Source organism: Cryobacterium psychrotolerans, assembly GCF_900101115.1.
GTDB classification, from domain to species: Bacteria; Actinomycetota; Actinomycetes; order Actinomycetales; family Microbacteriaceae; genus Cryobacterium; species Cryobacterium psychrotolerans.
Genome location: NZ_FNFU01000001.1, coordinates 230,041 through 285,789, shown reverse-complemented (window position 1 = coordinate 285,789; position 55,749 = coordinate 230,041). Strand labels below are relative to the sequence as shown.

Below are 55,749 nucleotides of genomic sequence, written 5' to 3'. Positions count from 1 at the left end.
CCACTCTCACCGTGCCACCGGGCTCGGTGACCGCCCTGATCGGGCCCAACGGCGCCGGCAAGACGACGCTGCTGCTCATGCTCGCCAGCCTGCTCGCCCCCGACACCGGAACCATCACGATCGCCGGCCACGACCCGGTGACCGACCCGCAGGCCGTGCGCGCCGCGATGGGCTGGATGCCCGACGTGCTCGGCTCCTGGCCCAGCCTGAGCGTGCGCGCCTCCCTCGAGGTGACCGGGCGGATGTACCGGATGACGCGGCCCGCCGCTGCCGCGCGCGCGACCGAGCTGATCGGCCTGACCGGTTTGGAGGCCCTCGCCGACCGGCCGTCCCGCGTGCTCAGCCGTGGGCAGAAGCAGCGGCTGAGCCTGGCCCGCGCCCTCGTGCACTCCCCCTCCGTGCTGCTGCTCGACGAACCGGCATCCGGCCTCGACCCGGCCGCCCGGGTGGCGCTCCGCGAACTCGTGCGGCGTCTCGCCGGCGAGGGAACGGCCATCCTCGTCTCCAGCCACGTGCTCGCCGAACTCGACGAAATGGCGGATGCCGCGGTGTACCTCGCCGACGGCGTCACGGCCAGCGCCGAGCGCATCGCCCAAGCCGGCGCCGGCGCCCGGTCCTGGCGGATCCGTTCGCTCGACCCGAACGCGCTGGGCGGCGCCCTCCGAGCCGCCGGAGCCGCCGCCGACACGGACCACCTCGGCACGCTCGTGCAGGTCTCGAGCGAGGCCGCCGCGGCCGAGCTGCTGGCCCGGCTCGTCACCGCGGGAGTGCCGGTGACCGCCTTCGGCCCGGCGGTGGGCGATCTCGAGCACACGTTCGAGGGCCTCAATCGACCGGCGCTCCAGGACGGGGCATCCGCATGAGCCGCACACTCACCGACGCACCCCGCCCGACACCGGGCCCCGCTGCCGGTGGCGCTTCCGGCCGCGGACGAGTGCGCGACGTCGTCGCCGGAATCTGGCTCATCGTCACGCTCGAGCTGCGCCAGCGCGTGCGCGGAGTCGCCTGGTACGTGCTGCTCGGCATCTTCATGCTCCTCGTCGCGGCGGTCACGATCCTGCTCTGGCTCTCGACGACCGCCTGGGAGACCGGCGGCGGCGGAGTCTTCTCGACCGTCATCCTCTTCGTGCTGCTGCTCGGCACGCTCGTCTCGCCCGCGCTGAGCGGCAACGCCATCAACGGCGACCGCGACATCGGCACGCTCGCCACGACCCAGGTCACCCTGATCAGCACGGGCCAACTCGTGCTCGGCAAGTTCGTCGCGGCCTGGATCACGGCGCTCGCCTTCCTCGCGGCCGCGGTTCCGTTCCTGCTCTTCGCGGTCGCCCTCGGCGAGGTCTCGCTCGGCACGATTGCCGTCTCCGTGCTCGTACTCGCCGTCGAGCTCGGAGTCATCGCCGCAGTCGGCGTCGGGCTCTCCGGCATCGTCACCCGCCCGCTGTTCTCGATCGTCGTCACCTACCTGATCGTCGCCGCGCTGAGCGTCGGCACGCTGATCTCGTTCGCCCTGCTCGGCACGGCCACCCGGTCAGAGGCCACGACGTCCCCGGCGAGCAGCGAGTGCCCCGACCCGACGACCACGAGGGAAGTCCCCCGCTTCGACTACTACTGGTGGGTGCTCGCCGCGAACCCCTACGTCGTCCTGGCGGATGCGTCCCCCGGCGTTTTCGACGCCGCCGGCAACCCCCAGGACCTGTTCGGCTGGATCGCGGTCTCGGTGCGCCAGGCGCAGGCCGCGCCCGACCTGCAGACCGAGTCGCCGTGGTGCGATTCGACGGGCGAATACGACGTCACCGCCGAAGAACAGCCCCCGACGCCGCGCGAGACCTACGACGGCGCGGTGCCGTCCTGGTTCGTCGGGCTGGGCATCCACCTGGCCCTGGCCGTCGGGGCGCTGCTCTGGGCCTGGCGCCGCACGATCACCCCCGCGCGCCGCCTCCCGACGGGCCGCCGGGTCGCCTGACCCCCCGTTCCTCCCCGCGACTCCCCCCGCGAAAACGCACTTGTGCTCGTTATGAGGGCGCTATTTCGCGCACAACTGCGGTTTCGCGGGGAGGAACGGGGCTAGGTCGGGAAGCCGATGATGCCGGCGTCGGCGGAATCGGCGCCGAGCTCGGCTTGCTCGGCCTCGGCGGCGCGGATCTCGTCCTGCAGGTCGCGGAGTGCGCTGCGGAGCGCCCGCTCGGAGTCGAGTCCCTGGGCCTTGGCCGCGGAGACGATGGCGAGCAGGATCGGGCCCAGTTCGTCTTCGCTCGAGATCGCCAGCGGTGAACCGCCATCCGCCTCGAGCAGGCCGATCTTCTGCGCGCGGCCGAGCACCTTGTCCGCCAGCGCGAGCGCGGGCATGCCCTGCGGTATCCCGTCGAGCACGCTCGTGCGGTGCGGTTTCTCCGCGGCCTTGAAGTCGTCCCAGGCCGCCACGACGTCGTCGGCCGTGTCGAGCACCAGGTCGCCGAAGACGTGCGGATGCCGCCCGACCATTTTGGCGTTCATGTGCGCGGCGACGTCCTGGATATCGAAGTCCTCACCGCGGGTCTGCGCCGCGATGTCGGCGTGGAAGATCACCTGGTAGAGCACGTCGCCGAGCTCTTCGATCATCTCCTCGCGGCCGCCGGCCTCGATCGCGTCGATGAGTTCGTGGCTCTCCTCGACGAGGTACTGCACCAGGGATTCGTGGGTCTGGTCGGCGTCCCACGGGCAGCCGCCCGGCGCGCGGAGCCGCGCGACCGTCTCGATCAGGAGGTCGAGTTGGCTCGGCTGGTCCGCGTCCGGCTGGACGTCTGGGTTGGTCATGAAGGCCTCCGGGGGTTGGTCTTGAGCGTCGGGTTGGCGGCCGCCTTGTCCGCTGCAGCCTTGTCGGCGGCCTTGTCGGCACCCTTGTCGGCGGCCTTGTCGGCACCCTTCGCGGATGCCTCGGCGGCCTGAACGGGGAAGATCGTGGCCAGCAGGCTGCCGGCCCACTCGATCAGCGCCGAGTCCTCGAGCGGCTCCTCCGCTCCCATTCCGACGCTGACGCGGGGCATCGGCACCGTGAGCGAACCGTTCTGGGTGAAGTAACGCGAGCCGGGGTACATCCGTTGCAGGCGCACCTGGATCGAATCGGGCAGCTCGGCCGGGGCGACGCGCAGGTTCGAGCCCATCGCCACGACCTCGCTGAGCCCGATCTGCTGGGCCAGCCAGCGCAGTCGCGACACCGCGATGAGGTTCTGCACGGGCAGCGGCGGTTCGCCGTAGCGGTCGGTGAGCTCCTCCAGCACGAGGTCGATCTGTTCCTTCGCCGCCGTCGGCGAACTGGCGGTCGAGAGCTTCTGGTAGGCCTCGAGGCGCAGCCGCTCGCTGTCCACGTAGTCCTCGGGGATGTGCGCGTCGACGGGCAGCTCCAGTCGCAATTCGGTCTGCCCCTCGGCGACGTCGCCGCGGAACGTGCTCACGGCCTCACCGATCATCCGCAGGTACAGGTCGAAGCCGACCCCGGCGATGTGGCCGGCCTGCTCGCCGCCGAGCAGGTTGCCCGCGCCGCGGATCTCGAGGTCCTTGAGCGCCACCTGCATGCCGGCGCCGAGCTCGTTGTTCGCCGCGATCGTGGACAGCCGGTCGTGGGCGATCTCGGTGAGCGGCTTGTTCTCGTCGTAGAGGAAGTAGGCGTAGGCCCGCTCGCGCCCACGGCCGACCCGTCCGCGCAGCTGGTGCAGCTGGCTCAGGCCGAACTTGTCGGCGCGGTCGATGATGATCGTGTTGGCGTTGGCGATGTCGAGGCCGGTTTCGATGATCGTGGTCGAGACGAGCACGTCGAACTTGCGCTCCCAGAAGTCCACGACGACCTGCTCGAGCTGGGCCTCCGGCAGCTGGCCGTGGGCGACGGCGATCCGCGCCTCCGGCACGAGTTCGGACAGGTGGGCGGCGACCCGGTTGATGCTCGACACCCGGTTGTGCACGACGAAGATCTGGCCCTCGCGCAGCAGCTCCCGGCGGATGGCCGCGGCGACCTGGCGGTCCGAGTGCGGCCCGACGAAGGTGAGGATGGGGTGCCGGTCCTCGGGCGGGGTGGCCAGGGTCGACATCTCCCGGATGCCGGTGACCGCCATCTCGAGCGTGCGCGGGATCGGCGTGGCGCTCATCGCAAGGATGTCCACGTTCGTCTTGAGTTTTTTCAGGGCGTCCTTGTGCTCCACCCCGAAGCGCTGCTCCTCGTCGATGATCACGAGACCGAGGTCCTTGAAGACGATCGACTCGGACAGCAGCCGGTGCGTGCCGATCACGAGGTCGACGGTGCCGTCCAGCATCCCGGCAATCGTCTCCTTCGATTCCTTCTCGGTCTGGAACCTCGAGAGGGCGCGCAGGTGGATCGGGAAACCAGCGAATCGTTCCTGGAAGGTCTCCATGTGCTGGCGCACAAGCAACGTCGTCGGCACGAGCATCGCGACCTGTTTGCCGTCCTGGATCGCCTTGAACGCGGCCCGCACGGCCACCTCGGTCTTGCCGAAGCCGACGTCGCCGGAGAGCAGCCGGTCCATCGGGATCGGCCGCTCCATGTCGGCCTTGACCTCGTCGATCGTGGTGAGCTGGTCGGGCGTCTCCGCGAACGGGAACGACTCCTCGAGTTCGCGCTGCCAGGGCGTGTCCGGCCCGAAGGCGTGGCCCTTGCTGGCCATCCGTGCCGAATAGAGCTTGACGAGTTCGACGGCGATGTCGCGCACGGCCCGGCGCGCCTTGGTCTTGGCCGCCGACCAGTCGCTGCCGCCCATCTTGCTCAGCGCCGGGGCCTCTCCGCCGACGTAGCGGGTGACCAGGTCGAGCTGGTCGGTGGGCACGAACAGCTTGTCTCCGGGGTGCCCGCGCTTGGACGGGGCGTATTCGAGCACGAGGTACTCGCGCTTGGTTTTCACCGGGTTGCGGCCGCCGCTGGACACCTCGCGCTGGGTGAGCTCGAGGAACCGGCCGATGCCGTGCGTCTGGTGCACGACGTGGTCGCCGGTCTTCAGCTGCAGCGGATCGACGACGTTCTTCCGGCGGCTGGCGAGCTTCTTGACCTGTCGGGCGTCGTAGCCGACCGTGCGGCCGTAGAACTCCGACTCGCTGACCAGGGTGAGCTTCGTTTCGGGGAGCTCGAAACCGTGGTCGACGGATGCCTTGAGCAGGTAGGCGATGCCGGGCTCGGGGTTCGCCGGGAACTCGGTGACGATCCGGGCGGGGAGCTCGTGTTCGGCCAGCACGTCGGCGGCGCGTTCGACCAGCCCGGCGCCCTGGGCGACGACGGCCACGGTCCAGCCGTCCTTCAGCCGCTCGGCGAGGTGGCCCACGGCGCCATCGACGTTGCCCTGGAAGCTCGGCACGGCCTGGGCATCGAGGCGCACCGTGAGCAGGTCATCCAGCTCCCGGTGCTCCGGGAGCACGACCTCATCGGTGGGGGCGGCCTGGAACGAACTCAACGTCCACCACGCGTGGCGGGATGCCGGGGCGCCGGGCGCGCTGAATTTGACGGAGTCGCGGAGGGCGCCGAGGGTGAGGAACTCGCCCGACTCGAGGTCGATCGGCGCCTCGGCGCCGGCGGTGGCGGCGCTCCAGGCCGCGGAGAGGAACTCGCGGTTCGTTTCGCCCAGGCTGATGGCGCGCGACGCGACCCGCTCCGGCGAGATGACGGCGATCGCGGTGGCGCCGGGCAGGTAGTGCGTCATCGGCACGAGCCGGTCGACGAGGGCCGGGGCGAGGCTTTCCATCCCGTCGACCGGGATGCCCTCGGCGATCTTCGCCAGCATGCCGGCCAGGCTCGGGAACTCGTGCTGCATTTCGCGGGCACGCTGGCGCACGGCGGGGCTGAGCAGCATTTCGCGGCTCGGCGGAAGGCTGACCGAGGCGACCGGTTCGGGCAGGGAACGCTGGTCGGCAACCGAGAACGCCCGGATCTGCTCGACCTCGTCGCCAAAGAACTCGATCCGGTACGGGTGCGGCGCGATCGGCGGGAAGACGTCGAGGATGCCGCCGCGCACGGCGAACTCGCCGCGCCGGGTGACCATGTCCACCCGGGAGTAGGCGACGTCGACGAGACCGAGGGCGATCGCCGCCAGGTCGTGGCCGCGCGCACCCACGGTGAGCTCGATCGGGTCGTAGTCGGTGAGGTTGTCGGAGACGGGCTGCAGGGCCGCGCGCACCGAGGCGACGACGATGAGCGGGCGGCGTGTGGACGGGTCGGCCTCTTCCCAGTCGCGCATCCGGCGGAGGGCATAGAGGCGCCTGCCGACGATTTCGGCGCTCGGGCTGAGCCGCTCGTGCGGGAGCGTTTCCCAGGCCGGGAAGTCGATGATCTCGGCCTCGGAATCGAAGCAGGCGAGGTTCTCGCGGAGCGCCTCCGATTCGCGGCCGGTCGCCGTGATCACGAGCAGGGCACGGTCCTCGGCCGGGCGGCGGTCCATCAGGCCGGCCAGCAGGGGCGCCCGGAGGCCCTCGGCGAGCGAGAAATCGGCGTCCCGGTTCGCGTAAACGAGGGCGTTATCGAAGGTGGAGGCGCGCGAAAGCGCTGCGATTAAGCCCGAAAGGATCACGAGGCAAGTCTATCTGAGCCACGTGGGAGCCCGCCGAACGCCGACGCAGCCCGCCGAACTGTGAGTTTGGCACCTTCCCGCGCCCGGCGAAGGTGCCAAACTCACAGTTCGGCGGAGGGGGTGGCGCCTTTAGGCGGTGTGGAACTTGAGCTGTGCGGCGACGAGGCCGTCGGAGGCGATGAGTTCGACCGCGTCGGCGGCATCCGACAACAGGTTGGGCAGCGCGGCCCGCTCGGTGGACGAGAAGTCCTTGAGCACGAAGTCGGCCGAGGGCTGCCGGCCGGGGGGACGCCCGATGCCGACCCGCACCCGGATGAAGTCGTTGGTGCCGGTGGCGGCGATGATGTCGCGCAGGCCATTGTGGCCGCCGTGGCCGCCGCCGAGCTTGAGCTTGACGGTGTCGTACGGGATGTCGAGGTCGTCGTGCACGACGATCAGCCGCGACGGCTCGAGCGAGTAGAAGCGCAGCAGCGCCGCGACCGGCCCGCCGGACACGTTCATGAACGTGTTCGGCTTGGCCAGGACGAGCCCCGGCCCGCCCGGGAAGCTGCGACCTTCGGCGACGGCCGAATTCGTGCGGTGGGTCTTGAAGTTCGCCGCCATGCGGTTGGCGAGCTCGGCCAAAACCATCTGGCCGACGTTGTGCCTGTTGCCGGCGTAGCCGGGCCCGGGGTTACCGAGCCCGACTACGAGCCAGAGATTCGCGTCCAGGGAAGTCCTCCGCCTTCGGCGAATCCAGTCGAGAATTATTCGGCGGACTCGGTGGACTCGCCGGCCTCGGACTCGGCGGCCGCGGCTTCGTGCTCTTCCTCGGCGATTTCGGCGGCTGCGGCATCCGCTGCCTCGATGCCCTCGTCGGTGCCACGCGGGGTGTGCACGTACACGACGAGCATGTCGGGGTCGGAGATGAGCGTCGCGCCCTTGGGCAGTGCAACGTCCTTGGCGTGGATCTGCGCGCCCTCTTCGAGGCCCTCGATCGAGACGACGACGTTCTGCGGGATGTGCGTGGCTTCGACCTCGAGCAGCAGGGAGTGGGTGTCGAAGTCGGCGATGGTGCCGGGGAACGACTCACCGTCGAGGTGCACGGGCACGTCAACCTGGACCTTCTCGCCCTTGCGGACGACGATCAGGTCGAGGTGCTCGATGATCTGGCGTACCGGGTCCTTCTGCACGTCCTTGACCAGGGTCAGCTGGCTCTTGCCGTTGATGTCCAGCTCGAGGATGGCGTTGGCGCGGCGCAGGATCAGCGCGATGTGGTGCGCGGGAAGGGAAACGTGCACCGGGGTGGTGCCGTGGCCGTAGATGACGGCGGGGATCTTGCCGAGAACCCGCAGCTTGCGGGCAGCGCCCTTGCCGAAGCTTTCGCGCAGCTCGGCTACGACCTTGTTGTCGGTGGTGGATTCTTTCGCCATGGTGTTACTCCTTGCGGACCTCTACAGCCCAGATTGTGTGTGTACTGGTTCAACTCGAACGCATAGCGCGTGAGGAAAGGCCGTAGGTCTCGTCCGCCGCGTCGATTACGGATGCCGCCCGCCCGGTTGCCCGGACATGCGAAATCCCTCGCCGAAGTTCAGCTGCCCAGTCTAGCAGGGTGCGGGGGCCGGGCGCCGCCTTGTCATCACGGGTCACGCCGTCGGCGCAGTCAGTAGGCTTGACGGGTCCCCCCACACCAGCCCAGGAGACCTCATGTCTGAAACTTCAACCGCAAACATCGGCGTCGTCGGACTGGCGGTGATGGGCTCGAACCTCGCCCGCAACCTCGCCAGCCGGGAGGGCAACACCGTCGCGGTGTACAACCGCTCCCCCGAACGCACCCGCCTGCTGACCGGGGAGCACCCCGAGGCCGGCTTCGTGGCATCCGAAACGATTGAAGACTTCGTCGCCTCGCTGCAGAAGCCGCGCACGGCGATCATCATGGTCCAGGCCGGCCGGGGCACGGATGCCGTGATCGAAGCGCTGACCGCCCTGTTCGAGCCCGGCGACATCATCGTCGACGGCGGCAACGCCGACTTCCACGACACCATCCGCCGGGAGAAGGCCGTCAGCGCGACCGGCGTGAACTTCGTCGGCGCCGGCATCTCCGGCGGCGAAGAGGGCGCCCTCAAGGGCCCGAGCATCATGCCCGGCGGATCGGTGGAGGCGTACAAGACCCTCGGCCCGATCCTCGAATCGATCGCCGCCGTCGTCGACGGCGTGCCCTGCGTCACCCACGTGGGCACGGATGGCGCCGGCCACTTCGTCAAGATGATCCACAACGGCATCGAATACGCCGACATGCAGCTCATCGCCGAGGCCTACGACCTGCTCCGCAAGGTGGGCGGGCACTCCCCCGCCGCCATCGCCGACGTGTTCACGGAGTGGAACTCGGGCGACCTCGAGAGCTACCTGATCGAGATCACCGCCGAGGTGCTCCGCCAGGTCGATGCTGCGACTGGCAAGCCGTTCGTCGACATCGTGCTCGACGAGGCCGGCTCGAAGGGCACCGGAGTCTGGACCGTGCAGAACGCGCTCGACCTGGGCGTGCCGGTCGGCGGGATCGCCGAGGCGGTCTTCGCCCGCGCCGTGTCGAGCCACCCGGAGCAGCGGGTCCCGTTCCGCGCGATCGTCGACGCCCGTCCGGAGATCGCCGTCGTCGGCCACACCTTCCAGGACGACGTGCGCCAGGCGCTCTACGCCTCCAAGGTCGTCGCCTACGCCCAGGGCTTCGACGCCATCATCGCCGGCGCCGAGAAGTACGGCTGGAACGTCGATAAGGGCGCCATCGCCACGATCTGGCGCGGCGGCTGCATCATTCGGGCCCAGTTCCTCAACCGCATCGTGGATGCCTACGCGAACGACCCGTCGATCCCGACGCTGCTCGTCGACCCGTACTTCGCCAAGGCCGTCGCCGACGGTGAGGCCGCCTGGCGCCGGATCGTCTCGACCGCCGCGCTGTCGGGCATCCCGGTTCCCGGGTTCGCCTCGGCGTTGAGCTACTTCGACTCGCTCGCCAGTGAGCGCCTGCCGGCCGCCCTCGTGCAGGGCCAGCGGGACTTCTTCGGCGCGCACACCTACAAGCGCGTCGACCGGCCGGGCACGTTCCACACCCTGTGGTCGGGCGACCGCTCCGAGGTCGAGTCGGCGGGTTCCTCGCACTAGGCGCCTCCCGCCCTCGCGTTTCCGCCGAGCTTGCCACTTCCGGTCGAGTTTGCCTGGCGCGCCAGGCAAACTCGACCGGAAGTGGCAAGCTCGGCGGACGGAACCGGACGGAACCGGGCGGCGGGGCGGGTCAGCGGGCGCGGGCGAGGCGGACGGCTCGGGCGAACAGGCCGACGGCGAGCCAGGCGGCCGCGGCGAGCACGCCCTGCCACGGGAGCGTGACCGCGAGCAGCAGGCATCCGGCCACCCCCGCGTATTGGATCACCCGGGGCAGCCAGCGGTCCGCGGGGCGCTGCCGGAGCGCGCTCAGGTGCGCGATCGCGTAGTAGACGAGCACGGCGCAGGCCGAGAAGCCGACCAGTCGCGCCGGGTCCAGCAGCAGGATGCCGGCGATCGCGGCCAGCCCGAAGGTTGCCTCGGCCAGAATGGGCGCGTGCGTGCGCTCGGAGATCCGGCTGAGCGGGCCGGGCAGGTCGCGCTCCCTGGCCATCGCCAGCCCGGTTCGGCTGAGACCGGCGAGGATCCCGACCAGAGAGCCGAGGCAGGCGATCGCGGCCACCACGCGGGCGAGGCCGGTCCAGGGCTCGTCGCCGCCGAGCACGTCCGCCAGCGGCGAGGCGGACGTCGCGAGGACGGCCGGGCCGAGGATGGTCACGCAGAGCACCCCGATGACTGCGTAGATCACCAGCGTGATGCCCAGCGCGGTGATGATCGCCCGCGGCAGGGTGTGCCGGGGGGCCCGCACCTCTTCGCCGAGCGTCGCCATCCGGGCGTACCCGGCGAAGCAGAAGAAGAGCAGGCCGGCCGATTGCAGGATGCCGTACCAGCCGGCATCCGTCATCGTCGACAGGTCCAGGCTCGCCCCGGACAGGCTGCCGCCGAAGCCGATCGCCGCGAAGACGACGAGCAGGCCGCCGAGCACGGTGAACACGATCGCGGCGCTCACTCCGGCCGTGGTCCGGATGCCCGCCATGTTCACGGCGCAGAGCACGACCACCGCTGCCACCGCGACGGTGCGGGACTGTTCGGGCCAGAGGTAGCTGCCGGCGATGAGGGCGATCGCTCCGGCCGAGGCGGTCTTGCCGGCGAGGAAAAGCCAGCCGGCCGCGAACCCCCACCAGGGGCCGAGGGTGGCGCGGCCGAAGGCGTACGCGCCGCCCGACACCGGGTAGGCCATCGCGAGCTGCGCGGAGCTGAGGGCGTTGAGCGAGGCGATGACCCCGGCGATGACAAGCCCGATCAGGAGGCCCGTTCCGGCGGCCGCCGCGGCCGGCGCCCAGACGTAGAAGACGCCGGCGCCGATCATCGCGGCCAGGCCGACGATGATCGCGCGCCCGAGCCCGAGGTGGCGCTCCAGCGTGGTCATGACACCACCCTAACCAGCACGGGTGAGCTGCCGGCGACGCACACAGCAAGGCGGCATCCGGCATCTGGGATACTGGGACCGGAGCCTATGACCATGAGCAATGAGATCCCCGAACTCGCCGGCTACGAGCCGCACGACGCCTCGCGCCCGCTGCGCAGCCGCCGTACCCTGACGATGATGCGGATCGTGGTGGTGCTGGGCCTCGTGTCTCTCGTCGTGCCCGGCATCCTCACCACGCTGCAGGTCGCCGGCTCGACGGCCACCAACGCCTGCCTGGCGTCGGTCGACCGGTACCACCCGTTCGCCGAATCATCCGTGGCCCGCTTCGAGTTCGCCGGCGCCGGCGGTTTCGGCTGGCAGTGCTACGCCGTCGACGCGAACGAACGCGAGACCTTCGTGGAGCCGCTCGGCCTCATCCCGGCAGCCCCCTAGGCCCGCCCCGGCACGCGCCGAGCCCGCCCCGAATCTTCGCCGAACTGTGAGTTTGGCACCTTGGTCGGGCTCGGGAAGGTGCCGAACTCACAGTTCGGCGGGAGGACGGGGAGCGTTTAGGCCGCGCCCTCGAAGAGCGAGGTGACGGAGCCTTCGTCGAAGACCTCGTGGATGGCGCGCGCCAGCAGCGGTGCGATCGGCAGCACCGTCAGCGTCGGGAAGCGCTTGTCTTCCGGAACCGGCAGGGTGTCGGTGACGACGACCGCGGAGATCGCCGAGTTCTGCAGCATCTCGATGGCCGGGTGGCTGAACACCGCGTGCGTGGCGGCGACGACAACGCCGATCGCTCCGGCTTCCCGCAGCGCCTCGGCGGCCTGCGCGATGGTGCGTCCGGTGTCGATCATGTCGTCGACGATCAGGCAGACGCGCCCCTCGACCTGGCCGACGATTTCGTGCACGGACACGCGGTTGGGCACCAGCGGGTCGCGGCGCTTGTGAATGATGGCCAGCGGCGCACCGAGCTTGTCGCTCCAGATGTCGGCCACGCGCACGCGGCCCATGTCGGGCGAGACGACGGTGAGCGTGGACGGGTCGAGCTTCTCACGGAAGTGTTCGAGCAGCACCGGCATGGCGAACAGGTGGTCGACCGGGCCGTCGAAGAAGCCCTGGATCTGCGCGGCGTGCAGGTCGACCGACATGATCCGGTCGGCGCCGGCGACCTTGAACAGGTCGGCGACGAGGCGGGCCGAGATCGGCTCGCGGCCGCGACCCTTCTTGTCCTGGCGCGAGTAAGGGTAGAACGGCGCGACCACGGTGATCCGCTTGGCCGAGGCCCGCTTGAGCGCGTCGACCATGATCAGCTGTTCCATCAGCCATTCGTTGATCGGCGCGGTGTGCGACTGGATGACGAACGCGTCGCTTCCGCGAACGCTCTCGTCGAACCGCGCGTAGATCTCACCGTTGGCGAAGGTGCGCGCATCCGTGTGCACGAGCTCCGAACCCAGCTCTTTGGCGATGTCAAGCGCGAGTTGAGGGTGCGCGCGCCCCGAAACCAGGACCAGTTTCTTCTCGCCTTTGGCTGTGATTCCGGGCACTTAGTCTCCGCTCGTTTCCGCGGCCTGCGCCGCGTCGGTTCCCGGACGGTTGGCCTGAACCCAGCCGTCCATGTTGCGCTGCGGAGCCACGCTGATGGCCAGGGACCCGGCCGCAACGTCCTTGCGGACGACAGTTCCGGCCCCCGTGTACGCTCCGTCACCAATCCTAATCGGCGCGACGAACACGTTGTGCGACCCGGTCCGCACGTGCGACCCGATTTCGGAGCGGTGCTTGTTCACGCCGTCGTAGTTGGCGAAGATCGTGCCGGCTCCGATGTTCGAGCCGACGCCGACCGTGGCGTCGCCGACGTAGCTGAGGTGGGGCACCTTGCTGCCCGCGCCGATGGTCGCGTTCTTCGTCTCGACGTACGCGCCGATCTTGCCGTCCGCGCCGAGCACGGTTCCCGGTCGCAGGTAGGAGAAGGGGCCGACGGATGCCCCGGCGCCGATGACCGCCTGGGTCGCGTCGGTGCGCTTCACCACCGCGTTCTCGCCCACTTCGCAGTCGCGGAGGGTGGTGTCCGGCCCGACCACGGCGCCGGTCGCGACGGAGGTCTCGCCCTCGATCTGCGTGCCGGGCAGGATCGTGACATCCGGTGCCAGCGTGGCCTTCATGTCGATCCAGGTGGTGGCGGGGTCCTGCACGGTCACGCCGGCGAGCTGCCAGCCCCGCACGATCAGCGCGTTGAGCTTCAGCGCGGCCTCGCTCAGCTGTGCGCGGTCGTTGATGCCGGCGACGAGCCAGGCCTCGGCGACGGCGACGGCGCTCACGTCGGAGCCGGCGCCCCGGAGCAGGCCGATCACGTCGGTGAGGTACTTCTCGCCCTGCACATTCTCGGTGGTGAGCAGCGCGAGCTGCTCGCGGAGAGCGGCCAGGCCGAACAGGTAGACGCCCGCGTTGATCTCGTCGACGGCGAGTTCCTCGGCGCTGGCGTCCTTCTGCTCGACGATGCGGTCGAAGTCGCCACGTTCGGAGCGGATGATCCGGCCGTAGCCGGTGGCGTCATCCGGGACCGCCGAAAGCACGGTGGCGGCGGCGGCGCTCGCGCGGTGCGCGCCGATGAAGGCGGCCAGCGTGTCGGCGTCGAGCAGCGGCACGTCGCCGTTGATGACGAGCACGTCACCCTCGAAATCGGCGGGGAGAACCTCGACGGCCTGTTCGACCGCTCGGCCGGTGCCGGGGATGTCGTCCTGGTCGACGACGAGGCTCTCGGGCAGCTCTTCGGTGATGACCTGGACGAGGCGGTCGCGTTCGTGGCGCACGACGGTGACGAGGTGCGCGGCGCCCAGGGCCTTCGCCGTGGCCAGCACGTGGCTGATCACGGGCATCCCGGCAAGCGGGTGCAGGAGTTTCGGCAGGCTGGATTTCATTCGCGCGCCCTGGCCCGCGGCCAGGACGATTACGGCGAGTCGATTATCGGTCATGTGTTGCCCCTTGGTCGTCTCGAGAACGGTCTTCGATCAGTGGATCGAACCGCTCCGCCGCCAGGACTCGAACCTGGACCTAACAGCTCCAAAGGCTGTCGTGCTGCCATTACACCACGGCGGAATGCACCGACCGGCGCCGGGCATCGCAGTCAAGTCTGCCAGATGTGCGCGTCGCCCGGCGCCGCGGCCGGATAATGGAGGGATGCCTGCGAATGACGAAGTCGACCGGATCGTGGACGCCTGGCTGCGCGAACGGCCCGACCTCGATTTCGCGCCCCTCCAGGTGCTCTCCCGGGTCGCCCGGCTCTCCAAGCACCTGGACCGCGCCCGCCGCACGGCGTTCTCCCGCTCCGAGCTCGAGTCGTGGGAATTCGACGTGCTCTCGGCCCTCCGCCGTGCCGGGGAGCCCTACGTGCTCAGCCCGAAGTCGCTGTTGCAGCAGACGCTCGTCTCCAGCGGAACGATGACGAACCGGATCGACCGGCTCGTCGACCGCGGCCTGGTCACCCGGCGCACCGACCCGAACGACGGCCGCGGCGTGCTCGTCGGGATGACGCCGGCCGGGCTCATCCGGGTGGATGCCGCGATCACCCGCCTCGTCGACGCCGAGGCGGAACTGCTCGACACGCTCTCCCCCGGCGACCAGGAACGCCTCGCCGGGCTGCTGCGCAAACTCAGCCTCGACTTCGACTGAGGCGCCCTCCCGGCGGCCGACCCCGTCGAGACCCTCGCCGAACCGTGAGTTTGGCACCTTCGTGGGGCCCGGGAAGGTGCCAAACTCACAGTTCGGCGGAGGGGGGCGGCGGGATTAGCGGCGGAGAGCCTTGCGGGCCAGGGAGTTGCCGAGAAACTGCACGAGCTGCACGAGCACGATGATCAGCAGCACGGCCGCCCAGGTGACGACCGGGTTGAACTGCCGGTAGCCGTAGAGCAGCGCGAAGTTTCCGAGGCCGCCGCCGCCGACGTAGCCGGCGACCGCGGACATGTCGACGAGGGCCACGAAGATGAACGTGAAGCCGAGGATCAGCGGGCCGAGCGCCTCGGGCAGCAGCACGGTGAAGATGATCCGGATCGGCCCGGCCCCCACCGAGCGCGCCGCGTCGATCACGCCGGGCGAGACCGTGAGCAGGTTCTGCTCGACGATGCGTCCCATGGCGAAGGATGCCGCGAGCGAGATCGTGAAGATGATCGCGGGGTTGCCGATGCCGGTTCCGACCACCATTCGGGCCAGCGGCTGGGCCGCGGCCAGGAAGATGATGAACGGGATCGGGCGGATGAAGTTCACCAGCAGGTTCAGCACCGTGAACACCGCGCGGTTCTCGAGGATGTTGCCGGCGCGGCTCAGGTAGAGCCCGAGCCCGACCAGGAGTCCGCCGAGTCCGCCGAAAAAGAGGGTGAGACCGACGATGTAGAGGGTCTCGCCGGCCGCCGTCCACAGCTCGGGCGTCAGGTCGATCAGCGAATCCATCAGCGCACCTCCGTGACGGTCGTCAGTTGCCGCACCCGGTCGAGCACGTCGTCGATCACCGCGTCGGCCTCCGTCAGGTGATCCGCGGCCAGGCTCAGCGTCAGGTGCCCGAACGAACGGCCCTGGATCTCATTGATGCCGCCGTAGATGACCTCGAAGGCCACCCCGGCGCGGGCGAACTCGCCGAACACCGCCTGCTGGTCGACGCCCGCGTCGCGGAACGACAGCGTGACGATCCGGCCCACGTGCCGCTCGCGCAGCACGGCCAGTTCACCGGGCGACGGCACGCCCTTGACGACGGTGCCGACGAAACGGGCGGATGCCGCGTGCTGCGGGTTCGAGAAGACGTCGAACACGTCACCGCGCTCGATGACGCGTCCCTGGTCCATCACGGCGACCTTGGTGGCGATGGTCTGGATGACGTCCATCTCGTGGGTGATCACGATGATGGTGACGCCGAACTCCCGGTTGACCCGCTTGAGGAGCGTGAGCACCTCGTGGGTGGTCTCCGGGTCGAGGGCGCTGGTGGCCTCGTCCGCGAGCAGGATGCTCGGCTGGGTGGCGAGCGCCCGGGCGATCCCGACCCGCTGCTTCTGGCCGCCGGAGAGCTGGTCGGGGTAGGCACGGGCCTTGTCGGCCAGGCCGACGAAGTCGAGCAGTTCCGCGACCCGCGCCGCACGTTCCGCGCGGGGCCGGCCGGCAACCTCGAGCGGGTAGGCGATGTTGCCGGCCACGGTGCGGGAGTTGAACAGGTTGAACTGCTGGAAGATCATCCCGATCCCGAGGCGCACCTCGCGGAGTCTGCGCTCCGGCAGGCCGGCGATGTCCTGTCCGTCGATCAGGATCTCGCCGCCGGTGGAGCGCTCGAGCGCGTTGACCAGGCGCACCAGGGTGCTCTTGCCGGCCCCGGAGTAGCCGATGATGCCGTAGACGTCGCCGGCCTCCACATCGAGGCTGACGCCGTCGATCGCGATCACGGGGTCGCCCGTTTTCGTGGTGGCCGGGTAGACCTTGGACACGTCACGCAAACTGACGACGGGCATAACGGATTCCTTACTCACGACCTCGCGCTGGCGGTGCTATTTCTGGGCGGCGGTGTCGTTCTCGACCGTGCTGAGCGACTTCTCCAGCTCGCTCACCGGGGTCGTCACCATTTCGGCGCTGCCCCCGGAGACCGCCAGGACGCCGGCCTGGACCTTTTTGCTCTCCTGGAAGATCTCGACGAGCTTCTTGTAGGTCTTGTTGTCCTTGTCCTCGGCGCGGGCCGCGAAGACGTTCACGTACGGCAGCGCGTTGGGGTCGGTGGGGTCATCCTTGGCGATGGCGTCCGAGAACTTCAGCCCGGCCTTCTCTACGAAGTCGTTGTTGATGACCGCCGCGGCGACATCCGGCAGCGAGGTCGCGGTGAGGGACGCATCCAGCGCCTTCACGGAGACCTTCGACTTCTTCGTGTCGATGTCATCGAGGGTGGAGAAGATGCTGCCGCCGCCCGTCAGCACGATCAGCTTCGCCGACTGCAGCACGAGCAGGGCGCGGGAGAGATTGCTGGGGTCGTTCGGAACGGCGACGGTGTCGCCCTTCTTGATCCCGTCGACGTTCTTCACCCTGGTCGAGTAGAGGCCGAGCGGGAAGATGGCCGTGGCACCGATCGGCGCGAGGTCCTGCTTGGTCGACACGTTGTAGTCGGCGAGATAGACGATGTGCTGGAACTGGTTGAGGTCGATCTCGCCCTCGGTCAGCGCCGGGTTCGGCTGCGGGTAGTCGGCGAAGTCGACGATGTCGACCTCGATGCCCTCGTCGGCGGCGGCCTGCTTGTAGTCGGCCCAGTACGGGTCGCTCGCCCCGACGACGCCGATGGTGACGACGTCGTCCGCGGAGCCCGCGTTCCCGGCCCCTCCGGCGCAGCCGGCCAGCAGTGCGGTAAGCGGCAGGACCGCCAGGGCGGCCAGCAATGTCTTCTTCACGTTATGTATCCCCTTCGCTGAGTGTGCAGGAGCCCGGCGAATGCGGGCACAGCGAAACCACGAGGCAAAACGGTGGGGGGCTGTGCCGCGACGTCGCTGGGCACTCTTCTACGCTAACGAAGGATCCTGCTTGGCGTGGTCGCCCACGACACACGCCGTCACAGGACGTGCGAAATCAGCTCCCGACGAGCTCCGAAAGTTCGAGCCAGCGCGTTTCCAGGCCGACCACGGTGTCTTCCAGCTGCGACAGCTCGGCCGACAGTGCGCCGAGGCCGGTGTAATCCGACTGGTCGTGTGCGGCCAGCGATTCGTGCAGCGAGACGATCCGGTCCTGGGTCTTGACGACCTTCCGGCCGGTCGAGGCGAGTTCCTTCTGCGCGTTGCGGAGTTCGGCGCCGCCGACGGCGAGCTTGCCCTTCTGCCCGGGGCCGGATGCCTCGGTCGGCGAACCGACGGAACCGCCGGACGCGCCGGAGATCTGCTTCTTGCGCAGCTCCAGGTACTGGTCGACGCCGCCGGGCAGGTGGCGGAAGGCGCCATCCGTCACGGCGTACTGGTTGTCGGTGACGCGCTCGATCAGGTACCGGTCGTGCGAGACGACGAGCAGGGTGCCGGGGAAGGAGTCGAGCAGGTCTTCCATCGCGGCGAGCATGTCGGTGTCGAGGTCGTTTGTGGGCTCGTCGAGGATGAGCACATTCGGTTCGTCGAGCACGATCAGCAGCAGCTGCAGGCGGCGCTTCTGGCCGCCGGAGAGGTCCTTGACCTTCGTGGTCAGCTGGGCGCTCATGAAGCCCATCCGCTCGAGCATCTGCCCGGGGGTGATCTCCTTGCCGCCGGCGATGTACGACGTCTTCTGGCGGCCGATGACCTCGCTCACCCGGTCGTTCTGGATGTCGTCGAGCTCGAACAGCTGCTGGGTGAGCACGGCGACCTTGATGGTCTTGCCGCGCTTGACCGTGCCGCTGGTGGGCAGCAGGGTGCCGGCGACGAGGTTCAGCAGCGTGGACTTGCCGGCGCCGTTGACGCCCATGATGCCGGTGCGCTCGCCCGGAGCGATGCGCCAGGTGATGTCGTTGAGCACGGTCTTGTTCTCGAACTTGACGGTGACGTCGAGCAGGTCGACGACATCCTTGCCGAGGCGCTGCATGGCCATCGACTGCATCGAGACCGTGTCGCGGGGCGGCGGCTCGTTTTCGATCAGCACGTTGGCCGCGTCGATGCGGAACTTGGGCTTGGCGGTGCGGGCCGGGGCTCCGCGGCGCAGCCAGGCGAGTTCCTTCTTCATCAGGTTCTGGCGTTTGGATTCGGACGCGGCGCTCATCCGGTCGCGTTCGACGCGCTGCAGGATGTACGCGGCGTAGCCCCCCTCGAACGGCTCGATGATGCGGTCGTGCACCTCCCAGGTCTGGTTGCAGACCTCGTCGAGGAACCACCGGTCGTGAGTGACGACCACGAGGCCGCCCGAGTTCGTCGCCCAGCGGTTCTTCAGGTGCCCGGCGAGCCAGGAGATGCCCTCCACGTCGAGGTGGTTGGTGGGCTCGTCGAGGAAGATCACGTCGTGGTCGCCGATGAGCACGGCGGCGAGGGCCACCCGGCGGCGCTGGCCACCGGAGAGGTCGTCGACGAGCGCTTCCCAGGGGATGTCCCGCACGAGGCCGCCGATGACGTCGCGCACCTTGGAGTCGCCGGCCCAGACGTGCTCTTCGATGCCGCCGACGATGGTGTGGCCCACGGTCTGGCCGGAGGCCAGCTCGTCGGCCTGGTCGAGGATGCCGATGGTCACCCCGCGCCGACGCGTCACGCGTCCGGAGTCGGGTTCCATCCGTCCGGCGAGCAGGTTGAGCAGCGTTGACTTGCCGTCGCCGTTGCGGCCGACGACGCCGATCCGGTCGCCTTCGTTGAGGCCGGCGGTGACGCTGTCAAAGATGACGCGGGTGGGGAATTCGAGGTGCAGGGCTTCAGCCCCGAGCAAATGTGCCATAAGTGATTCAATCTTACCGGCCCTGCCTGAGAGCTTCTCCCTCCCGCGAAACCGCAGTTGTGCGCGCTAAAACCCGCGAATAACGCGCACAATTGCGGTTTCGCGGGGAGTCAGTCGTGGACGAGGCGGGCGCCGTGCACGGGGCCGGTTGCCCGCACGACGTTCAGGCGGGAGGCGCTCAGCGCCACCTGGAGTTCAAGCGCGCTGTCGGAATCCGCGACGAGGAAGGCGACGGTCGGGCCGGAGCCGGAGATGATCCCGGCGAGGGCGCCGTTCGCCTCGCCGAGCTCGAGGACCTTGCCGAGGCCGGGCGCGAGGTGCAGGGCGGGCGCCTGCAGGTCGCTGTGGAGGGACTCGGCGAGCATCCGCGGGTCGCCGGCCCGCAGCGCCTGAAGCACGTTCGCATCGACGGTGGGCTGGTGTTCGGCGGGAAAGATGTCCTGCGCGTGGCGGTCCCGGTGGCGGTCGAGTTCGCTGTAGACGCCGGGTGTCGACATGCCGAATTCCGCGAGGGCGAGCACCCACTGGAAGTGCCCCTTGGCCAGGGCCGGGCTGAGCTGGTCGCCGCGGCCGGTGCCGATGGCGGTGCCGCCGGTGAACGCGAAGGGAACATCGGCCCCGAGCTTGGCGGCGAGGGCGAGCAGCTCCTCTTTCGTCAGCTCGGTGCCCCAGAGCGCGTCGCAGGCGAGGAGGGTTGCGGCGGCGTCTGCCGATCCGCCGCCCATGCCGCCGGCGATCGGGACGTGCTTCTCGATCTCCAGGCGCACTCCCCCGCGGAAACCCGTCTTGCGAGCGAGCAGGCGGGCCGCCTTGATCGCCAGGTTGGTGCCGTCGGTGGCAAGGCCCGAGGTGTCGATCGGTCCGTTGAATTCGACCGAGAAGTCGTCGGCAGGATAGGCGCGTACGTCTTCATAGAGCGAGACCGACTGGTAGGCGGTGGCGACGTCGTGGTATCCGTCTTCCATGACCTTGCCGACCTTGAGGAAGACATTGATCTTGCCCGGCGCTCTCGCGTGCACGACCTGGGATGCCCCCGCGATGCTCATGCTCCTAACCTAGCCCAGCCCGCGCGCGGCTCCCGACGAGGCGGTGGCCAGCCACTGCTGCATCGTCGCCTTCGCCGGGGCGAGCGCCGCGGCATCCGCGAGTCGCTGGTGAGTCAGGGAAACGGATGTCCGGCCCGCGTTCGTGGGATTGGTCGTGGCCAGCAGGGACACGTTCTGCGGCAGCGCCCACCGGGCGGTCTGGTAGCGCGCGGCGCGGCTCTCGCTCGCCGGCCGGCCGAGGCTCGCGCTCACCGCACCGATGACGGCGTCGAGGGCGGCCTCCTGCTCGAGCGGGAACGTCCTCGACGCGCTCACCTCGAAGGTGCCGTCGGCGCGCTGCCCGGGCGCCCGCCGGCCCCGCGCCTGTTCGAAGCCGACGGTCACCGCCTGGCTCCACCAGCCGGGAACGCCCTGCTCGTCGCGCAGCCAGCGGGCGATCTGCGGATGCGTCCACTCGGCGGCCCCGGCCGCGTCGAGCAGTTCGAACCAGTCGGCCCCGGCCTTGCCGGTGGCGGCCGCCATCGCCTCGTCGCTCATCCCGGAGGCCGCGACGCCGCCGGGGCGGTCGGGGCTGTCAGGGCTGTCGGGGCGGTCGGGGCTGTCGGACATGGCCCCAGACTAGGGCGTCGCGCGGGCGATCGCGAGGAAGTCGTTCACGGTCAGCTGCTCGCCGCGCGCGGTCGGGTCGATGCCGGCCGCGGTGATCCGCTGCGAGGCCGTCGCCGAGTCGCCGAACCGGACGGAGAGGGACTGGCGCAGCATCTTGCGCCGCTGCTGGAACGCGGCGTCGACGAGGGCGAAGGTGGCCAGGCGCAGCTTTTCGGACTCCAGCGGTTCGTCCCGGCGTTCGAACGCGACGAGGATCGAGTCCACGTTCGGGACCGGCCAGAACACCTGGCGGCTCACCTTGCCGGCGGTGCGGAACGCGCCGTACCAGGCGGCCTTGACGCTGGGGCTGCCGTAGACCTTGGACCCGGGCGGGGCGGCGAGGCGTTCGCCGACCTCGGCCTGCACCATGACCAGGCCGGCCCGGATGGACGGGAAGTGCTCGAGCAGGTGCAGCAGCACGGGCACGGAGACGTTGTAGGGCAGGTTCGCGACGAGCCGGGTCGGTTCGCCGGGGATGGCCAGGATGCGCATCGCGTCGTCCCGGATGACCGTGAGCGGCGAGCCCGGCTGCATCAGTTCGACCGTGAGGGGAAGCTGCTCGGCCAGTCGGGCGTCGATCTCGACGGCGACCACGCGGGCGCCGGTTTCGAGCAGCCCGAGGGTGAGCGAGCCCAGCCCCGGGCCGACCTCGACGACGGTGTCGTCGGCTGTGATACCGGCGACCTTGACGATCCGGCGCACGGTGTTGCCGTCGATGACGAAGTTCTGGCCGAGCTTCTTGGTCGGGTTCACGCCGAGCATCTCGGCGAGGTCGCGGATCTCGGACGGGCCGAGCAGCGTCCGGGCCGGCGGACCGGCGGGCGCGGGCTGCGTGGTCTCGGACTCAGCAGACGCGGGCTCAGCGGACGCGGGCTCAGCAGACGCGGGCTCAGCGGACGCGGGCTCAGCAGACGCGGGCTCAGCGGACGCGGGCTCAGCGGACGCGGGCTCCGGCTGGGCGACGTGGCGCCCGTGGCCGCCCTCCCGCCCGGGTTCCGGACGGGTTTCCGGCTCGTCTCCGGCCGGCAAGCCGTGCCGGGGCTCGCTCATGCGAGTCCGCCGACGGGGCCGGCGTCGCCGCGCGGGAGGTCATGCGGCGCGGTCACCGGTTCGGCATCCCAGCGTCCGTAGACCAGTTCGGTGTTGGAGGCGATTTGGGCGGCGAGCAGGGAGACATCGGTTTCGAGGTGGGCGGCCATCGCGCGCAGCGTGTGCGGCAGCAGGTAGGGGGCGTTCGGGCGGCCTCGGAAGGGTTCGGGGGTGAGGAACGGGGCATCCGTCTCGGCGAGCAGGAGCTGGCGGGGCGCGACCGCGAGCGCCTCGCGCAGGTCGCCCGCGCTCTTGAAGGTGACCGTGCCGGCGAAGGACATGTACCAGCCGTTCTCGGTGCAGATGCGTGCCATCTCGGCGTCGCCGGAGAAGCAGTGGAAGACGGTGCGTTCGGGGGCGCCGACCCGCAGCAGGGTCGCGATGACCTCGGCGTGGGCGTCGCGGTCGTGGATCTGCAGCGCCAGGTTGTGCCGCTTCGCGATTTCGATGTGGGCCTCGAACGAGCGGTATTGCGCCGCACGGCCCTCGGGGCCGGTGCGGAAGAAGTCCAGCCCGGTCTCGCCGACCGCCACGACGCGGGGGCGGGATGCCAGTTCGTCGATTTCGGCGATCGCGTCGTCGAGCGTGCCGGCGGCATCGTAGGCGGGGGTCTCGTTCGGGTGGATGGCGACGGCGGCGAGCATCCGCGGTTCGTGCAGCGCCGTCTCGGCCGACCAGCGCGAGGTTTCCAGGTCGCCGCCGACCTGGATGACGCCGCGCACGCCGACGCTGGAAGCCCGGTCGAGGTGTTCCCTGAAGTCGATCGAGTTCTCGCCGTCGGCGATTTCGAGGTGGGTGTGGTTGTCGTAGACGCCCACGACGAGCGGCTCGGGCAGCGGCGGGTAGCTCAGGTCGCGCCCCTTCGTCTGCTCGCGCCGGCGCACATGGGCGGCCGGATCGGCGTTAGCCAACCGTGGCCTCGATGCGCGGGAAGAGTGCCTCGAGCGCAGACACGTGGGTGCCGCCGGTCCACTCCCAGGCCTGGTCGATGCGCTGGTCCGCGACCTCGCCGTCGCCGCCGAGGGCGGTCCAGAGCTTCGCGGTGGCCTGCGGCACGACCGGCGAGAGCAGCACGGCCAGGGTGCCGAGGCCTCGAACGGCGGTGAAGAGCACGGCGTCGAGCCGGTCCCGCTGGGCGGGGTCCTTGGCGAGGGCCCACGGTTCCTGGCTGGTGATGTATCCGTTGAGCTCGTCGACGAGTTCCCAGACCGCGGCGATGGCCTCGTGGATGGCGAGCCGGTCGATGGCCCCCATCGCGGCGGCCGTCGCCCGCCGCTCGGTGCCGCGGATCAGCTCGTCGGCCTGGCTGAACTCGCCGGCCGTGGGGATCTCTCCGTCGCAGTAGCGCACGACCATGGCGATCACCCGGGAGGCGAGGTTGCCGAATCCGTTGGCCAGTTCCGACTGGTACCGGGCGGAGAGGTCCTCCCAGGAGAAGGAGCCGTCCTGTCCGAAGCTGATGGCGCGCATGAAGTAGTAGCGGAACGCGTCCGAGCCGAAGGTTTCGGTGATCTGGCTCGGCGCGATGCCGGTGAGCTTGGACTTGCTCATCTTCTCGCCGCCCACGAGCAGCCAGCCGTGGCCGAAGACCTGGGTGGGCACGGGGAGTCCGGCGGCGAGCAGCATGGCCGGCCAGATGACGGCGTGGAAGCGGAGGATGTCCTTGCCCACGACGTGCGTGGCTGGCCAGCGGCGGGCGAACTCCTCGTCGTCCTGGCCGTAGCCGACGGCGGTGATGTAGTTCAGCAGCGCGTCGAACCAGACGTAGACGACGTGGCTCTCGTCCCACGGCACCTTGATGCCCCAGTCGAAGCTGGAACGGGAGATCGACAGGTCGGAGAGGCCCTGCTTGACGAAGGAGATGACCTCGTTGCGCGCGGATTCGGGCTGCACGAAGTTCGGGTTGCTCTCGTACAGGTCGAGCAGCGGCTGGGTGAAGGTGCTCATCCGGAAGAAGTAGTTCTTCTCGTGCAGCAGTTCGACCGGCTTCGAGTGGATGGCGCACACCGGCTGACCGGCGAACTCGCCGGTGCCGTCGACCAGGTCGCTGGGCTGCTTGTACTCCTCGCAGCCGACGCAGTAGTAGCCCTCGTACTCGCCGGTATAGATGTGTCCGGCGTCGAAGAGGTGCTGCAGGAACTTCTGCGCGTTCACCTCGTGGCGCACGTCCGTGGTGCGGATGAAATCGTCGTTGGCGATGTCCACGGTCTTCAGCAACGGCTTCCAGGCTGTTTCCACGAGGCGGTCCGCCCAGGCCTTGGGCGTGACGCCGTTAGCCGTTGCGGTGCGCAGGATTTTCTGCCCGTGCTCGTCGGTGCCGGTGAGCAGCCAGGTGTCGTCACCGGACTGGCGGTGCCAGCGCGCGAGCACATCGGCGGCCACTTCCGTGTACGCGTGTCCGATGTGTGGGACATCATTCACGTAGAAAATGGGCGTGGTGATGTAAAAGGAAGAGCCGTCGGACATGCTGACATCCTACGGGGAGCAGCGGATGCCGCCGGGCGTGTTACTCCGCGAGATCCCGATCGGGGTCCGTCGGGACGGAGCGATCCGGGGGATGGCCCTGGTGATGCGGGTGCCCGAAGACCGGCGGGAGCACCTCGTGGGCCGGCGGCGCCGGCTCCCGGTCGGGGCGGTCCCTGGTCGCCTCGCTCTCCCTCACATCGATGCCGTGAACCTTCTGGTGCGGGTAGCCCACCGGGTGCAGGCTGAGCACGATCTTGCCGTGGGCATGGCCGATCTCCAGTTCGCGGTAGGCATCCTGCACCTCGTCGAAGGGGTAGATCGCGGCCACCGGGACGACGACCTGCCGGTCCGCGACCAGGTCGGCGACTTTCGCCAGCACGGCCATGTCGTCCTCGTTGGCCGAGTCGACGGTAGCGATCGCGTCGTAGCCGCGGTGGTCGAGCTCGGCGTCGACACCGTCCGGCGCGATCCGGGCCAGTCGCTCCTCGAGGCCCGGGCCGTACTGCACCGGGATGACGCCCAGCTGCCGGAGATGGTCGAAGCTTTCCGGGCTGGCCGTGCCGATCACGGTCGCGCCGCGGAGCTTCGCGAGTTGGGCGGCGATCCCGCCCACGCCCCCGGCAGCGGCGTGCACGAGCACGGTGGAGCCCGGCTGCGGGTTCGCCGCCTGCACGGCGTGCCAGGCGGTGACCGCCGCCGTGTACAGGCTGCCGGCCACCTCCCAGGAGAGCCGTTCGGGCTTGGGGATGATGGCGGCCACGGGCACCCGGACAAAACTGGCCTGTGCCCCGCGGACGGTGTGCCCGAGCACGGCATCGCCGACCCGCCAGCGCGGGCCTGCTCCGGCCCGGTCCTGTGCGACTTCGGGGTGAGGGCCGACGCCGGCGATCAGGCCGGCGAAGTCGCTTCCCTGCCCCGCAGGAAACCTAGCGGGCCACTTCGTCTGCAAGCGGCCTTCCCGAATGCTGGTCTCCACGGGATTGAGCCCCGCTGCTACAACCCCGACCACCACTTCGCCGGCACCCGGCACGGGGACGTCGGTCCGGACAACGTCCAGAACCTCCGGTCCGCCGTAGCGGGAAAATCTCACGGATCGGGCCTCGGCAACGTCTTCCCCGGCATCACTATCACTGTGTTCGTGCGCCACTGACCCTCACCCCATTAGCTGTTTCTTAGCAGTGTTAACGGTTGGGGAGGGTCGGGTATTCCGCGTTGCGGGAGGGCGCGGGGGTCTTCCGGGTGAGCGCCGCCTCGTACAGGTCGCGCTTGCCCAGGCCGGATGCCGCGGACACGTCGGCGGCGGCATCCTTGAGCCGGGCGCCGGCCGCGACCAGGGCGTGGACCTCGGCCACGCCGGTCTCCAGGTCGAGGACCCGGGCCGGGGCGCCCGCGACGACGATGCAGATTTCGCCCTTGACGCCCGCCGCCGCCCACTCGGCGAGCTCGGCGGCGGTTCCCCGCTTGACCTCTTCGAAGAACTTGGTGAGCTCGCGGCAGACGACGACGCGGCGATCGGCGCCGAGCGTGGCCTGGAGGTCGGTCAGCGACGCGGCCAGCCGCTTCGCCGACTCGAAGAACACCATGGTACGCCGCTCGGCGGCGAGTTCGCGCAGGGCTCCGACGCGTTCGCCGTGTTTGCGAGGCAGGAACCCCTCGAAGGTGAACCGGTCGGTGGGCAGGCCGGAGACGGCCAGGGCGGTGAGCACGGCGGAGGGACCGGGCAGGGCCGTGACGGTGACGCCGGCCTGGGCCGCGGCATCCACCAGGTGGAAGCCGGGATCGGACACGGTGGGCATCCCCGCGTCGCTGAGCACGAGGATGTCGGTGTCCCGGGCGAGCTCGACGAGTTCGGCCGCCTTGCCGCGCTCGTTGTGGTCGTGCAGGCTGATCAGCTTCGGCCGGTTCTCGATGCCGAGCGCCTTGAGCAGGTGCACGGTGACCCGGGTGTCCTCCGACGCGATGACCGTCGTGGTACTGAGGGCCTCGACCAGGCGCGTGGTCACGTCCCCGAGGTTTCCGATGGGCGTGGCGGCGAGGATGATCATGGTCCCATTCTCTCAGCCTCCGGTCACCCGTGCGGCCGATCACTACGATGGTCAGGTGCTCGCTACTAGCCGCTGGTTCCGCTGGGCCGGGCCCCTCGCCGTCCTCGTTCTGGCGGCTATCCTGCGACTCTGGAACCTGGGACACCCTCGCGAGCTCGTCTTCGACGAGACCTTCTACGTGAAGGATGCCTGGACGCTGTTCAACAACGGCTACGAGTCGACCTGGCCGGACAAGGCCGACGCCCTCTTCGCCGCCGGGCAGGCGAACATCTTCCTCTCGGATCCGTCCTTCGTCGTGCATCCGCCGCTGGGCAAATGGCTGATCGCCCTCGGCATGGCCTTCTGGGGCGCCGACAGCAGCTGGGGCTGGCGCATCGTGACCGCCCTGATCGGCGTGCTCGCGGTCGCCGTGCTGATGCTGATCGCCCGCCGGCTCTTCGGCTCCACCGTGCTGATGCTGATCGCCGGGTTCCTCCTCGCCATCGACGGGCACGCGATCGTGATGTCGCGGGTCGCCCTGCTGGACAACTCGGTGATGTTCTTCGCGCTGCTCGGCTTCGGCGCGGTGTTGCTCGACCGGGACTGGCACGCGGCCCGGCTGGCAGCCTCGCTGGCCCGGCGCCGGGACGCCGGCGTCGAACCGGCGTGGGGCCCGACGCTGTGGTGGCGGCCGTGGCTGCTCGCCGCCGGCCTCGCGTTCGGCCTGACCAGCTCGGTCAAGTGGTCGGGCTTCTACTTCCTCGCCGCATTCGGCGTCTACGTCGTGGTCGTCGACGCCCTCGCCCGCCGCCCGGCCGGGGTGCCGTTCTGGCTGAGCGCGGCCCTGCTCAAGCAGGCCCCGGCGAATTTCCTGCTGCTGGTCCCGGTCGCGGCCGCCACGTTCCTCGCATCCTGGACCGGCTGGTTCGTCACCCGGGGCGGCTACTACCGGGACTGGGCGGAAACCGCGGGGGCGGCGTGGACGGGCGCGTTCTCGTGGGTGCCGCTCCCCCTGCAGAGCTTCTGGCATTACCAGGTGGCCGCGTACGGCTACCACGTGAATGTCGAAACGCCCCATCCCTACCAGGCGAACCCGCTCACCTGGCTGTTCATGATCCGGCCGACGAGCATGTACTTCCGTTCGTCGTCCGTCGGCGAGAACGGCTGCGGGTTCACCAGCTGCGCCGAGGCGATCACGGGAATCGGCAATCCGATCATCTGGTGGGCGGCGACCCTTGCCGCGTTCTACCTGGTCTACCGGCTGGCCCGGTACCGGCAGTGGCGGGTCGGCCTCATCCTGACCGGCCTGGCCGCCGGGTACCTGCCCTGGCTGATGTACCTGAACCGCACGGTTTTCCAGTTCTACACGATCGCGTTCGAGCCGTACCTGATCCTCGGGCTGACCTTCGTGATCGGGCTGCTGCTGGGCGAGCCGCGCGGTTCGGACGGGGCGCCGGTGGCGGACGAGGAGCGGGCCGCCCGGCGACGGTTGGCGGGCATCCGGGTCGTGGTGATCTTCCTCGCCATGGCGGCGCTGGTGAGCGCCTTTTTCTACCCGCTCTGGACCGGAATGCAGACCCCGTTCCTGTTCTGGCAGCTGCATATCTGGCTCCCGAGCTGGCGCTGATCCTGCCCCCTGTTCCACGGGGACATATGCCGCCTCGGGCATATAGCGACTGGGAATCCAGTGTGAGTTCCCCCGGTTTCGGGGGGTGGCTCGCGTAGAATGATCGGTATCTGTTCTGCGAGTAATTGCTCAATCCGCGGCTGGGAAGTCAAGAAACAAACAAAGGCCCTATGTCGGAAGCAATTGCCGCACCTACGGTGCGCATCCTCAAGACCCGCCGGGGTGGCGATTCGAAGAACCCCACCACCGAGTATTCGTCGCTGCTGCACACCGTGCGCAACCTCGGGCTGCTGAAGCGGGCCACCGGTTTCTACTGGCTGGTCTTCTCGATCCTCATGGTCGCGCTCGGCGGAGCCATCACCGGTTTCGTCCTGCTCGGCGACAGTTGGTTCCAGCTGATCATCGCCGGCGTGCTCGGCATCATCCTCACCCAGTTCGCGTTCCTGGCCCATGAGGCCTCGCACCGCCAGGTGTTCGAATCCGGCCCCGCGAATGACCGCGCCGGCCGCATCCTCGCGAACCTCTTCGTCGGCATCAGCTACGCCTGGTGGATGAACAAGCACAGCCGCCACCACGCGCAGCCCAACGTGATCGGCAAGGACCCGGACATCGATCCGGACGTGATCGTCTTCCGCGAGGAAGACGCCGCGAAGGTCAACTGGATCACCTCGTTCCTCACCCGCAAGCAGGGTTACGCGTTCTTCCCGCTGCTGATGCTCGAGGGCATCAACCTGCACATCCACGGCTTCAAGACGGTCTTCGGCCGCAAGAAGGTCGACAAGCGCTGGCTCGAGATCTCGATGCTCACCACCCGCATCGTGGCCTACGTCGCCGTGATCTTCTACTTCCTGCCGCTCGGCATGGCGTTCGCCTTCATCGGCGTGCAGCTGGCCGTGTTCGGCGTGTACATGGGCGCCTCGTTCGCGCCCAACCACAAGGGCATGCCGATGCTGCCGCACGACAGCAAGGTCGACTTCCTGCGTCGCCAGGTGCTCACCTCGCGCAACATCCGCGGCGGCACCGTCATGGACACGTTCATGGGCGGGCTCAACTACCAGGTAGAGCACCACCTGTTCCCGAACATGGCCAGGCCGCACCTCCGCAAGGCGCAGGAAATCACCAAGGAATACTGCGAATCGCACAACATCCTCTACACGGAGACGTCGATCCTCGAGTCCTACGGCATCGTCATTCGCTACCTCAACAAGGTCGGCCTGGCGGCACGCGACCCGTTCGACTGCCCGATGGTCGCCCGGTTCCACCACCGCTAGAACGGCATCCGGCGCCGTACCCGGTGCCCGAGCGAGTCAGGCCGTTTCCCTCCGGGGAGGCGGCCTTTCTCGTTGGCACGCCCACGCCCACGCCCACATCCACATCCACATCCACATCCACATCCACATCCATCGAGCAGTGTGGCTGAGATGCGGAGAAAGTACCTTTATTCGCGAATTGAAGGTGCTTTGTCCGCAACTCAACGTGGAAGCCGTTGTCATCCCGCGCGTGGGCGGGCCGGGTCAGCGGTGGGTGAGCCAGCCACCGGCGCCGGGGTTCGGCAGCCGGGACAGCGCGAATCGGGCCGGGGCGGGGCCTGCGCCCGTGGCGATGTCGGCGAGGATCCGCCCGACCGACGGGGTGAACTTGAAGCCGTGCCCGCTGAAGCCGGCGCCGACGACGACCGGCCCGACCCGGTCGAGCACGAAGTCCTCGTCGGCGGTGGTCGTGTACGTGCAGCTGACCGGCTCGAGCGCGTCGGGGTCGGCGCCGGGCAGCCAGTCGCGCACATACCGCTGCAGCGCGGCCAGCTGCACCGGTTCGGGGGTGAAGCTGCGGGCATCCGGATCGGTGACCGGGCCGACGCCGTGCCAGCCGGCCTTGACTCCCTGGCCCGGCGTGTACATGCCGTAGACCGGCGAATACCAGTGGTCGTAGCGCGGGTCGGCGGGGTCGAACGCGTGGTTGAAGCCCGGCCAGTTCACGGCTGCACGCTCTGCGGCATCCGGCGCGGTGTCGCGCAGCGCGAAATGCGCGGGCTGCTCCTGCGTGACGACGAGGCGCGGCACGGGCAGCACGCCGGCGAGTAGTCCGGTGGTCCAGGCGCCGACCGTGACGACGGCCCGGCGGGCATCGACGACGCCGGTCTCGGTGGTGACGCGCACATGGTCGTCGCCGAGCACCTCGAGGCGCAGGGCGCGGGTGCCGTGACGGATCTCGGCGCCCGCGGCGACGGCGGCGGCCTGCAGGGCGGCCACTGCGGCATCCGCGTTCAACCGGCCGGCATCGGGGGTGTGCAGCACCCGCCCGTCGAAACGGATGCCCGGCCAGCGTTCCCCCGCGGCCTCCGGCGCCAGGAACTCGGCCCCGAGCCCGACCGCGTGCAGCGCGTCGGCGACGGCATCGAAGCTCGGGTTGGGGCCGTGGTTCACGATGCCGACCTGCTCGAGCAGCCGGGACCCGGTCTCGGACTCGAGGCCGCGCCAGAGCGGCAGGGCCTCGGCGAGCATCGCGACATAGGTCGGTTCGGCGTAGGCCGTGTTGAAATTGCGGGACGCGCCGTGTGAGGCCCCGTTGGCGTGCCCCGGCTCGAAGCGCTCCAGCAGCAACACCGAGCGTCCCCGGCGGGCGAGCTGCCAGGCGGTCGCCGAGCCCATCGCCCCGCCGCCGATCACGACCGTTTCCACTTCGTGCGCCATGGGAACATCCTGCCGCATGACGGGCCGCGGGGCACTGCGCGCACCCTGCCCGGAGCCGCGCGGGAGCCGCGCGCCGCCTCGCGCGGGAGCTGCGCCGCTTCGCGCGTGGCCGAACTCCCGCGCAGCGGCGCACGTCCCGCGCCGCCCGCGCGACTGCGGCATCCGTTGCGCCCTGTTACGCGCCACCATGCCGGCCCCAGCCCCTTTCGGTACCGTGAGGCCATGGCAGATCGCGAGTACGGCTTCAAGACCAGGGCAATCCACGCCGGGAACATCCCCGATGCGGTGACCGGCGCCCGCGCGCTGCCGATCTACCAGACGAGCGCGTTCGTGTTCGACGACACCGCGGATGCCGCGGCCCGCTTCGCCCTGCAGAAGTACGGCAACATCTACTCGCGCCTGGCCAATCCCACCGTCGCCGCGTTCGAGGAACGCATCGCGAGCCTGGAGGGCGGCCTCGGCGCCGTCGCCACCGCGAGCGGCCTGTCCGCGCAGTACATCACCTTCGCGAGCCTCGCCGGTTCCGGCGACCACATCGTCTCGAGCGCGAACCTGTACGGCGGCTCGATCACCCAGCTCGACGTGACGCTGCGCCGCTTCGGCATCGACACGACGTTCGTGCAGGGCGCTGACCCGGCCGACTACGCGGCCGCGATCACCGACAAGACGAAGCTGATCTTCGCCGAGACCGTCGCGAACCCGTCCGGCGAGGTCGCCGACATCGAGGGGCTCGCCGAGGTAGCCCATGCCGCAGGCATCCCGCTGATCATCGACTCGACGATCGCGACGCCCTACCTGACCCGACCGTTCGAGTGGGGAGCCGACATCGTCATCCACTCGGCGACCAAGTTCCTCGGCGGGCACGGCACCACCCTCGGCGGCGTCGTCGTCGAGAGCGGCCGGTTCCACTGGCACAGCGATAAATACCCCCTGTTCGGCGACCCGGTGCCCAGCTACGGCGGCCTGCAGTGGTCGGGCAACTTCGGCGAATACGCGTTCCTCACCCGCCTCCGCGCCGAGCAGCTGCGCGACATCGGGCCGAGCCTCGCCCCGCACTCCGCGTTCCTGCTCGCCCAGGGCGTCGAGACGCTGCCGTTCCGCATGCAGGCGCACGTCGACAACGCCCGCACGGTCGCCGAATGGCTGGATGCCGACCCGCGGGTCGACCACGTCAACTGGGCCGGACTGCCGAGCCACCCGCACTACGAGCGCGGACTCAAGTACCTGCCCAAGGGTCCCGGCTCCGTGTTCAGCTTTGGCGTGAAGGGCGGCCGGGACGCCGGCCGCACGTTCATCGACTCGGTGAACCTGGCCAGCCACCTCGCCAACATCGGCGACGCGAAAACGCTCGTGATTCATCCGGCCTCCACCACGCACGCGCAGCTGAGCGAGCAGCAGCTCGCCGACGCGGGCGTGCAGCCCGGCGGGGTGCGGATCAGCGTGGGCATCGAAGACGTCGACGACATCATCTACGATCTGGACCAGGCCCTCGCGCAGGCCGTGGGAGGAAGCAAATGAGCACCGACACGACCGGCACCGTCACCGACACGGACACGGCGGCAGCCGCCCCGGCGACGGATGCCGCGCCCGCCGTCACCGAGACCGTGCAGTTGGCCAACGGCCTGAGCTGTGACGTGCCGGCCGGCTCGCCGCTGGCGAAGCTGCTGCACTCGCAGCGCACCTGGATCGGGCCCGACGCGAAGGCGCGGCTGAAGATCCTGCGCGCGGCGAAATCCGTCGCCATCGTCGGGGCGTCGCCGAACCCGGCCCGCTCGAGCTACTTCGTCGGCACCTACCTGCGGCAGTCGAGCGACTACCGTGTCTACTTCGTGAACCCCAACGCCGACACGATCCTCGGCCAGAAGGCCTATCCCGACCTCCCCTCCCTGCCCGAGGTGCCCGACATCGTCGTGGTCTTCCGGCGCGGCAGCGACATCCCGTCGGTCATCGACGACGTGCTCGCCATCCGCGCGCCGACGGTCTGGGTGCAGCTGGGCATCTGGAACCAGGATGCCGCGGAGTACGGCGAATCGAAGGGGCTCACGGTCGTGATGGACCGGTGCATCAAGATCGAGCACGCCCGCTTCAACGGAGGGCTGCACCTGCTCGGCTTCGACACCGGCCAGATCACCGCCCGCAAGACCATCCGCTAACCCGTCCCCACCCCCGCGAAACCGCAGTTGTGCGCGTTATATCGGCGGAATAACGCGCACAACTGCGGTTTCGCGGGGAGGAACGGGGCGAGAACACGCGATCCGCGCACGATTTATGCACGACAGTCCCCGTAACATGGGGGGCGTGACAGCGTACGTCTCGGCTCTCGACCTTTTCTCCATCGGCATCGGTCCATCCAGTTCCCACACGGTTGGCCCGATGAGGGCCGCCCTCACGTTTGCCGACAACCTCGCCGCGAGCGGGCACCTGCCGGAGGTGCGACGGATCACCTGCTCGCTCTACGGCTCGCTCGGCGCCACCGGTCTCGGCCACGGCACGCCCGACGCCGTCCTGGCCGGGCTCGCCGGCTTCCGGCCCGAAAGCTGCGATCCCGACGACGTGCGATTCGCCTGGTCGAAACTGCAGGACGGCGCCACCCTGCGCCTGCGCGGCACCCGAGAGATCCCGATCAGCAAGAGCGACGTGACCTTCGAGCCGCGCACCCGGCTGCCCGGCCACCCCAATGCTCTGACCATCCGGGCGTGGGGCGAATCGGATGCCCAGCCCCTGTTCGAGGAGACGTACTACTCGATCGGCGGCGGCTTCATCCGCCGCGACGGCGACCCCATCCGCCCCCCGGCGACCGTGGCGCAGCCCCTGCCCTACGCGTCGAGCGACGAACTGCTCGCCCTCTGCGACACGCACGACATCGGCATCTGCGACGTGGCCCGCGCCAACGAGGAAGCCATCCACGGCGCCGAGGGGCTCGACGCCGGACTCGACGCGATCTGGGACGCCATGCACACCTGCGTCGAGGCCGGACTGGCGGGCGACGGCACGCTCCCCGGCGGTCTCGGCGTGAAACGGCGGGCCGCCAAGGTTCGTATGCGCCTGGAGGAATATGACAGCCTCCCCCTGCGCGATCGCGACACCTCGACCGAGTGGCTGCACGCCTTCGCGCTCGCCGTCAACGAGGAGAACGCCGCCGGCGGCCGCGTCGTCACGGCCCCCACCAACGGCGCGGCCGGCATCATCCCCGCCGTCGGCCACTACTACCTGAAATTCGTTCCGGGGGCCGACGCCGAGGGCATCCGTCGCTACCTGCTCACGGCCGTCGCCATCGGTTCGCTGGTCAAGGCCAACGCCTCGATCTCCGGCGCGGAGGGCGGCTGCCAGGCCGAGGTCGGCTCCGCCTGCGCCATGGCCGCCGGCGCCCTGTGCGCCGTGCTCGGCGGCACCACCCGCCAGGTCGAGAACGCGGCAGAGATCGCCATGGAGCACCACCTGGGGCTCACCTGCGACCCGGTCGGCGGCCTCGTGCAGGTTCCCTGCATCGAACGCAACGCGATCGCGTCGTCGACGGCGGTGTCGGCCGCACGCCTCGCGCTGCACGGCGACGGCACGCACCTCGTCTCGCTCGACACGGTGATCGAAACCATGCGCCAGACCGGACTCGACATGATGACCAAGTACAAGGAGACCAGCGAAGGCGGACTCGCGGTCAACGTCATCGAGTGCTGACCGCCCCTCCGCGCCGAATTTGACTCTTGCGGTCGAGTTCGCCCCGCGCACCCGGTGAACTCGACCGGAACTGTGAAACTCGGCGCACACACCGGGCGTGAACGTGACGCGCGCCGTGCCGGCGCCCCCAACTGGGGCGGACTGGGGCGGACGCCGGCGGGACGGCGCGGCCTAGACTGGCGGGACGTCGGCGCGCTAAAGCGCGCGGGCGCTCTCAGTCGAGAGGTATCCCGGGGGGGCCACAATCACCAGCCAGACATTCCTGCGCCGCGCCACGACCGGGGCGACCATCGCGGCGGCCGCCGCGGTCCTGCTGCTCGCCCTGGCCGGATGCGCCGCCGCACCGGCGCCGGTCGTGACGGTCACGGCGACGGTCACCCCGACCCCCGAGCCCACGCCCACTCCGACTCCGACCGCGACCCCGACGCCGACGCCCGTCGCCGAGGCCCCGCTCGTGCCGAATCCGCAGGTGCCCACGCTGACGCCCAACGCCGAGCCGAAGCCCCTGCCCCAGGGCCCCGCCCAGGACCTCGGCTCCACGCCGGGAGCCCGCGGGACGACGACGGCATCCGGGGGCGGGGCCCTCCTCACCTACACGGTCGTCGAGGGCGATTCGTTCTTCGACATCGCGCAGCGGTTCAACGTGCCGGTGCAGATGATGCTGAAGATGAACCCGTCCGTGCCGGGGCTGGGCGAGAGCATCTACATCAAGCAGATCATCAATCTCGACTGGAAGGCCCAGCGGTAGCGCGGCCCACGGCGGGACGCGCCACGCGTTACCTCCTGTTGCGGCCGACCGGGCGGCGGCCGGGCCGCCCGGCTAGCGTTGCCGCATGTCCTCGCCAGTTCGTCCCTCCCCAGCCTTCCCCTCCCCCGCTACGTCCTCGCTCCTCGTCTCCACCCAGTGGCTCACCGACCACCAGGGGGCCGAAGACCTCGTGGTGCTCGACGCGACGGTCCTGCAGGTCTCCGCGCCCGGCGGCGGGCAGCGCTGGCTGAGCGGCTACGACCAGTACCTCGTCGTCGGCCACCTGCCCGGCGCGATCTTCGCGAACCTGCTCGACGTCTTCTCCGACCCCGACGGCGGCTTCGACTTCGCCCGCCCGAGCGCCGAGCAGTTCGAGCGTGCCGCGGCATCCGTCGGCATCGACAACCACACGAGGGTCATCGTCTACGACGGCTCGGTCGGCCAGTGGGCGTCGCGGATCTGGTGGCTGTTCCGCTCGTTCGGCTACGACAACGTCTCGGTGCTCGACGGCGGCCTCACTAAGTGGAAGGCGGAGCTGCGCCCCACCCGAACCGGCCACGTGGCCGCACGGGCCGGGCGCCGCTTCGAGGCCGTTGTGCGCCCCGAGCTGTGGGTCGATAAGGCGTTCGTCGAGTCGGTCCTGGCCGGCGACACGGATGCGTCCCTCGTCTGCTCGCTCCCGGCCGCCGAGTTCTCGGGCGAGGCCGGCGCGCGCCCGCGCCGGGGCCACATCCCGGGCAGCGTGAGCCTCCCCGCCGGCCGCCTCGTTGACCGGGCCACGAACGCGTTCCTCCGCGGCGACGAGCTGACGGCTCGCGTCGCCCCCGCTGCCGCGTCCGGCGGCCGGGTCGTCACCTACTGCGGCGCGGGGATCGCCGCCGCGGCGAGCGCCCTCGCGCTGACCCTGGCCGGGCACGGCGACGTCGCCATCTTCGACGGCTCCCTCAACGAATGGACCGCAGACGAGAATGCGCCCCTGGCCGTGACGGTGGCCTGACGGTTGCGGATGCCCGGCCGGCGGTTTCCGGGCTCACTCACCGATACCCAGCCGTCTTTCAGGCTCGTCATACGTCGTCGATAGCCGGTCCCTGCACGGTGGAGTCACGACAGAGTGCGCGCCCCGAATCCTCGAGGCCGCTGACGGAGGAGACACCAGATGAATAAGAGACAGAAGACCGCAATCGGCGCCTCGATCGCGGGCGCCATGCTGCTGGGCGGTGCGATCGGCGCGACAGCCCTCTCGTCGGCGTCCGCGGCCACGGACACCCCGAACGACACGTCGACGGCTGCGCCGGACGACCGCTCCGACTACGGCCCCGGCCACCATGACGGCACCGGGCCCGAGCGCGACGAAAGCGCCGGCGACCACCTCGGCCGGGACGGCACGGCCGAGGCTCTGCTCACCGGCGACACGGCCGCCAGGGTGACCGCCGCAGTCACCGCGAAATACCCGGATGCCGAGATCCAGCGGGTGGAGAACGACGCCGAGGGCGCCGCCTACGAGGCCCACATCATCCAGTCCGACGGGACCCGGGCGACCCTGAAGCTGGACAAGTCGTTCACCATCACGAGCACCGAAACCGGGCACGGTCCCGGGCACGGTCCCGGGCACGGTCCCGGGCACGACGACGACACCGACGACGTGGACGACACGGCCGACACCGAATCCGGCAGCTGACGCCGACCGCCTGTCCGGCTGGAACGGCCGACACCCCTGGCCTGATCAGCCGGCCTGATCAGCCGGCCAGGCGGTGAACCCGTTCGATCACATCGATGACGTGCAGGGCGTCGCGGGGCTTGACCGGCACCGGCGCTCCCCGGAGCATCGCGTCGGCCAGCCCCGCGTAGAACGACGCGTAGCTGCCGCGCTCGGTCGGAACCCGGGCGAGGTCGCCGTCGCGCCCGAGCACGCCCCAGGTCGCTTCGGCGTCGAGGCCGAAGCCGTCGTCGGTGGGCAGTGCCCCCGCCTTCAGCGCGACCTCCTGCCCGTCCAGACCCCACTTGGTATAGCCGGCCGTGGAGCCGAGCACGTGGAACCGCGGCCCGACCTGCGCGGCCATGCCGTTCATCCACAGGTGTGAGTGCACGCCGGAGCCGTGGTGCAGGGCGACGAACGTGTCGTCGTCGGCGGCGCCTCCCGTGCGCCGGGTGAGAACTTCGGCATAGACATCGTCGACGGGGCCGAACAGCAGCATGGCCTGGTCGATGAGGTGCGCGCCCAGGTCGTAGAGCACGCCGCCACCCTCGGCCGCCGTTGCCGTGGCCTTCCACGATTTGGCCTGTTCGGGCTTCCACCATTCGAACCGTGACTCGAACCGTCGAACCGTGCCCAGGGCCCCGTCGGCAAGGAGCGAACGCAGGGTGAGGAAGTCGCCGTCCCAGCGCCGGTTCTGGAAGACGGTCAGCAGCAGCCCCAGCCGTTCGGCCTTCTCGATCACGCCGCGTCCCTGCTCAGGGGTCACTGAGAAGGGCTTGTCCACGACCACGGCCACGCCGGCATCGAGGGCTGCGTGGGCCAGGTCGACGTGGGTCCCCGAGGGCGAACCGATCACGACGAGGTCGAGGTCGTCGACCCGGTTGAGCAGGTCGTCGGCGGTGGCCAGGACCTCGGCATCCGGGTAGAGGTGGATCGCCTGCATCCGCCGCTCCGGGTTCGCGGTCACGATCAGGTCGAGGGAGTACTCGGGGTTGGCGGAGACGAACGGGGCGTGGAAGATCCGCCCCGAGGTTCCGAAGCCGATGATTCCGGTGCGGATCGGGGCCGTGACGACTGTGGGCTCTGGCATGCCTCCAACGTACCCGCCAGGTTCCCACGGGCGAGGGGCACGGGGTGCGAGTATGGCCGGATGACCCCGCCCAATGTGCACCGCGACCGCAGGTTCCTCTGGCTCTGGGGTGCCGAGGGCATCAGCGTGCTGGGGGTGCAGTTCACTTCGCTGGCCCTGCCCTTTCTGGCGGTCACCCTGCTCGGCGCGGTCGAGTGGGAGATGGGTGTGCTGAACGCGGCGAGCACGGCGGCCTTTCTCGTCGTCGGGCTGCCCGCGGGCGCGTGGGTCGACCGGTGGCTCAAGCGCCGCGTCATGATCGCCGCCGACCTCGTCCGGGCGGTCACCCTGGCCGCCATCCCGCTGCTCTGGGTCGCCGGCGCGCTCGAAATCTGGCACCTGTACCTGGTCGCTGCCGTGATGGGTGCGGCCACCGTCTTCTTCGACGTGTCGTACCAGAGCTACATCCCCATCCTCGTGCGATCGGAGCAGGTCGGACAGGCGAACTCGACCCTCGAGGCGACCTCGCAGGTCTCCCGCATCGCCGGTCCCGGCCTCGCCGGCGCACTCCTCACGGTCGTCAGCGCCCCCGTCCTCCTGGTCATCGATGCGGTCTCCTACCTGGTCTCGGCCGTCATGCTGGGGCGCATCCGTGACGACGAGGTTCCCGCGGACCGCACGCAACGCCAGTCGTTGCCGCGGGAGATCGCGGAGGGCGTGCGGTTCGTCTGGGGCCAGCCGCTGATCCGCAGCATCGCCGCGACGACGGCGAGTTCCAATTTCTTCGCCACCCTGGCCCTCACTCTGTTGCCGCTGTACGTGCTGCGCGACCTGGACCTGGGCGCGGCCGGCCTCGGCATCATGTTCTCGTTCGGCGCGGTGGGCGGCCTCCTCGGCGCCCTGGCCACTCCGCGGCTTGCCGCCTGGGTGGGCGAGGGCACGATCATCACCGTGGCCGCCCTGCTCGGCGCCGTCGTGTTCGCGCTCTTCCCGCTCGCCTCGTTCCTGCCGGCGCCGGCCTCCCTGGCCGTGCTCGTCGCCGCCGAATTCGTGATCGCGTTCACCGTGCTGGTCTACAACATCACCCAGGTGACCCTCCGCCAGCGCCTCTGCCCGCCGCGGCTCCTCGGCCGGATGAACGCGTCGATCCGGTTCTTCGTCTGGGGCGTCATGCCCATCGCCTCTCTGCTGAGCGGCGCCCTCGGCGGATACATCGGCATCGTCGCCACGATGTGGATCGCGCTCGCCGGTTCGCTGCTGAGCTGCTCGTTCGTGGCGTTCTCCCCGCTCACCGGGATGCGCCGGCTGCCGACCGCACCCGAGGCCCCCGCCACCGCCGAGGAGCCTGCGCCCCGCTGACCGAGCGGCCGCTAGAGCCGGTTCACCCCGGTCACCCGGATGACGGCGAAGCCCTGCTCGTCGGAGTCGGCGAGGTCGACCGTCGCGCTGATCCCCCAGTCGTGGTCACCGGCCGGGTCATCCAGGATCTGCCTGGCAGTCCAGACGGATGCTCCCTCGTCGAGGATGAGCAGGCCCGAGCCGCGCGCGTTCGCGCCGGTGAGCACCTCGTCGTGTTCGGCGAAGTAGCCGTCCATGGCGTCGGCCCAGGTGTCGGCGGGGAAGCCGTGTGCGCCGTCGAGGTCGCCGAGCTCGTCGTAGTGCTCGAGTGCGGCCAGCTGCACCCGGCGGAACAGCTCGTTGCGCACGAGGATCCGGAAGGCCCGCACGTTGGTGGTGAGCCGGTGCGGCGCCGGCGGCACGACCGCGTGGGCGTTCGCCTCGTGCGCGGCCAGGTTGGGGTGGATGAGCTCCTCCCACTCGTCGAGCAGGCTCGAGTCGACCTGGCGCACGAGCTCGCCGAGCCACTCGATCAGGTCGAGCAGGTCCTCGGTCTTGGCCTCGTCGGGGATCGTCTGCCGGGCCGCGCGGTAGGCATCGGAGAGGTAGCGCAGCACGACGCCCTCGCTGCGGGCGAGCTTGTAGAAGGCGATGAACTCGCCGAATGACATGGCCCGCTCGTACATGTCGCGCACGACGGTCTTGGGGCTGAGCGCGAAGTCGGCGATCCACGGCTGCGACTGCTTGTACGTCTCGAAGGCGTAGCCGAGCAGTTCCTCGAGCGGCTTGGGGTAGGTGATCTCCTCGAGCAGCTCCATCCGCTGGTCGTACTCGATGCCCTCGCGTTTCATCGCGGCCACGGCCTCGCCGCGCGCCGCGAACTGCTGGCCGCTGAGCACCGGACGCGGGTCGTCCAGGGTCGCCTCGACGATCGAAATCATGTCGAGCGAGTAGGTCGGCGCCTCCTGGTCGAGCAGGTCGAAGGCGGCGAGCGCGAAGGGCGACAGGGGCTGGTTGAGCGCGAAGTTCGCCTGCAGGTCGACGGTGAGGCGGATCTCGCCGTTCGCGCCCTGCTGCACGATCCCGGCCTGCCGGAGCGTCTTGTAGATCCCCAGCGCCCGCCGGGCCAGGGCGAGCTGCCGCTTCCACGGTTCGTGGTTGTCGAACACGAGCGCGTGCACGTTCGCGAACGCGTCGCCGCCGCGAGCGATCACGTTGATCAGCATGGCCGCGGTCATCTGCATGCTCGAGGTGAGGGTTTCCGGCTCGGCGTCGACGAGCCTCCGGAACGACGGTTCGCCCCAGGACACGAATCCCTCCGGCGCCTTCTTGCGGATGATCTTGCGCTTCTTCTTGGGGTCGTCGCCGGCCTTCTCCACGGCCTTGAGGTTCTCGGTCTCGTGGTCGGGCGCCTGCACGACCACGGTCCCGGCCGTGTCGTAGCCGGCCCGGCCCGCCCGGCCGGCGATCTGGTGGAACTCGCGGGCGTTGAGCTGGCGCATCCGGATGCCGTCGTACTTGGTCAGCGCCGTGAACAGCACCGTGCGGATGGGCACGTTGATGCCGACGCCGAGCGTGTCGGTGCCGCAGATCACCCGGAGCAGCCCGCGCTGGGCGAGCTGCTCGACCAGCCGCCGGTACTTGGGCAGCATGCCGGCGTGGTGCACGCCGATGCCCATCCGGATGAACCGGGACAGGGTCTTGCCGAAGCTGGTCGTGAACCGGAACTCGCCGATCAGCTCCGCGATCGCGTCCTTCTGCTCCTTCGTGGCCACCTTGACGCTGCTCAGCGCCTGTGCGCGTTCCAGGGCCGCCGCCTGGGAGAAGTGCACGATGTAGACGGGGGCCTGGCCGGTCTTGAGCAGGTCCTCGACGCTCTCGTGCACGGGGGTGGTTTCGTAATAGAAGTGCAGCGGCACGGGCCGTTCGACGCCGGTGACGACGGCGGTGGCGCGTCCGGTGCGCCGGCTGAGGTCGTCGGCGATGTCGGTCACGTCGCCGAGCGTGGCCGACATGAGGATGAACTGCACCCGCGGCAGCAGAAGCAGCGGCACCTGCCAGGCCCAGCCGCGGTCGGGTTCGGAGTAGAAGTGGAACTCGTCCATCACGACCTGGTCGACCTGGGTGTCCTCGCCGCCGCGGAGGGCCAGGTTGGCGAGGATCTCCGCCGTGCAGCAGATGATCGGGGCATCCGAGTTGACCGAGGAGTCGCCCGTCATCATGCCGACGTTTTCGGCGCCGAAGATCTCGACCAGGGCGAAGAACTTCTCGCTGACCAGGGCCTTGATCGGCGCCGTGTAGAAGCTGCGCTTTCCGGCCGAGAGGGCCGCGAAGTGGGCGCCGACGGCTACGAGCGACTTGCCGGTGCCGGTGGGGGTGCTCAGGATGAGGTTCACGCCGGAGACGATCTCGATCAGCGCTTCCTCCTGCGCCGGGTACAGCGCCAGGCCCTGCTGCCCGGCCCACAGTTCGAACGCCTCGAACAGGACGTCGGGGTCGGTGACGTGAGGGAGGGCGGTGAGGGTTGCCATGATCCTTCGATCCTGCCCTATCGCGCCTGTGATTCCTCACACCGGTGATTCCGGACCGGTGGGAGAATGGCTCATGGCCGAATCACGGTTCGCGGTTTCCGCGCTGGCGCACTTCGAGACGCTCCTTCGCCGGGAGCGGCTGGACACCGCGGCCGACCTCGACCGGCTGACCGGTTCGCTCGGTGAGGTGCGCGAGGCCAGGAGCGACGCATCCGCGGACGACGAGCACGACCCGGACGGCCCCACCCTGTCTGCCGAGTGGTCGACGTTGTCGGGCGTGCACAGCGAGCTCGCGGAGCGCCTGGCGGGGATCGACCGGGCGCTGCAGCGCATCGCGGATGGAACCTACGGCGTCTGCCTGCGACGGGGCGAACCGATCGGCCGCGCCCGGCTGGAGGCCCGCCCCGCGGCCGCACTGTGCATCGCCTGCGCGCGGGAACTCGAAACGGCACGGACTGCCTGACCCCATTTCAGGCAAACGCCCCGAGCTCCTCGACAGCGACATGGCGGGCGCGCGGCCGACATGTTCAAAGGAGGAGTCCCGATGGGTATTGACCAATACCACGAGCCGGCCGGGGAGCTGTCCGCCGAGACGCGGACCTTCGCCCGGATGTGCGCGAACCTCACCGAGGAAGCCGAGGCGATCGGCTGGTACGAGCAGAGGATTTCGCTCGAGCCGGATGCGACGGCGCGCGCGATCATGACCGACTCTCTGGGTGAGGAGTTCAAGCACTTCAGCATGGGCCTGGAGTTCCTGCTGCGAACGTGCACCTGTACCTCCAGGAGAGCTTCAGCTTCCGTGTGGCCACGCCGGAAGCCGCAATCGCGCTGGCCCGCCGGAAGCCCTAGCGCCGGTCCGGGCGCCGAGAGTCGCCGTTTCCGCCGAGACTCGCCGTTGCAGCGGCGACTCTCGGCAGGAACGGGGACTTTCGGCAGCCGCTCGCTCAGCGGGAAACTCTGCGGCGGTGATCCTATGCTGGGCGCATGGCCTCCCGCGAAGCCCCCTCCCAGCAGCCTGGCCCCACGCCGCAGCCTGGCCCCACGCCGCCACACCCCACGCCGCTTCGACCGTGGCGGCGCCCGGCCCTGGCCGGCGTCGCCGCCGCGCTCGCCGGGCTCGGCCTCGCCGAGCTGACTGCGGGCCTGTTCGCCCCGAATGCCGGCCCGATCCTGGCGATCGGCGCGCTCATCATCGACCTCTCCCCGGCCTGGCTGAAGGACCTCGTGATCAGCCTGTTCGGCACGGCCGACAAGGCCGTGCTCATCGTTTGCGTCGGGCTCGCCGCAGCCCTGCTCTCCGCCGTCGCCGGCGTGCTGGAGTTCCGCCGTCCTCCGGCCGGCCGCGTCATCGCCATCGTGTTCGGCAGCCTCGCGGTGTTCGCCGCGGTGACCCGGGCAAACGCGACGGCCATCGACGCACTGCCCTCGGTCGTCGCGATGGTCGTCACGGCCGTCCTCATCACGGTATTCGCGACGAAGTTCCGTGTGCGGCCCGCTCCGGCGGAGGCAGACCAGGCCGCGGGGGCAATCGACCGGCGACGCTTCCTCGCCTGGACCGGGGTAAGCGCCGGCGTGGGCATCCTCGCGGCCGTCGGCGGGCAACTCCTGCAGGCAGGGGCGAGGGCCGCGGATGCCGCCCGGGCCCGGCTCACACTCCCCGCGCCCGCCGTTCCGGCCGCCCCCATCCCGGCCGGCGCATCCGTCGACGTCCCCGGCCTGGCGCCGCTGATCACCCCCAACGACGCCTTCTACCGCATCGACACGGCGCTGCGGGTGCCGCGGATCGATGCGTCCCAGTGGACGCTGAAGGTCACCGGAATGGTCGAGAACGAGATCGAAATCGACTTCGTCGAGCTGCTCGCGCTGCCGCTCGAGGAGAGCACGACGACGCTCGCCTGTGTCTCGAACGAGGTCGGCGGCGACCTGATCGGAAACGCAACCTGGCTCGGCTACCCGATCCGGAAGCTGCTCGCCAGGGCCAGGCCGACCAGCGACGCCGACATGGTGCTCTCCCGCAGCCAGGACGGCTGGACGGCGAGCACACCGCTCGACGCCCTCACCGACGACCGCAACGCGATCCTCGCCGTGGGCATGAACGGGGTCGCCCTGCCGCTGGAGCACGGCTACCCGGTGCGGATGGTCGTGCCCGGCCTCTACGGCTACGTCTCGGCCACGAAATGGGTGGTCGAGCTGAAGCTCACCCGGTTCGACCGGGAAGTGGCCTACTGGTCCACGCGCGGCTGGTCCGAGCGCGGGCCGATCAAGCTGTCCTCGCGCATCGACGTTCCCCGGGCGGGCGCCCCGGTGGCGTCCGGACCGGTCACCGTCGCCGGTGTCGCCTGGGCGCAGCACACGGGCATCCGGGCGGTTGAGGTGCAGGTGGATGACGGCGATTGGAACACCGCGACCCTCGCCGATGCGATCTCGGCCGACACCTGGCGGCAGTGGAAGTGGAGCTGGGATGCCCCGGCGGGCGAGCACACGCTGCGGGTGCGGGCGACGGATGCCGACGGCCTCGTGCAGACGTCGGCCCGCCGCGCTGTGGCCCCCGACGGCGCGACCGGCCTGCACGACATCACCGTGCGCGTCGGCTGACCGATCGCCCGGCACCTGTTCCCAAAGCGGACGACTCCGACTTTGTCACGTGCGGTCGAGTTTGCCCGGCACACCCGGGCAACTCGACCGGAACGGTCACACTCGGTCGCCGGTGTCCGGGCCGCCGTCGTCCGCTGCGGCCACAGGTGGCGGGTCAGGCCGCGGCGGTCAGGTGCACCTCGACGGCCTTGACACTGAGCCAGACCTGGTCGCCCGGCCGCAGCCTGAGCTCGCCCATCGCCGCGGGGGTGACGTCGGCGAGCACCGTGTGACCGCCGAGTTCGGTCAGGCAGCGGATGCGCACGATCGCCGCGTGCTGCTCGATCCCGGCGACGCGCGCCGCCCACACGTTCCGGGGCGAGCCCGCCCCCGGCCGCGCGCTGTGCACGAAGACCGCGGAGGGAGAGAACACGGCCGCGGGAGTCGACTGGCCGGGCCCGGACTCCGCGGAGCCGGGCGCGAGCATCCCCGCGGCGGAAGGCTCGTCGGCACTCGACACCTCGAGCCCGCCGGCCAGGGTCAGCGCGGAGCCGCCCCCCGCCAGCCCCCGCAGGCTCGCGGCCCGAAGCAGGTTCTGGCCGACCAGGCGGGCGACGTAATCGGTGCGGGGAGCGCGGGAGACCTCCTGCGGCGTGCCGCGCTGGGTCACCACGCCGGCCTCGAGCACGATGATCTCGTCGGCGAGGATCAGGGCGTCGAGCGGGTCGTGGGTCACCAGCACGGTGGCTCCGCCGAATTCGCGGAGATAGCCGGAGAGGTCCGCGCGGACGTCCATCCGAGTGGCCGCGTCGAGGGCGGCGAGCGGCTCGTCGAGCAGCAGCACGGAGGGTTCGAGCACGAGCGCCCGGGCCAGGGCCGCCCGCTGGGACTGCCCGCCCGACAGCGCCGCCGGCCGCGCCCCGGCCCGGTCGCCGATCCCGACCCGGGTCAGCCAGGCCTGGCTGCGCTCCCTCGCCTCCCGTGCGGGCACGCCGTGGGCACGCGGACCGAATGCCACGTTGTCGAGGGCGCTCAGGTGCGGGAACAACAGGTAGTCCTGGAACACGACGCCGATCCCGCGCGCCTGCGGTTCCAGGTGGATGCCCGCGGCCGGGTCATCGAGGATCCGGTCTCCGACCCGCACCCGGCCCGCGTTCGGCACGATCAGCCCGGCGAGCGCCCGAAGGAGCGTGGTCTTGCCCGCGCCGTTCGGGCCGAGCACGGCGAGGACTCCCCCGGACGGCACCGTGAGGCGAACGTCCAGCCGGAACCCGTCCCGTTCGACCAGGACCAGCGCCTCGAGCGCCGCCTGCCCGGCCCGGTCCGGGGCTCTCATGTGCCGACCCCGATCCACCGGTCGCGGAGGCTCACCAGCACGACCAGGGAGACGGCCAGCAGCAGGAGCGAGAGCACGATGGCGCCGTCCGGATTCGACTGAAGCGCGAGGTAGGCCGAGATCGGCATGGTCTGGGTGACACCGGGGAAGCTGCCGGCGAAGGTGATCGTGGCTCCGAACTCTCCGAGCGCGCGGGCGAAGCAGAGCACGGCGCCGGCGCTCACGCCGGGGGCAACGAGCGGGAGCGTCACCCGGCGGAAGATCAGCCAGCGGGATGCGCCGAGGGTCGCGGCGGCATCCTCGTAGCGTCGGTCGGCGCCGCGGAGCGCTCCCTCGACCGCGAGAACGAGGAAGGGCATCGCGACGAAGGTCTGCGCCAGTACGACGGCGGTCGTCGTGAACGGGATGGATACGCCGAACCAGTCGTAGAGATATTGTCCGGCCAGTCCGCGCCGGCCGAGGAGCAGCAGCAGGGCGACCCCGCCGACGACGGGCGGGAGCACGAGCGGTACGAGCACGAGGGCGCGCAGCACCCGCCGGAAGATCGGGCTGGCCCAGTCGGAGGAGCGAACGAGCACCCAGGCGAGCGGAACTCCGAAGAGCACGCACAGCGCCGTCGCGGCGAGCGCGCTGAGCAGCGAGAGCCGGAGGGCATCCCCGACTTCAGGCGTGAACAGCTGCTCCGGGATGCTGCCCCATGGAGCCTTCGCGAGGAGGGCGACCAGCGGCAGCACGAGAAATGCGATCGCGATGACCGCGGGGACCCAGAGCGCGCCCGGCACTCCGCCACCCCGCCGGTCGCCGGCGCGTCCGGCGGCACGCGCCGCCGCCCTGTCGTCCGCCCGGACCTCGTACCCGACCACGTCCCGCCCCGCCCGTCTGCCGCTCCAGCTCGGCCGGAAGGCCGGCACACGCTCATTCTAGGAGCAGGGCGCGCGCGCCGCCGGAGGCGCGGAACCGCCGGGCGTCGGCGTCAGCCGGCTTCGGCGTCGGCGGTTGCGCGTCGGGCGTGTGCACCCGACCGGGCCTACCCGACCCCGAATCCCGCTGCGGCCAGCGCCGCCCTCCCGGTGCCGGACAGCACGAAGTCCAAAAACGCTTCAGCCGCCCCCGGATTCGGCGCGTCCCCGAGCGTCGCGATCGGATACTCGGTGACCGCCTCGTCCGCCCCCGGGAAGTCGATCCCGTCGACCGCGCCGCCGGCGGCCAGGACATCGGTGCGGTACACGAGCGCGCAATCGACCTCGTCACGCTCCACCTTGACGAGCGCCGCCTTCACGTCCTGCTCGAGGGTGTCGGGGGCCGGGGTGATCCCGGCGTAGGCGAACACCCGGGCGGAGAGCATCCCGCAGGGAGCTTCGGGCGCGCAGAGGGCGACGGTCAGGTCGCGGCGGGCGAAGTCGGCCAAACCGGTGACCCCGGCCGGGTTGCCGGCCGGCACGGCGATCCGGAGGCTGTTGCGGGCGAAGACCGCGGCCTCTCCCCGCACCAGCCCCGCGTCGCTCACGACGCCCATGGCCGCCTCATTGGCGGCGGCGAAGACATCCGCCGGGGCGCCGGCGGTGAGCTGCTGCGCGAGGGCCGCGCTGCTGCCGAGGTTGACGGTGACCGCTGTGCCCGGATGCGCGGCCTCGAACTCGTCGGCGAGGTCGGTGAACGCCTCGGTCAGCGACGCGGCCGCGAAAACGACGACCGTGCCGGTGACCGCATCCGGGTCGGGGCCGGCGGGAGCCGCCGAGGCGCAGGAGGCCAGCAGCACGAGCCCCGCGCAGGCCACGGCCGCTGACCGAATCTGGAATCCCGGCACGTTGTCCCTCCCGTCTCCGCGCCCTTGACGGCATCGACAGGCTTATTCTAGGCAGCATGATCATGTTCGACGGGCTGGCTGAACCGGGCGGCGCGCTGTCCCCCGACCGCGTGGCGCGCTACTCCCGCACGATTTCCCTGCCCGGCTTCGGCCTGGCCGCCCAGGGCCGGCTCGCTTCCGCCCGGGTGCTCGTCGTCGGCGCCGGCGGGCTGGGCAGCGCAAGCATCCCGGGCCTGGCCGCGGCCGGCTTCGGAACCATCGGGATCATCGACGCCGACACCGTGGAAGCCAGCAACCTGCCCCGGCAGACGATCCACGGCATCGGGGACGTCGGCCGCAGCAAGGTCGCGTCGGCGCTGGAGACCGTGGCCGCGCTCGACCCGGCCGTGCGCGCGGTCGGCTACGACACCATGCTCACCGCTGCGAACGCGCTGGAGATCATGAGCGGCTACGACCTCGTGCTCGACGGCAGCGACAACTTCGCCACGCGCTACCTCACCAACGACGCCGCCCTCCTGAGCGGCATTCCCGTCGTCTGGGGCGCAGTGCACCAGTTCGGCGGGCAGGCCGGCGTGAGCTGGGCCGCCCGCGGGCCGCACTACCGCGACCTGTTCCCCGAGCCGCCGGCACCGGGAACGGTGCCCTCCTGCGCCGAGGCCGGCGCCCTGCCGCCGGTCTGCGCGGTCATCGGGGCCCTCATGGTGGCCGAGGCGATCAAGCTCGTCAGCGGCGTCGGCGACCCGCTGCTCGGCCGGGTCACGATCTATGACAGCCTGCGCGCAACGTTCCGGGAGGTCGGCTACGCGAGCGACCCGGAGGGCACTCCCGTCACCGGGCTGATCGACTACGAGGCCTTCTGCGGCACGGCCACGGCCACGGATGCCGACACCGGCTCGGGCACGGCCGCCCCGGCCGGCATCGCCATGCGTGACATCGACGCGCGGGAGCTTTCCGAGCTCCTCGCTGCGGGCTCGCCACTGCGCCTGGTCGATGTGCGGGAGCCCTGGGAGGCGGAGGTGTCCCGCCTCCCCGGCTCGCAGCTGCTGCCGCTCGGCGACCTGGAGCGGGACCCGCAGGCCGCCGTGGACGCGCTGCAGGGAGGCCCGCCCGTCGTCGTCTACTGCCACCACGGGCCGCGTTCCGACCGGGCCAGGGCCATCCTCGAGCGTGGCGGTCTGGTCGGCGTGCGCTCCCTGCAGGGCGGCATCGACGACTGGGCGGCCACCATCGACCTCGCGCTCAGGCGATACTGAACGGATGACCGCAAGGTCGAACGAGCACGGATGACCGCCAGGTCGCGCGCGCGAGTGCCGAACACGAGAGTATGGACATCATGACCGAGCTGACTCACCTGGATGCCGACGGCCGCGCACGCATGATCGACGTGGGCCACAAGGCGGAGACGAGCCGAGTGGCCGTCGCGAGCGCGCGGTTCGTCACGACCGCGGAGGTGCTCGCCCTGGTGCGGGCCGACAACCTGCCGAAGGCCGACGTGCTCGCCACCGCGCGCATCGCCGGGATTTCCGCCGCGAAGAAGACCTCCGAGCTGATCCCGCTCTGCCACCAGGTGCCGCTCTCCTCCGTGACCGTCGACTTCCGGCTCGGCGAGAACACCATCGACATTGAGGCTTCGGCGAAGACCCGCGGCCAGACCGGCGTCGAAATGGAGGCGCTCACGGCCGTGACGATCGCCGGGCTCACCCTGCACGACATGGTCAAGGCCGTCGACCCGGGCGCGACCCTCACCGACGTGCGACTGGACTCCAAGAGCGGCGGCAAGCGCGGCCACTGGACGCGCGACGACACGGCCGAGGCCCCCGACGTGCCCGAGACCGGCTCGACCGAGGCATCCGGCCGCACCGCTCGGGTCATCGTCGCCTCGACGCAGGGCGCCGCCGGACGGCGCGAAGACACGACCGGCCCGGTCATCGCGGCCTGGCTCGGCGGCCTGGGCTACGACACGGCTCCCCCGCTGGTGGTGGCGGATGCCGACATCGGCGCCGCCCTCGCCGCCGCGGTGCAGGGGCAGCCGGCGGTCATCATCACGACCGGCGGCACCGGGGTGTCCCGCACGGATGCCACGCCCGAGGCGACCGCTGCCGTGCTCGACCGTGAGCTGCCGGGCATCGCCGAGGCCCTGCGCCGCCGCGGCGCGGAGACCACCCCGTCCGCGGCGCTCAGCCGGGGACTGGCCGGAACCGCCGGTCGCACGGTCGTGATCAACCTCCCCGGTTCGGCCGGCGGGGTGCGCGACGGCCTGGCTGTGCTGGGCGATCTGCTCGACCACCTCGTCGACCAGGTGTCCGGCTCCGGCCTGCACGAGGCGCCCGCGCACGAGACATCCGCGCACGGGGCGAGCCTTCCGGCGGCCGGCCGTGGCTGACGTGCTGGCCGCCATCTCGGCGGAACCCATTGACCCGCACGCCGTGGACGACTTCGTGCTCTCCGCCGAGAACGGGGCCGTGGTGTCCTTCCAGGGGATCGTGCGCAACCACGATCAGGACCGGGCCGTGACCGCGCTGGACTACCAGGCGCATCCGGAGGCCGAGCGTTTCCTGCGCGAGTGCTGCGAGGGCGTCGCCGCCCGCACCGGACTCAGGGTCGCCGCCATCCACCGCACCGGCCCGCTGCGGGTCGGCGACATCGCGCTGGTCGCCGCCGTGGCCGCCCCGCACCGCGCGGAGGCCTTCGCCGCGTGCGCCGAGCTCGTCGAGGTGATCAAGCTCACCGTGCCGATCTGGAAACGCCAGCACTTCCCCGCCGGCAGCTCGGAATGGGTCGGCCTCTAGCCAGTGAGCGCCGCGCCGGCTAAAAACGACCGCGGCTGCGATCCTCACCAATCGAAACGACCCATCGGCACCGCTCGCCTTGGACGCCGACCTAATCTCTTTTTTGCGGCCGATGCCGGGGTCGGGTCCGTGTGCGTGCGTTGCTGCTCGGTCCGTACTCTGTTCCAGCCCCGTTCACTTGGTATATATCGGAGGTCAAACCGGCCGTAAGTCTGATTTGGTGCAATTGGGTGGTTCCCCAAAAAAGCCCCGAGACATATCTGAGGTCACCATGCATGCCCTATCCAAGCTCTTCGGAACAGCGCTCAGTTTGTCGCTGATGGCTGCCCCGGCAGTCGCAGCGCACCAGGACCGGCAAGATTCGCCCGCTCCCAATAGCAGCGCAGCATTCTCGTTCGGGCTGATCGCGGATCCCCAGTATTGGGACGGACCCGCGAGGGGTACCCGGTACTACGCCGATTCCACGCAGAAACTCGCCGAGGCGGCTGAGACCATCAACAAGTCCAAAGTGGACTTCACCGTCCAGGTCGGGGACCTTATCGATCGCGATCCGGCGAGCTTCGATACGATCCTTCCGATCTTGAATCAAATCGAGGGCCCACGATACAACTTGCTGGGCAATCACGACTTCCCTTCTGGGCTGTCGAGTGAAAGAGCAGTCTCGCTGCTCGATATGCCCAACGAGTACTACGACGTCACCCACCAGAAGTGGCGTTTCATCATGCTCGACAATAACGACATATCGCTCTACGCGAATGAGCCTGGCTCCGCAGATTACACAGAGGCCGAGACAATACTTGAGGGGCTACGCAACGAGGGTGCGGATAACGCTCAAACGTGGAACGGCGCACTGGGTGAAGAGCAAATGACCTGGCTGAATGAGACCCTCGCCGACGCCGAAGAAAAGGGGCAGAAGGCCATCGTCTTCGGTCACATGCCCGTCGAAGGAGGACACACCGAAAATGCGTGGGACGCTCCAGCAATCCAGGAGGCGTTGGAGTCTCATGACAACGTGGTGGCCTACATCAACGGTCATTACCACGCAGGCGCCTATCAAGTAGTCAACGGAATCCATTACGTAACGCTGAAGGGGATGGTCGAAGAGGCGCACCCCGCCAACGCGTATGCGGTCGTCACTGTGCAGGAGGACAAGGTACGCATCGATGGTTATGGCCGTCAACCGGACCTCGCGCTCGACGTACCGGCCGTCGCCCGCTGACGCATTCCGTAACCACGGAGTACGGCAAGCCGGCCCGCGCGGCGCGATCTCCCCGGCTCGTCAGGCTGTCGGAGATACGCGCTAGCCGCCGGCGAAGGGCGGGAGTACGTCGACCCGCGCGCCCACCGGGCGGGCCGGGTCACGGCTGACGACGGAGTCGACGAGGAACGATCCGGAGGCCATCACGGCCTCCATGCCCGGCCCGTGACGGTGCGAGAGTTCGGCGCGCAACTGGCCGACGGTCGCGCCGAGAGGCAGCAGAACCGTCTCTTCGTCGCAGTCGGCGACCTCGGCCGCCGCCGCGAAATACCGCACCTGCACGCTCATGGTTGATGTCACATCCTCACTCTAGACCGACGCGGGTGTGACGATCCGGACCTCGCGGGATGGCACACTGGAGAGGCCCTGCACCCCGGCAGGCCACCTGGAAAGGCTCGCATGACGATCATCGCCGCTGCCGACGGTTCGGCCCTCGGTAACCCCGGTCCGGCCGGGTGGGCCTGGTACGTCGACGATTCCTGCTGGGGAGCCGGCGGCTGGAAGCACGCCACCAACAACCAGGGTGAGCTCCAGGCCGTGCTCGAGTTGTTCCGCGCCACCGCGCACCTCGACGACGAGCTGCTCGTCATCTGCGACAGCCAGTACGTGATCAACTCGGTCACCAAATGGATGCGCGGCTGGAAGGCCAAGGGCTGGCGCAAGGCCGACGGGAAGCCCGTCATGAACCTGGACCAGCTCATCGAAATCGACGCGGTGCTCGTGGGCCGTCGGTACCGGTTCGAGTGGGTCAAGGGGCACGCAAACCACCCGCTCAACGAAGGCGCGGATGCCCGGGCCCGCGCGGTCTCCGAGGCCTACCAGCGCAACCTCGCCGTTCCGGCCGGGCCGGGTTGGGTGCGCCCGGGGGATTCACGGCCCGCGCCGCGGACCATCATCGCACCGGCCGCACCGCGCGCGGCCCGCCCGCAGCCGGTGACCGCGCAGCCGTTGCTCTTCTCGTTCTCCGACGACACCTGAGCCGGCGCGAGACACCCGGCACCGGGGCACCGCGCGCCCGCATTGTATCGGCGGCCGTTCCGTTCCGCTATCCCGGGCGGCCCCGGCGGGGCCTGTGTTATCCATAGCTATGACACGTTTCCTCGGGGTCGACTTGGCGTGGGCCGAAGCCAGCGACGCCCGCCCGGCCAATGAAACAGGCCTGGCCTGCATCGACGAAACCGGTACGGTGATCGACGCCGGCTGGGCCAGGGGTACGGATGCCGTGCTCGACTGGATCGGGTCGATGGTCGAGCCGGGTGCGGTGCTGGCCATTGACGCCCCGTTGGTCGTGAACAACCCCACCGGGATGCGCCTGTGCGAACGCGAAACGGGCAGCCGCTACGGTCGCTGGCACGTCGCGGCGAACGCGTCGAATCTCGGCCGGCCCTGGCAGGGCGGCGTCTCCCTGCGCAAGCGCCTCGAAGCCGCCGGCTGGACCTACACGGACGGCCTCGAGCAGCCGGACCCCGCCCGACCCACCTTCTTCGAGTGCTACCCGTACACGACCCTCGTCGGCGCCCCGGAGTTTGGCTACGACGACAAGCGCCCGCGCTACAAGCGGATGGGGGTGGCGCTGCCGGTCCAGGACCGGCGCCTCGCCCGCGCGCTGGTCTGCGACGACCTGATCGAACGCATGTGGCGCCTGGCCGACGCGTCGCCGCCGCTGAACCTGGCGTCGCATCCGTTGACCGACACGCTCGTGACCGAATGCTCCCCGCTGCTCGACCGGGACTACAAGCACCGCGAAGACCTCATCGACGCGCTGATCAGCGCCTGGACCGCGTCACTCTGGTGGCTGCACGGTGCCGGGCGAAGCCAGGTGCTCGGGGCGGATGACACCCCGTCCGTCGACGGGCACCGGGCCACGATCATCGCCCCCGCACGGCCCGAACAGCGCCGCGATCCCAGCTTCGCCCGGCTCGCCGCCCTGGGTTGACCGGGTCTGGCGATGGTCTGGCGCGGCTCGCTCCTCGTCATCCAGGCCCTGGTGGCGCTCACCTCGGCCGCCGGCGGCTTCGCCCTGATGTTCGGGCCGAGCATCGGCTCCCTCGGCATCACACCGCAGCCCGAGTACCTCGAGGGCTCGCCGTTTGATTCCTACCTGCTGCCCGGCCTCATCCTGCTCGTCGTGGTCGGCGGCACCCACCTGGTCGCCTGGCTCCTGCTGCTGCGGCGGCAGCGCTGGGCGGACGCGGCGAGCGCGGTGGCGGGGTGCGGGATCCTCGTCTGGATCTTCGTGCAGATGGTCGTCATCCCCTTCAGCGTGCTTCAGGCGGTCTACTTCGGCATCGGCCTGCTCGAGCTCGTGCTCGTGCTGCTCCTTCAGGGCATCCTGGATCCGCCTCGCGCAGCTCGACCAGCACGCTGAGCGGACGCGTTCCTCGTTGAGTTGCGGAGAAAGTACCTTCAATTGCGAAATGAAGGGTGTTTCTCCGCAACTCAACTGGGAGTGCAGACTGGGAGTGGAGCGCGCGGTGGTCAGGGGGCGGGCGGAGACTCCGGCGTCTCCGGCCCGGGGTCGGCCGGCGGGAACTGCACCTCCACCGCGGCCCGGTCGGCCAGTTCCGGACCGATCGACACGCGCACGGCGATGATCACCGGTCCGGGGGCACGCGCGAGGAGTTCGAGCACCTGCGCCACGTCGACATCGGCGTAGGGGTCCTGAATGTCGAGGGCCTCCGGGCGTACGCCGAACAGCGAGTCCGCCTCCGTGATCAGCAGCACGCCACCTGCGTTCTCGGGCTGGGCGAAGAGTCTGGCGAGCTTGCCCTCGGTCTCGACCAGGTAGGCGCTGACGATCTCGCCCAGCGGGACCTGCAGCACGGGCTTGCCGAGCGCCTGGGCGACGGATGCCGCCCCCGCGGACTTCGCCGCGTCATCCGGCCCGCTGAACACGGCGAGCCTGCCGGCTCCCGACGCCGTGACGACGTCGCGGATCGTGCCGATCGCGACCGGCCCCTCTGAGGCGTCCAGGGTGAAGGCGGCCATGATCCCAAACGACAGCCGGAGCGGTGAGGCGAACGCCAGCCACAGGGCCGACATCACCTCCACCGTCATCGGCGTCGGGGTGAGCCAGACCTGGAGGGTGTCGCCCGGTGCGACCTGCACGGGAACCACGGGGTGGCGCTCGATGGCGGCCCGGGCGGCGCCGTAGGCCTGGTGGCTTGCGGCATCGGCGTCGGCGTCGTCGCCGGGGTACGCGGTGACGAGGTAGTGGAGCTCCGCGATCATCCGGCTCTGGCCGTGCCGCTCGGTTTCCTCGCGATAGCTGATCAGGCCGTCGCTGTAGAGGAAGAGATTCATGGACGGCCCGCTCACGCCGACCCGCGTCGAATGCGGGGTGCGTGCGGTGACCTGCAGGTTGAGCGGCGGTGACGCGAGCAACTCCTGGATGGCCATGGTCGTGGCCGCAATCGCCTGGCCGTAGTTCGTCAGTGATGACATGCCTGGTCGGCTCCCTTCGGCGTCCGCCGTGATTTGTTCCGACGCTACTCCGCGAGGCGGCGCCGGTCGACCCCCGAATCCCGGGGTCCCGCCCGGCGTCCCCCGCCCGGACCGGAGGGGCGTAGCGTGGCAGCATGCCCCTGCGAACGTTCGGCCCCCGCCGAACGCGCGTGGAGGTACGCAAGATCTTCGGTGTCGCCCGCATCCTGTTGGCTCTGATCCTGATTACGGCCCTCGTGGGCGACTTCGACTATGTGCTCGGCTTCGCCACGTTCGTCACCAGCAACTTCTTCAGCTACTTCACGGTGCAGAGTGCCATCGCCGGGGTCGTCCTCTTCTTCACGGCCGCCCGGATCGCGTTCCGGCGCCCGGTGGATCCGCCCTGGCTCGACATCCTCCGGGTGCTGGTGACGAGCTACATGGTGGTGTCCGGGATCGTCTTCCTCAGCATCGTCATCCAGTCATCGACCCGCGATTACACGAT

52 protein-coding genes and 1 tRNA gene (2 of these 53 cut by a window edge) are annotated in these 55,749 nt (G+C 70.0%); 25 read left to right on the top strand and 28 right to left on the bottom strand.

The window, feature by feature from the left end; genetic code table 11:
- Together BLQ39_RS01165 and BLQ39_RS01160 are read left to right on the top strand one after the other, a co-directional pair.
- Nucleotides 1-863, top strand: the 3' portion of a protein-coding gene (locus tag BLQ39_RS01165) for an ABC transporter ATP-binding protein (RefSeq protein WP_241982870.1). It extends 109 nt beyond the left edge of the window; only the last 863 of its 972 coding nucleotides appear in the window; its start codon lies off the left edge, out of view; the stop codon is at nt 861-863.
- Nucleotides 860-1,963: an ABC transporter permease gene (locus BLQ39_RS01160; protein WP_241987000.1), complete on the top strand. Its 1,104-nt coding sequence runs from the start codon at nt 860-862 to the stop codon at nt 1,961-1,963. The genes BLQ39_RS01165 and BLQ39_RS01160 overlap by 4 nt, the downstream gene beginning before the upstream one ends.
- 101 nt (nt 1,964-2,064) lie before the next feature.
- On the opposite strand, the gene BLQ39_RS01155 is transcribed toward BLQ39_RS01160, so the two are convergent.
- The 4 genes from BLQ39_RS01155 to BLQ39_RS01140 form a co-directional block, all read right to left on the bottom strand.
- Nucleotides 2,065-2,793: a nucleoside triphosphate pyrophosphohydrolase gene (locus tag BLQ39_RS01155; protein WP_092321237.1), complete on the bottom strand. Its 729-nt coding sequence runs from the start codon at nt 2,791-2,793 to the stop codon at nt 2,065-2,067.
- Nucleotides 2,790-6,539: a transcription-repair coupling factor gene (mfd, locus tag BLQ39_RS01150; protein ID WP_092321236.1), complete on the bottom strand. Its 3,750-nt coding sequence runs from the start codon at nt 6,537-6,539 to the stop codon at nt 2,790-2,792. Before mfd ends, BLQ39_RS01155 begins: the two co-directional genes overlap by 4 nt.
- Before the next feature lie 129 nt (nt 6,540-6,668).
- Nucleotides 6,669-7,250: an aminoacyl-tRNA hydrolase gene (gene pth, locus BLQ39_RS01145; protein WP_092321235.1), complete on the bottom strand. Its 582-nt coding sequence runs from the start codon at nt 7,248-7,250 to the stop codon at nt 6,669-6,671.
- Nucleotides 7,251-7,285: 35 nt separating this feature from the next.
- Nucleotides 7,286-7,951 carry a 50S ribosomal protein L25/general stress protein Ctc gene (locus BLQ39_RS01140; protein WP_092321234.1) on the bottom strand — a complete coding sequence of 222 codons (666 nt, stop codon included), beginning with the start codon at nt 7,949-7,951 and terminating at the stop codon, nt 7,286-7,288.
- 274 nt (nt 7,952-8,225) lie between these two features.
- Here BLQ39_RS01140 and gnd point away from each other — a divergent pair, with 274 nt between their 5' ends.
- Nucleotides 8,226-9,677, top strand: coding sequence for an NADP-dependent phosphogluconate dehydrogenase (gene gnd, locus BLQ39_RS01135; RefSeq protein ID WP_092321233.1), 1,452 nt, complete (start codon nt 8,226-8,228; stop codon nt 9,675-9,677).
- A gap of 130 nt (nt 9,678-9,807) precedes the next feature.
- On the opposite strand, the gene BLQ39_RS01130 is transcribed toward gnd, so the two are convergent.
- Entirely contained in the window at nt 9,808-11,043 is a 1,236-nt protein-coding gene (locus BLQ39_RS01130) for an APC family permease (protein ID WP_092321232.1), read from the bottom strand.
- 93 nt (nt 11,044-11,136) lie between these two features.
- On the opposite strand from BLQ39_RS01130, the gene BLQ39_RS01125 reads away from it, so the two are divergent.
- Entirely contained in the window at nt 11,137-11,475 is a 339-nt protein-coding gene (locus BLQ39_RS01125) for a hypothetical protein (RefSeq protein WP_134474096.1), read from the top strand.
- A gap of 116 nt (nt 11,476-11,591) precedes the next feature.
- On the opposite strand, the gene BLQ39_RS01120 is transcribed toward BLQ39_RS01125, so the two are convergent.
- From BLQ39_RS01120 to BLQ39_RS01110, 3 genes are all read right to left on the bottom strand, one after another.
- On the bottom strand, nt 11,592-12,569 hold the full coding sequence (locus tag BLQ39_RS01120; protein ID WP_092321230.1) for a ribose-phosphate diphosphokinase: 978 nt from the start codon (nt 12,567-12,569) through the stop codon (nt 11,592-11,594).
- Nucleotides 12,570-13,994 carry a bifunctional UDP-N-acetylglucosamine diphosphorylase/glucosamine-1-phosphate N-acetyltransferase GlmU gene (glmU, locus tag BLQ39_RS01115; RefSeq protein ID WP_092321229.1) on the bottom strand — a complete coding sequence of 475 codons (1,425 nt, stop codon included), beginning with the start codon at nt 13,992-13,994 and terminating at the stop codon, nt 12,570-12,572.
- A 52-nt stretch (nt 13,995-14,046) separates the two neighbouring features.
- A tRNA-Gln gene (locus tag BLQ39_RS01110) sits at nt 14,047-14,118 on the bottom strand.
- Nucleotides 14,119-14,199: 81 nt separating this feature from the next.
- Between BLQ39_RS01110 and BLQ39_RS01105 the strand changes: the two genes are divergently transcribed.
- On the top strand, nt 14,200-14,691 hold the full coding sequence (locus BLQ39_RS01105) for a MarR family winged helix-turn-helix transcriptional regulator (RefSeq protein WP_092321228.1): 492 nt from the start codon (nt 14,200-14,202) through the stop codon (nt 14,689-14,691).
- A gap of 114 nt (nt 14,692-14,805) precedes the next feature.
- On the opposite strand, the gene BLQ39_RS01100 is transcribed toward BLQ39_RS01105, so the two are convergent.
- The 11 genes from BLQ39_RS01100 to rsmI form a co-directional block, all read right to left on the bottom strand.
- A complete protein-coding gene (locus BLQ39_RS01100) occupies nt 14,806-15,465 on the bottom strand; it encodes a methionine ABC transporter permease (protein WP_092321227.1) in 660 nt (219 codons plus the stop codon).
- Nucleotides 15,465-16,508, bottom strand: a complete 1,044-nt coding sequence (locus BLQ39_RS01095; RefSeq protein ID WP_092321226.1) for a methionine ABC transporter ATP-binding protein — start codon at nt 16,506-16,508, stop codon at nt 15,465-15,467. The genes BLQ39_RS01100 and BLQ39_RS01095 overlap by 1 nt, the downstream gene beginning before the upstream one ends.
- A gap of 36 nt (nt 16,509-16,544) precedes the next feature.
- Nucleotides 16,545-17,429, bottom strand: a complete 885-nt coding sequence (locus tag BLQ39_RS01090; RefSeq protein WP_092321225.1) for a MetQ/NlpA family ABC transporter substrate-binding protein — start codon at nt 17,427-17,429, stop codon at nt 16,545-16,547.
- A gap of 175 nt (nt 17,430-17,604) precedes the next feature.
- Nucleotides 17,605-19,410, bottom strand: coding sequence for an ABC-F family ATP-binding cassette domain-containing protein (locus BLQ39_RS01085; RefSeq protein WP_092321224.1), 1,806 nt, complete (start codon nt 19,408-19,410; stop codon nt 17,605-17,607).
- 110 nt (nt 19,411-19,520) lie between these two features.
- Nucleotides 19,521-20,456, bottom strand: coding sequence for a 4-(cytidine 5'-diphospho)-2-C-methyl-D-erythritol kinase (locus tag BLQ39_RS01080; protein WP_092321223.1), 936 nt, complete (start codon nt 20,454-20,456; stop codon nt 19,521-19,523).
- Between the two features lie 9 nt (nt 20,457-20,465).
- Nucleotides 20,466-21,065 (bottom strand): hypothetical protein, encoded by a 600-nt coding sequence (locus BLQ39_RS01075; protein WP_092321222.1) that lies wholly within the window; start codon nt 21,063-21,065, stop codon nt 20,466-20,468.
- Between the two features lie 9 nt (nt 21,066-21,074).
- Nucleotides 21,075-21,866: a 16S rRNA (adenine(1518)-N(6)/adenine(1519)-N(6))-dimethyltransferase RsmA gene (gene rsmA, locus BLQ39_RS01070; RefSeq protein ID WP_198417123.1), complete on the bottom strand. Its 792-nt coding sequence runs from the start codon at nt 21,864-21,866 to the stop codon at nt 21,075-21,077.
- A 284-nt stretch (nt 21,867-22,150) separates the two neighbouring features.
- Nucleotides 22,151-23,104, bottom strand: a complete 954-nt coding sequence (locus tag BLQ39_RS01065) for a TatD family hydrolase (RefSeq protein ID WP_092321220.1) — start codon at nt 23,102-23,104, stop codon at nt 22,151-22,153.
- Entirely contained in the window at nt 23,097-24,659 is a 1,563-nt protein-coding gene (gene metG / locus BLQ39_RS01060) for a methionine--tRNA ligase (protein ID WP_092321219.1), read from the bottom strand. Before metG ends, BLQ39_RS01065 begins: the two co-directional genes overlap by 8 nt.
- 40 nt (nt 24,660-24,699) lie before the next feature.
- Nucleotides 24,700-25,749: an NADP-dependent oxidoreductase gene (locus BLQ39_RS01055; protein ID WP_092321336.1), complete on the bottom strand. Its 1,050-nt coding sequence runs from the start codon at nt 25,747-25,749 to the stop codon at nt 24,700-24,702.
- A gap of 91 nt (nt 25,750-25,840) precedes the next feature.
- Nucleotides 25,841-26,704 (bottom strand): 16S rRNA (cytidine(1402)-2'-O)-methyltransferase, encoded by an 864-nt coding sequence (gene rsmI, locus BLQ39_RS01050; RefSeq protein WP_092321218.1) that lies wholly within the window; start codon nt 26,702-26,704, stop codon nt 25,841-25,843.
- On the opposite strand from rsmI, the gene BLQ39_RS01045 reads away from it, so the two are divergent.
- Together BLQ39_RS01045 and BLQ39_RS01040 are read left to right on the top strand one after the other, a co-directional pair.
- Complete coding sequence (locus tag BLQ39_RS01045) at nt 26,703-28,310, top strand: dolichyl-phosphate-mannose--protein mannosyltransferase (RefSeq protein WP_241982917.1); 1,608 nt, start codon at nt 26,703-26,705, stop codon at nt 28,308-28,310. The two genes, rsmI and BLQ39_RS01045, sit on opposite strands and share 2 nt — an antisense overlap.
- A gap of 170 nt (nt 28,311-28,480) precedes the next feature.
- Entirely contained in the window at nt 28,481-29,581 is a 1,101-nt protein-coding gene (locus tag BLQ39_RS01040; RefSeq protein WP_092321216.1) for a fatty acid desaturase family protein, read from the top strand.
- 243 nt (nt 29,582-29,824) lie between these two features.
- Here the strand turns inward: BLQ39_RS01040 and BLQ39_RS01035 are convergent, their stop codons facing one another.
- Complete coding sequence (locus BLQ39_RS01035) at nt 29,825-31,000, bottom strand: FAD-dependent oxidoreductase (RefSeq protein WP_092321215.1); 1,176 nt, start codon at nt 30,998-31,000, stop codon at nt 29,825-29,827.
- Nucleotides 31,001-31,222: 222 nt separating this feature from the next.
- Here BLQ39_RS01035 and BLQ39_RS01030 point away from each other — a divergent pair, with 222 nt between their 5' ends.
- The 3 genes from BLQ39_RS01030 (at nt 31,223) to BLQ39_RS01020 (ending at nt 34,675) form a co-directional block, all read left to right on the top strand.
- Complete coding sequence (locus BLQ39_RS01030; protein ID WP_092321214.1) at nt 31,223-32,518, top strand: O-acetylhomoserine aminocarboxypropyltransferase/cysteine synthase family protein; 1,296 nt, start codon at nt 31,223-31,225, stop codon at nt 32,516-32,518.
- Nucleotides 32,515-33,153, top strand: coding sequence for a CoA-binding protein (locus BLQ39_RS01025; RefSeq protein ID WP_092321213.1), 639 nt, complete (start codon nt 32,515-32,517; stop codon nt 33,151-33,153). The genes BLQ39_RS01030 and BLQ39_RS01025 overlap by 4 nt, the downstream gene beginning before the upstream one ends.
- Nucleotides 33,154-33,298: 145 nt before the next feature.
- Nucleotides 33,299-34,675 carry an L-serine ammonia-lyase gene (locus BLQ39_RS01020; protein WP_092321335.1) on the top strand — a complete coding sequence of 459 codons (1,377 nt, stop codon included), beginning with the start codon at nt 33,299-33,301 and terminating at the stop codon, nt 34,673-34,675.
- 195 nt (nt 34,676-34,870) lie between these two features.
- Here BLQ39_RS01020 and BLQ39_RS15735 read toward each other — a convergent pair whose 3' ends face one another.
- Nucleotides 34,871-35,152 carry a hypothetical protein gene (locus BLQ39_RS15735; protein WP_174775388.1) on the bottom strand — a complete coding sequence of 94 codons (282 nt, stop codon included), beginning with the start codon at nt 35,150-35,152 and terminating at the stop codon, nt 34,871-34,873.
- Between BLQ39_RS15735 and BLQ39_RS01015 the strand changes: the two genes are divergently transcribed.
- The 3 genes from BLQ39_RS01015 to BLQ39_RS01005 all read left to right on the top strand — a co-directional run bounded on the left by BLQ39_RS01015 (nt 35,145) and on the right by BLQ39_RS01005 (nt 37,101).
- A complete protein-coding gene (locus BLQ39_RS01015) occupies nt 35,145-35,423 on the top strand; it encodes a LysM peptidoglycan-binding domain-containing protein (protein ID WP_174775389.1) in 279 nt (92 codons plus the stop codon). The genes BLQ39_RS15735 and BLQ39_RS01015 overlap by 8 nt on opposite strands.
- An 85-nt stretch (nt 35,424-35,508) precedes the next feature.
- Nucleotides 35,509-36,420, top strand: a complete 912-nt coding sequence (locus BLQ39_RS01010) for a sulfurtransferase (protein ID WP_092321211.1) — start codon at nt 35,509-35,511, stop codon at nt 36,418-36,420.
- Nucleotides 36,421-36,579: 159 nt separating this feature from the next.
- Entirely contained in the window at nt 36,580-37,101 is a 522-nt protein-coding gene (locus tag BLQ39_RS01005; protein ID WP_174775390.1) for a hypothetical protein, read from the top strand.
- A 58-nt stretch (nt 37,102-37,159) separates the two neighbouring features.
- Here BLQ39_RS01005 and BLQ39_RS01000 read toward each other — a convergent pair whose 3' ends face one another.
- Nucleotides 37,160-38,209 (bottom strand): Gfo/Idh/MocA family protein, encoded by a 1,050-nt coding sequence (locus BLQ39_RS01000; protein WP_092321210.1) that lies wholly within the window; start codon nt 38,207-38,209, stop codon nt 37,160-37,162.
- A gap of 60 nt (nt 38,210-38,269) precedes the next feature.
- On the opposite strand from BLQ39_RS01000, the gene BLQ39_RS00995 reads away from it, so the two are divergent.
- A complete protein-coding gene (locus BLQ39_RS00995; RefSeq protein WP_092321209.1) occupies nt 38,270-39,547 on the top strand; it encodes an MFS transporter in 1,278 nt (425 codons plus the stop codon).
- A gap of 11 nt (nt 39,548-39,558) precedes the next feature.
- Here BLQ39_RS00995 and BLQ39_RS00990 read toward each other — a convergent pair whose 3' ends face one another.
- A complete protein-coding gene (locus tag BLQ39_RS00990) occupies nt 39,559-42,057 on the bottom strand; it encodes a DEAD/DEAH box helicase (protein WP_092321208.1) in 2,499 nt (832 codons plus the stop codon).
- Nucleotides 42,058-42,130: 73 nt separating this feature from the next.
- Between BLQ39_RS00990 and BLQ39_RS00985 the strand changes: the two genes are divergently transcribed.
- From BLQ39_RS00985 to BLQ39_RS00975, 3 genes are read left to right on the top strand one after another with little or no spacing between them, the layout of a single operon-like run.
- Nucleotides 42,131-42,520 (top strand): TraR/DksA family transcriptional regulator, encoded by a 390-nt coding sequence (locus BLQ39_RS00985; RefSeq protein ID WP_166784423.1) that lies wholly within the window; start codon nt 42,131-42,133, stop codon nt 42,518-42,520.
- A 60-nt stretch (nt 42,521-42,580) separates the two neighbouring features.
- Nucleotides 42,581-43,192, top strand: coding sequence for a ferritin family protein (locus BLQ39_RS16300; RefSeq protein WP_439822884.1), 612 nt, complete (start codon nt 42,581-42,583; stop codon nt 43,190-43,192).
- Nucleotides 43,144-44,652: a molybdopterin-dependent oxidoreductase gene (locus tag BLQ39_RS00975; protein ID WP_439822885.1), complete on the top strand. Its 1,509-nt coding sequence runs from the start codon at nt 43,144-43,146 to the stop codon at nt 44,650-44,652. Before BLQ39_RS16300 ends, BLQ39_RS00975 begins: the two co-directional genes overlap by 49 nt.
- A gap of 154 nt (nt 44,653-44,806) precedes the next feature.
- On the opposite strand, the gene BLQ39_RS00970 is transcribed toward BLQ39_RS00975, so the two are convergent.
- The 3 genes from BLQ39_RS00970 to modA all read right to left on the bottom strand — a co-directional run bounded on the left by BLQ39_RS00970 (nt 44,807) and on the right by modA (nt 47,774).
- A complete protein-coding gene (locus BLQ39_RS00970; protein WP_092321205.1) occupies nt 44,807-45,967 on the bottom strand; it encodes an ABC transporter ATP-binding protein in 1,161 nt (386 codons plus the stop codon).
- Nucleotides 45,964-46,749, bottom strand: a complete 786-nt coding sequence (locus BLQ39_RS00965; RefSeq protein WP_241976980.1) for an ABC transporter permease — start codon at nt 46,747-46,749, stop codon at nt 45,964-45,966. Before BLQ39_RS00965 ends, BLQ39_RS00970 begins: the two co-directional genes overlap by 4 nt.
- A gap of 245 nt (nt 46,750-46,994) precedes the next feature.
- The gene (gene modA, locus BLQ39_RS00960) at nt 46,995-47,774 is read right to left on the bottom strand and encodes a molybdate ABC transporter substrate-binding protein (RefSeq protein WP_198417118.1); all 780 of its coding nucleotides are present in this window, start codon (nt 47,772-47,774) and stop codon (nt 46,995-46,997) included.
- A 56-nt stretch (nt 47,775-47,830) separates the two neighbouring features.
- On the opposite strand from modA, the gene BLQ39_RS00955 reads away from it, so the two are divergent.
- The 4 genes from BLQ39_RS00955 (at nt 47,831) to BLQ39_RS00940 (ending at nt 51,782) form a co-directional block, all read left to right on the top strand.
- The gene (locus BLQ39_RS00955) at nt 47,831-49,027 is read left to right on the top strand and encodes a ThiF family adenylyltransferase (RefSeq protein ID WP_241976976.1); all 1,197 of its coding nucleotides are present in this window, start codon (nt 47,831-47,833) and stop codon (nt 49,025-49,027) included.
- Nucleotides 49,028-49,107: 80 nt separating this feature from the next.
- Nucleotides 49,108-50,157: a bifunctional molybdenum cofactor biosynthesis protein MoaC/MoaB gene (gene moaCB, locus BLQ39_RS00950; RefSeq protein ID WP_092321331.1), complete on the top strand. Its 1,050-nt coding sequence runs from the start codon at nt 49,108-49,110 to the stop codon at nt 50,155-50,157.
- Nucleotides 50,150-50,563 carry a molybdenum cofactor biosynthesis protein MoaE gene (locus BLQ39_RS00945; RefSeq protein ID WP_092321204.1) on the top strand — a complete coding sequence of 138 codons (414 nt, stop codon included), beginning with the start codon at nt 50,150-50,152 and terminating at the stop codon, nt 50,561-50,563. The genes moaCB and BLQ39_RS00945 overlap by 8 nt, the downstream gene beginning before the upstream one ends.
- A 319-nt stretch (nt 50,564-50,882) precedes the next feature.
- Nucleotides 50,883-51,782, top strand: a complete 900-nt coding sequence (locus BLQ39_RS00940) for a metallophosphoesterase (RefSeq protein ID WP_167738577.1) — start codon at nt 50,883-50,885, stop codon at nt 51,780-51,782.
- 81 nt (nt 51,783-51,863) lie between these two features.
- On the opposite strand, the gene BLQ39_RS00935 is transcribed toward BLQ39_RS00940, so the two are convergent.
- Nucleotides 51,864-52,121, bottom strand: coding sequence for a MoaD/ThiS family protein (locus tag BLQ39_RS00935; protein ID WP_338419131.1), 258 nt, complete (start codon nt 52,119-52,121; stop codon nt 51,864-51,866).
- A 99-nt stretch (nt 52,122-52,220) separates the two neighbouring features.
- Here BLQ39_RS00935 and BLQ39_RS00930 point away from each other — a divergent pair, with 99 nt between their 5' ends.
- The 3 genes from BLQ39_RS00930 to BLQ39_RS00920 all read left to right on the top strand — a co-directional run bounded on the left by BLQ39_RS00930 (nt 52,221) and on the right by BLQ39_RS00920 (nt 54,189).
- A complete protein-coding gene (locus BLQ39_RS00930; protein WP_092321201.1) occupies nt 52,221-52,799 on the top strand; it encodes an RNase H family protein in 579 nt (192 codons plus the stop codon).
- Nucleotides 52,800-52,908: 109 nt separating this feature from the next.
- Nucleotides 52,909-53,757, top strand: coding sequence for a DUF429 domain-containing protein (locus BLQ39_RS00925; protein ID WP_092321200.1), 849 nt, complete (start codon nt 52,909-52,911; stop codon nt 53,755-53,757).
- A gap of 12 nt (nt 53,758-53,769) precedes the next feature.
- Nucleotides 53,770-54,189, top strand: coding sequence for a hypothetical protein (locus BLQ39_RS00920; protein WP_092321199.1), 420 nt, complete (start codon nt 53,770-53,772; stop codon nt 54,187-54,189).
- 110 nt (nt 54,190-54,299) lie between these two features.
- Here the strand turns inward: BLQ39_RS00920 and BLQ39_RS00915 are convergent, their stop codons facing one another.
- Nucleotides 54,300-55,265 carry a Pvc16 family protein gene (locus BLQ39_RS00915; protein WP_092321198.1) on the bottom strand — a complete coding sequence of 322 codons (966 nt, stop codon included), beginning with the start codon at nt 55,263-55,265 and terminating at the stop codon, nt 54,300-54,302.
- Nucleotides 55,266-55,399: 134 nt separating this feature from the next.
- On the opposite strand from BLQ39_RS00915, the gene BLQ39_RS00910 reads away from it, so the two are divergent.
- On the top strand, nt 55,400-55,749 hold the 5' portion of the coding sequence (locus tag BLQ39_RS00910; RefSeq protein WP_092321197.1) for a Pr6Pr family membrane protein. Its footprint extends 334 nt past the window's final position; 350 of the gene's 684 nt are visible here — the first part of the coding sequence; the start codon lies at nt 55,400-55,402; the stop codon falls past the right edge of the window.

What these genes read in the sequence shown, in the direction of transcription:
- BLQ39_RS01160 (WP_241987000.1), top strand. Translation starts at nt 860, where the DNA reads ATGAGCCGCACACTCACCGACGCACCCCGCCCGACACCGGGCCCCGCT.
- BLQ39_RS01155 (WP_092321237.1), bottom strand. Translation starts at nt 2,793, where the DNA reads ATGACCAACCCAGACGTCCAGCCGGACGCGGACCAGCCGAGCCAACTC.
- BLQ39_RS01140 (WP_092321234.1), bottom strand. Translation starts at nt 7,951, where the DNA reads ATGGCGAAAGAATCCACCACCGACAACAAGGTCGTAGCCGAGCTGCGC.
- gnd (WP_092321233.1), top strand. Translation starts at nt 8,226, where the DNA reads ATGTCTGAAACTTCAACCGCAAACATCGGCGTCGTCGGACTGGCGGTG.
- BLQ39_RS01130 (WP_092321232.1), bottom strand. Translation starts at nt 11,043, where the DNA reads ATGACCACGCTGGAGCGCCACCTCGGGCTCGGGCGCGCGATCATCGTC.
- BLQ39_RS01125 (WP_134474096.1), top strand. Translation starts at nt 11,137, where the DNA reads ATGAGCAATGAGATCCCCGAACTCGCCGGCTACGAGCCGCACGACGCC.
- glmU (WP_092321229.1), bottom strand. Translation starts at nt 13,994, where the DNA reads ATGACCGATAATCGACTCGCCGTAATCGTCCTGGCCGCGGGCCAGGGC.
- BLQ39_RS01105 (WP_092321228.1), top strand. Translation starts at nt 14,200, where the DNA reads ATGCCTGCGAATGACGAAGTCGACCGGATCGTGGACGCCTGGCTGCGC.
- BLQ39_RS01100 (WP_092321227.1), bottom strand. Translation starts at nt 15,465, where the DNA reads ATGGATTCGCTGATCGACCTGACGCCCGAGCTGTGGACGGCGGCCGGC.
- BLQ39_RS01095 (WP_092321226.1), bottom strand. Translation starts at nt 16,508, where the DNA reads ATGCCCGTCGTCAGTTTGCGTGACGTGTCCAAGGTCTACCCGGCCACC.
- BLQ39_RS01085 (WP_092321224.1), bottom strand. Translation starts at nt 19,410, where the DNA reads ATGGCACATTTGCTCGGGGCTGAAGCCCTGCACCTCGAATTCCCCACC.
- BLQ39_RS01080 (WP_092321223.1), bottom strand. Translation starts at nt 20,456, where the DNA reads ATGAGCATCGCGGGGGCATCCCAGGTCGTGCACGCGAGAGCGCCGGGC.
- BLQ39_RS01075 (WP_092321222.1), bottom strand. Translation starts at nt 21,065, where the DNA reads ATGTCCGACAGCCCCGACCGCCCCGACAGCCCTGACAGCCCCGACCGC.
- rsmA (WP_198417123.1), bottom strand. Translation starts at nt 21,866, where the DNA reads ATGCTCGGCGTGAACCCGACCAAGAAGCTCGGCCAGAACTTCGTCATC.
- metG (WP_092321219.1), bottom strand. Translation starts at nt 24,659, where the DNA reads ATGTCCGACGGCTCTTCCTTTTACATCACCACGCCCATTTTCTACGTG.
- BLQ39_RS01045 (WP_241982917.1), top strand. Translation starts at nt 26,703, where the DNA reads ATGGTCCCATTCTCTCAGCCTCCGGTCACCCGTGCGGCCGATCACTAC.
- rsmI (WP_092321218.1), bottom strand. Translation starts at nt 26,704, where the DNA reads ATGATCATCCTCGCCGCCACGCCCATCGGAAACCTCGGGGACGTGACC.
- BLQ39_RS01040 (WP_092321216.1), top strand. Translation starts at nt 28,481, where the DNA reads ATGTCGGAAGCAATTGCCGCACCTACGGTGCGCATCCTCAAGACCCGC.
- BLQ39_RS01035 (WP_092321215.1), bottom strand. Translation starts at nt 31,000, where the DNA reads ATGGCGCACGAAGTGGAAACGGTCGTGATCGGCGGCGGGGCGATGGGC.
- BLQ39_RS01030 (WP_092321214.1), top strand. Translation starts at nt 31,223, where the DNA reads ATGGCAGATCGCGAGTACGGCTTCAAGACCAGGGCAATCCACGCCGGG.
- BLQ39_RS01025 (WP_092321213.1), top strand. Translation starts at nt 32,515, where the DNA reads ATGAGCACCGACACGACCGGCACCGTCACCGACACGGACACGGCGGCA.
- BLQ39_RS01010 (WP_092321211.1), top strand. Translation starts at nt 35,509, where the DNA reads ATGTCCTCGCCAGTTCGTCCCTCCCCAGCCTTCCCCTCCCCCGCTACG.
- BLQ39_RS01005 (WP_174775390.1), top strand. Translation starts at nt 36,580, where the DNA reads ATGAATAAGAGACAGAAGACCGCAATCGGCGCCTCGATCGCGGGCGCC.
- BLQ39_RS01000 (WP_092321210.1), bottom strand. Translation starts at nt 38,209, where the DNA reads ATGCCAGAGCCCACAGTCGTCACGGCCCCGATCCGCACCGGAATCATC.
- BLQ39_RS00995 (WP_092321209.1), top strand. Translation starts at nt 38,270, where the DNA reads ATGACCCCGCCCAATGTGCACCGCGACCGCAGGTTCCTCTGGCTCTGG.
- BLQ39_RS00990 (WP_092321208.1), bottom strand. Translation starts at nt 42,057, where the DNA reads ATGGCAACCCTCACCGCCCTCCCTCACGTCACCGACCCCGACGTCCTG.
- BLQ39_RS00985 (WP_166784423.1), top strand. Translation starts at nt 42,131, where the DNA reads ATGGCCGAATCACGGTTCGCGGTTTCCGCGCTGGCGCACTTCGAGACG.
- BLQ39_RS16300 (WP_439822884.1), top strand. Translation starts at nt 42,581, where the DNA reads ATGTTCAAAGGAGGAGTCCCGATGGGTATTGACCAATACCACGAGCCG.
- BLQ39_RS00970 (WP_092321205.1), bottom strand. Translation starts at nt 45,967, where the DNA reads ATGAGAGCCCCGGACCGGGCCGGGCAGGCGGCGCTCGAGGCGCTGGTC.
- BLQ39_RS00955 (WP_241976976.1), top strand. Translation starts at nt 47,831, where the DNA reads ATGATCATGTTCGACGGGCTGGCTGAACCGGGCGGCGCGCTGTCCCCC.
- moaCB (WP_092321331.1), top strand. Translation starts at nt 49,108, where the DNA reads ATGACCGAGCTGACTCACCTGGATGCCGACGGCCGCGCACGCATGATC.
- BLQ39_RS00940 (WP_167738577.1), top strand. Translation starts at nt 50,883, where the DNA reads ATGGCTGCCCCGGCAGTCGCAGCGCACCAGGACCGGCAAGATTCGCCC.
- BLQ39_RS00930 (WP_092321201.1), top strand. Translation starts at nt 52,221, where the DNA reads ATGACGATCATCGCCGCTGCCGACGGTTCGGCCCTCGGTAACCCCGGT.
- BLQ39_RS00925 (WP_092321200.1), top strand. Translation starts at nt 52,909, where the DNA reads ATGACACGTTTCCTCGGGGTCGACTTGGCGTGGGCCGAAGCCAGCGAC.
- BLQ39_RS00920 (WP_092321199.1), top strand. Translation starts at nt 53,770, where the DNA reads ATGGTCTGGCGCGGCTCGCTCCTCGTCATCCAGGCCCTGGTGGCGCTC.
- BLQ39_RS00915 (WP_092321198.1), bottom strand. Translation starts at nt 55,265, where the DNA reads ATGTCATCACTGACGAACTACGGCCAGGCGATTGCGGCCACGACCATG.